Consider the following 56,434-nt stretch of genomic DNA (forward strand, 5'->3'; position numbering starts at 1 on the left):
AATCCCGGCCCCGACTACGAAGCGACGCGCCACAATGCCGGGTTCTGGTGGCTCGATGAAGTCGCGCGCAAGCTCGGCGCGACGCTCGCGATGGATCGCAGCCACCACGGCCGCATCGCGCGCCTCAACCGGCCGGCCGGGCCGCTGTGGCTGGTCGAGCCCCAGACCTTCATGAACCTGTCGGGCAAGTCGGTCGCGGGGCTGGCGCGCTTCTTCAAGATCGCGCCGGGCGAGATCCTCGTCGCGCACGACGAACTCGATTTGCCGCCGGGCGAGATCAAGCTCAAGCAGGGCGGCGGTCACGGCGGCCACAACGGCCTGCGCGACATCCACGCGCAACTCGGCTCGGCCGACTACTGGCGGCTGCGCATCGGCATCGGCCATCCTGGCGTCAAGACCGAGGTGATGAGCTACGTGCTCGGCAAGCCGCCCTCGGCGCAGCGCGAAGCGATCGAAGCGGCGATCGCGAAGTCGCTCGGCGTACTCGACGACCTGCTCGCCGGCGAGACGGCGCGCGCGACGAGCGCACTGCACACCACCAAGCCGCCACGGCCGAAGCCGCCGCGGCCGGCGGGGCTCGCGCCGCAGGCCGCGGCACCGGCCAAGGAGGGTTGATGGCTGCGAACCTCGGCTTTCCAGCCGCGCTGCTGGCTTTCGCGCTGGCCGGCGTGGCGTCGGCGCAGACGACCGTCTACCGCTGCGGTACCGACGGCCGCAGCTATTCGCAGCAGCCTTGCGGCGACGGGCGGGCGCTGGACTTCGACGACGCCCGCAGCGACGCACAACGTCGCGACGCGCAAGCGGCGAGCCACCGCGAAGCGCTCGTGGCGCAGCAGCTGGAGCGCGACCGCCGCCGCATCGAGCGGGCCGGCGGGCCGTCCGTGGCCCGCATCGACGGCCGCGGCGGCGGGCATGAAGCAGCGGCACCGTCCAAGGCCGCGACGACGCGCCCGCGCAAGGCCGCGCCCGAGGCTTCGTTCAAGGCCGCGGTGCCGCGCCAGCCGAAGCCGCGCAAAGCCTGATCAGCCGCCGGCCGCGTCGTCCTCGGCGGCGGCCTTGCCGGTCAGCAGCCTGAACTTCGCCCACAGCTGCGGCTTGCTTTCCACCTGCTGCGGATTCACCGGAATGCAGGCGACCGGGCAGACCTGCACGCATTGCGGCTCGTCGAAGTGGCCGACGCATTCGGTGCACTTGCGCGGGTCGATCACGTAGAACTCGGCGCCCATCGAGATCGCCTGGTTCGGGCATTCGGGCTCGCAGACGTCGCAGTTGATGCATTCGTCCGTGATCATGAGTGCCATAGGCCCTCCTGCACACGAACGCATGTCACGAGCGCCTGCCGGCGTTCGCCGCGCGAGGGGTAAGGCATGGCTTGCCGATTACCGCTCGGCGGGTCCGTGACCGTCGACGCCATCGTTAGCTTCCCTTCGCGACGCGCGCGCGCAGCCGCTCCAGCACCGAGGGGGCGACGAACTTCGACACGTCGCCGCCGAGCGAGGCGATCTCGCGCACGAAGGTGCCGCTGACGAACTGGTAGTGGTCGCTGGGCGTGAGGAACACCGTCTCGACGTCGGGCATCAGCTGTCGGTTCATGCCGGCCATCTGGAACTCGTACTCGAAATCGCTGACTGCGCGCAGCCCGCGCACCACGACGCGGCCGCCGTGCGAGACGACGAAGTCGCGCAGCAGGCCGTCGAAGGCCAGAACCTCGACGTTGCGGTACGGCGCGGAGAGTTCGCGCGCCATTGCGAGCCGGTCGTCGAGTCCGAACATCGTGCGTTTGTGATGCCCGGCCGCGACCGCGACGATCAGCCGCGGGAACAGCGAACTCGCGCGGCGCACGAGGTCGTCGTGGCCGAGCGTCATCGGATCGAAGGTGCCGGGGTAGACGGCGCACAGGCCGTTGTGGAAGGGCACGGTGGCGGCGGCGGTCAGGGGTTGCGGCAGTTTATGCGTCGCTCGCGGCGCGACGCGCCAAGTGGGCATGGACCTGGCCCGCCTTCAAGTGGCGGTGCAAGTGCAGCCCCGCCGCGTCGAAAAGCCCCGGCGGGAACGCCCGATCCGCTTCCAGATAGAGCCAGCCGCCCGATGCGACAAGTCCGGCGCCCGCCTGCAGGGCCGGTTCGAACAACCCGGCGTCGAACGGCGGATCGAGCAGCACCAGATCGAAGGCCGGGCCGCGGTGGTTGCGCATCCAGGCGATCGCGTCGGCCGCCTCGATGCGCACCTGTGCGGCGCCCAGCATGGCCTGCGCGCCGCGCAGCGCGGCGTGGAGCGCGGCATCGCGCTCGATCAGCAGCACTTCCCCCGCCCCGCGCGACGCCGCCTCGAAGCCGAGCGCGCCGCTGCCGGCGAAGGCGTCGAGGCAGCGCCAGCCGGTGAGCTCCTGCCCGAGCCAGTTGAACAGCGTCTCGCGCACGCGGTCGGGCGTGGGCCGCAGGCCGGGGCGATCGGGCACCGGCAGCCGCCGGCGCTTCCAGGCGCCGCCGACGATGCGGACCTGTCCGGGGCGGTTCGCGGCACTTGATCGAGGCGGGGGCATCGCGCGACCTTAGCGCAGGCCGTCGACGGCGCATCGCGCGCATTCGACGCCGAAGCGCCTCCCTAGAATCGGACGCGATGTTCAGCTTCTTTCGCAAGAAGCCGCCGGCCGACGAGCCTGCGGCCCCGCCGCCGCCCGTGGCGATCACGCCCGAGCCGGCCGCCGCGGTCGAGGCGCGCAGCGAGTCGGCCGGACGCAGCGGCTGGATGCAGCGCCTGAAGGGCGGCCTTTCGCGCACCGGCAGCAGCATCACCCAGGTCTTCACCGGCACGCGGATCGACGATGCGTTGTACGAGGAACTTGAAGCCGCGCTGCTGATGGCCGACGCCGGCATGCCCGCCACGCAGCACCTGCTGGCCGACCTGAAGCGGCGCGTGAAGGCCAGCGGCGTGAGCGACGCGAAGGACGTGAAGGGCCTGCTGGCCGACGCGGTCGCCGCGCTGCTCGAGCCGCTGCAAAGACCGCTGGTGATCGGCGCCGCGACGCCGACGGTGGTGATGGTGGTCGGCGTCAACGGCGCCGGCAAGACGACCAGCATCGGCAAGCTCACCCGCCACCTGGCCGCGCAGGGCCAGAACGTGCTGCTCGCGGCGGCCGACACTTTCCGCGCCGCCGCCAGGGAACAACTTGCCGTGTGGGCCGACCGAGCGCTGCCCGAAGGCCCGCGGCCGGGCTTCATGACGAGCTTCAAGGTCGGCCGCGTCGACATCGTCAGCCAGGCCGGCGCCGACCCGGCGGCGGTGGTGTTCGACGCCGTCAAGGCCGCGCAGGCCCGTCGCGTCGAGGTGGTGATCGCCGACACCGCCGGCCGGCTCGCGACCCAGGCGCACCTGATGGAGGAGCTGCGCAAGATCCACCGCACGCTCGGCAAGGCGATGGAGGGCGCGCCGCACGAGGTGCTGCTGGTGATCGACGGCAACACCGGCCAGAACGCGCTCGCCCAGGTCAAGGCCTTCGATGCGGCGCTCGCGCTGACCGGCCTGGTCGTCACCAAGCTCGACGGCACCGCGAAGGGCGGCGTGCTCTGCGCGATCGCGCTGTGGTCGCGCGAGCGCGCGATGGCCGCGGCCGACGGGTCGCCCGCGGGGGCTGCGGTGCCGGTCTACTTCGTCGGCGTCGGCGAGAAGCTCGAGGACCTCGAAACCTTCGACGCGCGCGAGTTCGCGCAGGCGCTGGTCGGCTGAGGCGCGCTCGGCGGCGTCAGCGCAGCCGCGGCGCGGCGGCGCCGCCCAGCGGCGCCGGCCGCGAATCGAAGTCGTCCATCCAGGTCGAGCTCGGCGGCTCGGGCAGCGCGTCGCCTTGCGCGCGCTGCTGCTGGTCGATCTCGTCGAGCACTTCCTCGAGCGTCGCGCGCGAGGTGGCCGCCTGCGGCTGCACCGGCAGCGGCACCGTGCGCAGGTTCGGCGGCGTGCGGTCGGCGTCGAGCGTGCGCACCGAGGCCGCGCCTTCCTCGCTATGCAGCGGACTCTTCGGCGTGCTCAGCACAAGGTCGCGCACGACCTCGGCACCGGGCAGCGAGCCTTCGGTCCAGACGAGCACCCGAACGCCGGCCTGGTGCAGCACGCGGTCCATCCGTTCGTGGCGCTTGCGGCTGCGCTCGCTGAGCTTGGTCAGGTCGCGGCGCACTTCGACAACCGCGATCACCTGCGCGCCTTCGTCGCACACCACGAGATCGGCACAGAGCTGGCCGACCCGGCGCATCCACTCGTGGTACGAGTTGCGCGTCGGCACGCGGATGAAGCGCGCCAGCGGCACCTGCGCGAGCACCAGGCATTCCGGCACCGAGCGCACCAGCAGCGCATGGGCCTTGCGTTCGGCATGGGTGAGCACGCGGGTCGGCTCGGGCGGCCAGCCGGCAACGGTGTCGATGCCTTCGACGCGCTTGTCGCGCGCGACGCTGCCGTCGCTCAGATCGGGCGGCGCGGCGCGGCCACGCATCCACCACCAGGCGCCCAGCAGGATCGCGGCGGCAAGGGCCGCAAGGGCAAGCAGGGGATCCACCGGGTTCTCCTCGACGTTGGTCGCCGGGTGATGCGGCGCTCGCTCACCGTAGTGGCGGGCCCTGTGGGCGTCAAGCCCGCGGCGCTGCCGAGCCCACGCGGCGGCGCGCGCCGTGCATTCCAGCGCGGCTTGCGGGTCGCGCCGCTAGCGCGGCAGGCCCTTGAAGCCGCCCATGCCGCCCATGCGCTTCATCATCTTCATCATTCCGCCGCCCTTCATCTTCTTCATCATCTGCTGCATCTGCTCGAACTGGTTGAGCAGGCGGTTGACCTCCTGCACCTGCACGCCGGCGCCGGCGGCGATGCGGCGCTTGCGGCTGGCCTTCAGCAGCTCGGGCTTGCGCCGCTCCAGCGGCGTCATCGAACGGATGATTCCTTCCATGCGGCGCACGTCGCGCTCGGCCTTGTCCATCTGATCGGGGCTGGGGTTGCCGGCCTTGCCGGTGATCTGGCTCGGCAGCTTGTCCATCAGGCCGCTCAAGCCGCCCATGTTCTTCATCTGCGCGAGCTGGCCGAGGAAGTCGTCGAGGTCGAAGCTCGAGCCTGACTTCATCTTGTCGGCGAGCTTTTGCGCGGCCTGCACGTCCACGCCCTGCTGCACCTGCTCGACCAGCGCGACGATGTCGCCCATGCCGAGCACGCGGCCGGCGTGGCGGTCGCCGTCGAAGGCTTCGAGGCCGTCGATCTTCTCGGACACGCCGGCGAACTTGATCGGCACGCCGGTGACCTGCCGCACGCTCAGCGCCGCGCCGCCGCGCGCGTCGCCGTCGAGCTTGGTCAGCACCACGCCGGTCAGCGGCAGGGCTTCCTTGAAGGCCTTCGCGACGTTGATCGCGTCCTGCCCCTGCATTGCGTCGACGACGAACAGCGTCTCGATCGGCTTCAGCGCCGCGTGCAGCGCACGGATCTCTTCCATCATCGCCGCGTCGATCGCCAGCCGGCCGGCGGTGTCGACCAGCAGCACGTCGACGAAGTGGCGCCGCGCGTGGTCGAGCGCCGCGAGCGCGATGTCCACCGGCTTGTCGCTCGCCTGCGACGGGAACCACTCGGCGCCGGCCTGCTTCGTGACCAGCTTCAGCTGCTCGATCGCCGCGGGCCGATAGACGTCGCCGCTGACGGTCAGCACCTTCTTCTTGCGCGCGACCAGGTGCTTCGCGAGCTTCGCCGTGGTGGTCGTCTTGCCGGCACCTTGCAGGCCGGCCATCAGGATCACCGCCGGCGGCTGCGTCGCCAAATCGAGCTGCCCGCTCGCCTCGCCGGCGCCCATCGTCGCGGCCAGTTCCTTGTGCACCACGCCCACCAGCGCCTGCCCCGGCGTCAGCGAGCCGATCACCTCCTGGCCGAGTGCCTTGTCCTTCACGCGGGCGATGAAGTCGCGCACGACCGGCAACGCGACGTCGGCTTCGAGCAGCGCCATGCGCACCTCGCGCAGCATCGCCTGCACGTTGTCTTCGGTGATGCGGGCCTGGCCGCGCAGCGTCTTGACGACCTGGGTCAGGCGATCGGCGAGGGCAGTGGCCATGCGGGCGGACGCGCGGGAACGTGAAGTGGGGGAGGGCCGTGACGCGCCGCGATGGGGGCTTCGTACACTGGCCCGATGAGTCTAGCGCCCGCCCTCCCCGCGACCGGCCTGTGGCCGTTGCTGCTGGCGAGTTCGATCGCGCTGGCCGCCTACCTCACCGCGGCGCTGCAGCGCGAGCCCAAGCGCTTCGGCGCCGCGCTCGCGATCGGCTGGATCGCGCAGGGCGCGGCCATCGCGCTGCACACCGCCGGGCTCGATCAGGCGGAACCCGGCGCGCGCTTCGGTTTCGCGCCGGCGCTGTCGATCACGCTGTGGCTGGTGGTCGCTGTCTACGGCATCGAGAGCCGCTTCGTGCCCATCGTCGGCGTGCGGCGTTCGCTCGCGCTGCTGGGCGCGATCGTCGTGATGGTCGCGTGGATGTTCCCCGGCGAGCTGCGCCCGCATGCCGGCTCGCCCTGGGCGCCGCTGCACTGGGTGCTGGGCATCGCGTCGTACGGGCTGTTCGGCGTCGCGCTGCTGCATGCGGCGCTGATGCGGCGCAGCGAACAGCGCCTGCGGCCCAAGCCCGGTGCCGGCTCGGCGGGCGCGATGGCCACCGAGCCGGGGCTGCCGCTGTTGAAGCTCGAGGCGCTGACCTTCCGCTTCGTCGCGGCCGGCTTCGTGGTGCTGTCGGCGACGCTCGCGCTCGGCTGGTGGTTCTCCCAGCCCTGGCGCTGGGATCACAAGGCGGTGTTCTCGATCCTCGCCTGGGGCGTGTTCGCGGCGCTGCTCGGCGGGCGGCGCGCCTTCGGCTGGCGCGGGCGCATCGCGACGCGCTGGCTGTATGCCGGTGCCGGGCTGCTGCTGCTGGCCTACGTCGGCTCGCGCTTCGTGATCGAAGTGCTGCTCGGCCGCACGACGGCATGAGCGCGACCGGAGTCCGTCGATGAAGTGGCTGCTGGTGCTGCTGCTCGTCGTCGCCTTGCTCTGGTGGCTGAAGAGCTCGCGCCGCTCGCTGCCGGGACGCGACGCCGGCCCGTCGGCCGCGCCGCGCGTCGAGCCGATGATTTCCTGCGCGCACTGCGGCGTGCATCTGCCCCGGCGCGAAGCGGTCGCCGGCGTCGAGGCCCTCTACTGCAGCGACGCCCACCGGCTCGCCGACGGCGACTGAGCCTCGATCGATGGCCGCCGGCCTGAAGCGCGAAGCCGCCGCGCCCGAGGGCGCGAAGTCCTGGTTCGGCGCGCTCGACCTCGGCGAGTCGACGCTCGAACTGGGCAGCGCCCGGCCGCCGCGCCACGAGCCCGGGCATGCCGCGGACGACGCCAGGTGGCCCGGGCATCCGATGCGCCGCGCCAGCGACCGCCAGGAAACCGGCTTCGCCCGGCTGCTGCGCGCCTTCCTCGCCGCCCGCGCGCTGCTGGGCATCGCGCTGCTCGGCACCGAATTGATGGTCACCTGGTTCGGTTCCCGTCCGCAGCGGGAACTGATGCTCGCGCTGTGTTCGCTCTACGCGATGGCCGCACTCGCGAGCTGGTGGCGCCGGCCCGACGACACGCCCCTGCGCGCGCCGTCGATGCGGCTGAGCCGCCCGCAGTGGCTGGCCACCGTCGGCGTCGATCTGCTGATCTTCTCGATCCTGCAGTTCGTCAATGCCGGAGCCGGGGGGCTCAACTATTCGGCGCTGCTGGTGCTGCCGGTGATGACCGCGAGCGTGCTGACGCCGCGACCGCAGGCCCTGGGCGTCGCCGCGGCGAGCGCGCTGGTGATCCTCGCCTCGGCCGGCCTCGCGATGGGCGCGAGCGGCGACGGCGCGGTCGCCTTCACGCAGGCCGGGCTCGCGGCGCTCGGCCTGTTCGTCGTGAGCCTGCTCGCCGGCGAGCTTTCGGGCCGGCTCGCGCGCGAGGAGCTGAGCGCGCGCGGCAGCATGGAACTCGCGCGCCGGCAGGCGCAGCTCAACCGGCTCGTGCTCGAGGAGATGCAGGACGGCGTCATGGTGGTCGATCGCCGGGGCCGCGTGCGCGCCGCGAACCCGGCGGCGCGCGGCCTCCTCGGCGAGCCGGCGCGCCCGGCGAGCGCCGAGCCGGAGAGCCTCGCGCTCACCGGCAAGCCGGCCTGGGAGCCGCTGGTGCGTGCGGTCGATCGCGCCTTCGCCGACGGCCACTGGCCCGAAGCGGGCCGCGACGTGGTGCTGGGCCGCGCCGACGCGAACGACGCCGCGCAGGGGCCGCGTTCGCTGCGGCTGCGCGTGCGCTTCACCCGCCGCGCGGCCAGCGGCGCACCCGAGGACTACTGCGTGCTGTTCATGGAAGACCTGCGCATCGTGCAGGCGCGGCTGCGGCAGGAGAAGCTCGCGGCGATGGGGCGCGTTTCGGTCGGCATCGCGCACGAGATCCGCAACCCGCTCGCGGCCATCATGCAGGCCAACGACCTGCTCGCCGAAGACGTCGCGACGCCGCAGCAGGAGCGGCTCACGCGGATGGTGAGCGAGAACGCGCAGCGCCTGAAGCGCATCGTCGACGACGTGATGGAGCTCGCGCCCGGCGTCGCGCCGCAGCCGGTGACCATCGACGCGACCGCGCAGGTCGCGACCATCGCCGCCGAATGGGCCCGCACCGTCAAGCTGCCGACGGCCGACAGCCCGCTCGATCTGCAGCTGCCCGCCGAGCCGCTCGAGGCGCTGTTCGACCCCGAGCACCTGCGCCGCGTGCTGGTGAACCTTCTCGACAACGGCCTGCGCCACGGCAGCCGCACGGCGGGTGCGGTGCGCGTGCGACTGGAGGCCGGCGCCGACCAGCGAGCGACGCTTGAAGTGGCGAGCGACGGCGAGCCGATCGGCCCGGAGGTCGAGCGCCATCTGTTCGAGCCCTTCTTCTCGACCCGCAGCCGCGGCACCGGGCTCGGCCTGTACATTTGCCGCGAGCTCTGCGAGCGCTATGGCGCGAGCATTGAACACGGCGCGCGGCGTGCGGGCGAGCGGCATCGCAACGTGTTCACCGTCTCGATGCGGCGCGCCGCCGTCGCTGCCGGACCTCACTGAACCGCGCCACCGTCCTCGCGCATGAACGCCGCCTCGCATTTCAGCCTGCTCGTCATCGACGACGAACCCGACCTGCGTGCGCTCTACGAGCTGACGCTGCTGCGCGAGGGCTACGAGCTGGAGACCGCCGGCAGCGTCGAAGAGGCCTGGGAGCTGCTCGCCGCGCGCAGCTTCAGCGCGGTGATCACCGACATGCGCCTGCCCGACGGCAGCGGGCTCGACCTGCTACATCGGCTCGAGCAGCAGGGCCGGCGCGAGAAGACCATCGTCATCACCGCCTACGGCTCGGCGGAAAGCGCGGTCGAAGCGCTGAAGGCGGGCGCCTACGACTACCTCACCAAGCCGGTCGACCTGAAGGTGTTCCGCAGCGTCGTCGCGTCGGCGCTCGGGCGCGTCGCGCCGCAGCAGCGGCTGGTGCAGCCGGAGCAGCTGCCCTCCGAACACGCGCCGGCGAAAGCCGCGCGGCCGACGGTCGCGGCACCCGTGGCGGCGCGCGTGCCGGCCGTCACCACCGGCGTCGGCTCGCGCGCACTCGCCCGGATGGCGGGCGCCTCGCAGGCGATGCAGCAGGTGCGCGCGCTGATCGAGAAGGTCGGCCGCAGCATGGCGCCGGTGCTGGTGCACGGCGAGTCCGGCACCGGCAAGGAGCTGGTCGCGCGCGCGATCCACGACGTGAGCGTGCGCGCCGGGCAGCCCTTCATCGCCGTCAACTGCGGCGCGATCCCGGAGCAGCTGCTCGAAGCCGAATTCTTCGGCTACCGCAAGGGTGCGTTCACCGGCGCCAACGAAGATCGCGACGGCTTCTTCCAGGCCGCGCGCGGCGGCACGCTCTTCCTCGACGAGATCGGCGACCTGCCGCTGTCGATGCAGAGCAAGCTGCTGCGCTCGATCCAGGAGCGCTCGGTGCGCGCGGTCGGCGCCACCAACGAACTGCCGCTGGACGTTCGCATCATCAGCGCGACGCACAAGAACCTCGCCGCCGACGTGCAGAGCGGCCGCTTCCGGCAGGACCTCTACTACCGGCTCAACGTCATCCAGATCAAGGTGCCGCCGCTGCGCGACCGGCTCGAGGACCTGCCGTTGATTTGCGAGCGGGTGCTCGAACGCATCGCGGCCGAATCGGGGATCCGCCCGCCGCCGCGGCTCACCCGCGAGGCGCTCGGCTACCTGCTGCGCTACCCGTTCGGCGGCAACGTGCGCGAGCTGGAGAACCTGCTGCACCGCGCGGTCGCGATGAGCGACGGCCAGGAGATCGACGTCTCCGATCTCGACCTGCCCGAGTCCGCCTTCGGCGACAACAGCCTGCGCGACGAGCGGGTCGCCGAGCGCGCCGGCCAGACGCAGCGCAAGGAGACGGAAGCCGCGCCGCGCGAGCCGGCGGCGATCGAGCGCATCTCGCTCGACCTCGCGCCGCCGTCCGCGGCACCGAGCTTGCCGAGCGACCTGGCGGCGCATCTCGACGGCGTCGAGCGCGACATCCTCGTGCGCGCGCTCGAACGCCATCGCAACAACCGCACCGCGGCGGGCGCGAGCCTCGGGCTGTCGCTGCGGCAGATGCGCTACCGCATGGCGCGGCTGGGCGTCGTGGTGGCCGGCAATGCGCATGACGACGGCGACGATGCGCAACGCACGATCTCGGGCGATTTCGGCCGTTGAGCCGGCGAACGCGGCCGGCGCCTGGCGCGGCGGCTGGTGGTCCGCGGCGCGCCGCATCGACTCGCCCAACTTCGGCGCGCGGCCCGCGGGCGCGGCGGTCGAGCTGGTGGTGCTGCACTCGATCAGCCTGCCGCCCGGCGAGTACGGCGGCGACGCGATCGAGCGGCTGTTCGCCAACACGCTCGATCACGCCGCCCATCCGTACTTCGAGCAGCTGCGCGGCTTGCGCGTGTCCTCGCACTTCGTCGTGCGGCGCGACGGCGAGCTGCTGCAGTTCGTCTCGACGCGCGAGCGGGCCTGGCATGCCGGCGCGTCGTCGTGGCGCGGCCGCGGGAACTGCAACGACTACTCGATCGGCATCGAGCTCGAGGGGCTCGAAGGCGGGCGCTTCGAAGCCGCGCAGGACGAGCGCTTGATCGGACTGCTCGCGGCCTTGCGGCGCGAGCATCCGCGGCTGCGCGGCATCGCGGGCCACGAGCACGTCGCGCCGGGCCGCAAAGCCGATCCCGGCGCGGGCTTCGACTGGCTCGCGTTGCAGCGCCGCACGCGCTGGCCGCGTGCGTGGTTTCCCGAGGCCGTGCTCGACGATCGCAGTGCCGCGCCGCGCGCCGCACGCCGCGACGATCGAGGCTTGACGCGCGCTGGCGGCGCGCGATCCTGCCGCATGCCTTGAGGCATGCGGCTTCGCGCGATCTCGTCGAGGCGCCATGCGCGCTGCACGCGCGCGAACGCGCGTTCATCGTGCGCAAATGCGCGCGACCGAACGATCGAGCCAGCGGGCTCGATACACTATCGCTAGTGTTCAGGCGGGGGTCATGGCGCTACATTTAGTGCCCGCGCGTCGCGCGGTCGCCGGCTCGCAAGGGGGGCCGCGAAGGCCCTCGAAGCCGCCGATCACTCCAACCCCTCAAGCGCTCCCCACGACTTCGCTCGAGACTTTTTTCGACGCCGTCTCGTTCCTTCTTCGCCCAGGCTCGCCGCTGCCCGGCCCTGGCCGCTCCTCGATCAAGAAAGGCCCGCCCCGATGGAAACCGTCGCCCGCTCCACCGCTCCCGCTGCGAACCTTGCTGCCGCGTCGGCCGCCCACCCGGCCGTCGAACGCGCCGTGAATTCGGCCTACGCCGGCTACCAGATCATTCGCCGCAACGGCGCGGTCGTCGCGTTCGAGCCGCACAAGATCGCGGTCGCGCTGATGAAGGCCTTCCTCGCAGTGCACGGCACGCAGGGCGCGGCCTCGGCGAGCGTGCGCGAAACGGTCGACGGCCTGACCGAAGCGGTCGTGCGTGCGCTGCTGCGCTCGCGTCCGGGCGGCGGCAGCTTCCACATCGAGGACATCCAGGACGCGGTCGAACTCGGCCTGATGCGCGGCGGCCACCACGAAGTGGCGCGCGCCTACGTGCTCTACCGCGAACGCCGCGCGCAGGAACGCGGCAAGCAGGCGCAGGTGCAGGCACCCGCCGAGTCGGCGCTGCACGTGACCGACGGCGGTCGGCGCCTGCCGCTGGACATGGCGGGCCTGCGCACGCTGATCGAGTCGGCCTGCGCCGAACTCGGCAGCGAGGTGAAGCCCGAGCCCATCCTCGCCGAGACGCAGCGCAACCTCTACGACGGCGTGCCGATCGACGAGGTCTACAAGGCCGCGATCCTCGCGGCGCGCACGCTGATCGAAAAGGACCCGGCCTACACGCGCGCGACCGCGCGGCTTCTGCTGCACACGATCCGCAAGGAGGTGCTGGGCGAAGAAGTCGTGCACGGCCGCATGCACGAGCGCTATGCCGACTACTTCCCGGGCTTCGTCAAGCAGGGCGTCGAGGCCGAGCTGCTCGACGAAAGGCTCTTGCAGTACGACCTGCGCAAGCTCGGCGAGGCCTTGCGCGCCGACCGCGACCTGCAGTTCGACTACCTCGGGCTGCAGACGCTGTACGACCGCTACTTCCTGCACGTGCGCAAGGCGCGCATCGAGCTGCCGCAGGCCTTCTTCATGCGCGTCGCCATGGGGCTGGCGCTGAACGAGGTCGATCGCGAGGCGCGCGCGATCGAGTTCTACGAGGTGCTGTCGACCTTCGACTTCATGTCGAGCACGCCGACGCTGTTCAACGCGGGCACGCGCCGCTCGCAGCTGTCGAGCTGCTACCTGACCACGGTGGCCGACGACCTGGACGGCATCTACGAGGCGATCAAGGAAAACGCGCTGCTGAGCAAGTTCGCCGGCGGCCTCGGCAACGACTGGACCCCGGTGCGCGCGCTCGGCTCGCACATCAAGGGCACCAACGGCGAGAGCCAGGGCGTCGTGCCCTTCCTCAAGGTCGTCAACGACACCGCGGTCGCGGTCAACCAGGGCGGCAAGCGCAAGGGCGCCGTGTGCGCCTACCTGGAGACCTGGCACCTCGACATCGAGGAGTTCCTCGAGCTGCGCAAGAACACCGGCGACGACCGGCGGCGCACCCACGACATGAACACGGCGAACTGGATTCCCGACCTGTTCATGAAGCGCGTGCTCGAAGGCGGCACCTGGACCCTGTTCTCGCCTTCCAACTGCCCCGACCTGCACGACAAGTTCGGCGCCGCCTTCGAGCAGGCCTACACCGCCTACGAGGCCAAGGCCGCGCGCGGCGAGCTCAAGCTGCACAAGACGGTGCAGGCGAAGGACCTGTGGCGCAAGATGCTCTCGATGCTGTTCGAGACCGGGCATCCCTGGATCACCTTCAAGGACGCCTGCAACGTGCGTTCGCCGCAGCAGCACGTCGGCGTCGTGCACAGCTCGAACCTGTGCACCGAGATCACGCTGAACACCAACGGCGGCGAGATCGCGGTGTGCAACCTCGGTTCGGTGAATCTCGCGCAGCACCTGAAAGACGGCGAGATCGATCACGCCAAGCTGAAGAAGACCATCGCCACCGCGATGCGCATGCTCGACAACGTGATCGACATCAACTACTACGCGGTCAAGAAGGCGCGCGATTCGAACCTGCGCCACCGGCCGGTCGGCCTCGGGGTGATGGGTTTCCAGGATTCGCTGTACCAGCTGCGCATCCCTTATGCGTCCCAGGAGGCGATCGACTACGCCGATCGTTCGATGGAGGCTGTCTGCTACCACGCCTACTGGGCTTCGACCGAGCTGGCCGAAGAGCGCGGGCGTTACTCCAGCTACAAGGGTTCGCTGTGGGACCGCGGTGTGCTGCCGATCGACTCGCTCGACCTCCTGGCCAAGGAGCGTGGCGGCCATGTCGATGTGGATCGCTCGACGACGCTCGACTGGGACGCGCTGCGCACGCGGATTGCCAGCCACGGCATGCGCAACTCCAACTGCGTGGCGATCGCCCCGACGGCGACCATCTCCAACATCATCGGCGTCGATGCATCGATCGAGCCCTCGTTTTCCAACCTGTCGGTGAAGAACAACCTGTCGGGCGACTTCACGGTGATCAACGAATACCTGGTGCGCGATCTCAAGAAGCTGGGCTTGTGGGACGACGTGATGGTCATCGACCTCAAGCACTTCGACGGCTCGCTGCAACGCATCGACCGCGTGCCAGCCGATCTGAAGAACCTGTACGCGACGGCCTTCGAGGTCGAGCCGGTGTGGTTGGTCGAGGCTGCGGCACGGCGGCAGAAGTGGATCGACCAGGCGCAGAGCCTGAACATCTACATGGCCGGCGCCTCGGGCAAGAAGCTCGACGAGACCTACAAGCTCGCATGGCAGCGCGGCCTGAAGACCACGTACTACCTGCGCACGATCGGCGCGACGCACGCCGAGAAGTCGACGGTGAAGACTGGCCAGCTCAACGCGGTGGGCCACGCACCGCGAAGCGACGCGCCGGTGCTGGAAGCGGCGGCGACCGACGTGAAGTTCTGCTCGATCGACGACCCGACTTGCGAGGCCTGTCAGTGACGCATCGATGCGCGATGGGCGTCATCGCGCATCGCATCGAAGCGTCTTTCGCGACGCGCGTTCGATGCACGACGACAACAAGCGCGCTGCTCTCGTGTCAACAAGTGCTTGGTGTTTGAACACAACACTTGGATAATTCTTTTCGTAGGACGCACACCATGCTGGTCTGGGAAGAAGAAACCCGCTCTGCACCGATCTCGACGCATCAACCTCTGCCTTCGTCGCTGCGCGATGCACGGGTGATCGTCGAGTCCACCGCGCCTTCTTCGAGTGTTCTCGATGCCACCCTGGCGTCGAATGCGGCGGTGACGCAAACAGCGACGCAAGCCGCGAACACGCGCCGTGTCAACGTCGCCGACAAACGCATCATCAACGGCCAGACCGACGTCAATCAGCTGGTGCCGTTCAAGTACAAGTGGGCGTGGGAGAAGTACCTCGCCACCTGCGCGAATCACTGGATGCCGCAAGAGGTGAGCATGTCGCGCGACATCGCCACCTGGAAGGATCCGAACGGCTTGTCCGAAGACGAGCGCCGCATCATCAAGCGCAACCTCGGCTTCTTCGTCACCGCCGATTCGCTCGCCGCGAACAACATCGTGCTCGGCACCTACCGGCACATCACCGCGCCCGAATGCCGCCAGTTCCTGCTGCGCCAGGCGTTCGAGGAAGCGATCCACACGCACGCGTACCAGTACATCGTCGAGTCGCTCGGCATCGACGAAAGCGAGATCTTCAACGCCTATCACGAGGTCGCGTCGATCCGCGACAAGGACGAGTTCCTGATCCCCTTCATCGAGGCGATCATGGATCCGAACTTCAAGACCGGCACGCCCGAAGCCGACCAGACGCTGCTCAAGAGCCTGATCGTCTTTGCCTGCCTGATGGAAGGCCTGTTCTTCTACGTCGGCTTCACTCAGATCCTCGCGCTCGGCCGCCAGAACAAGATGACCGGCGCTTCGACGCAGTACCAGTACATCCTGCGCGACGAGTCGATGCACTGCAATTTCGGCATCGACCTGATCAACCAGCTGAAGCTCGAAAACCCGGACCTCTGGACCCCGGCGTTCAAGGCCGAGATCAAGGCGCTGTTCCTGAAAGCCGTCGAGCTCGAATACCGCTACGCCGAAGACACGATGCCGCGCGGCGTGCTCGGCTTGAACGCGAGCATGTTCAAGGGTTACCTGCGCTACATCGCGAACCGCCGCGCGACGCAGATCGGCCTGGAAGCGCTCTTCCCGAACGAGGAAAACCCGTTCCCATGGATGAGCGAAATGATCGATCTGAAGAAGGAAACGAATTTCTTCGAAGGCCGCGTCACCGAATACCAGTCGGGCGGCGCGCTGTCCTGGGACTGAACCTGGAGTGAAGCGAGACCCCTGCGTGCCGAAGCGTCGGCTCGCGGGATCCAAGAATCAAGATCAGTGGGTGCGGTGACTTCGACCAAAGAGCCGAGCGCAAGAGCCCACGAACCCATTCACCGTACCGCTGCGCCTCTCCAAGGCAAATGCGGGCGGTGGATCGCCGCAACGCTCGAGCGTCGCGGTGTCTTTGCAACTTGATCAAGGAGAACGTGATGGCAACTGCGAAGAAGGCTGCGGCCAAGAAGGCCCCGGCGAAGAAGGCGGCGAAGAAGGTCGCGAAGAAGGCTCCGGCGAAGAAGATGGCCGCCAAGAAGGCGCCGGCCAAGAAGGTCGCCGCCAAGAAGGCGCCGGCGAAGAAGGCCGCAGCCAAGAAGGTCGCGAAGAAGGCCGCGAAGAAGGCGCCTGCCAAGAAGGTCGCAGCGAAGAAGGTCGCCAAGAAGGCGGCCAAGAAGGCGCCTGCGAAGAAGGCCGCCAAGAAGGCTGCGAAGAAGGCCCCTGCGAAGAAGGCTGCGAAGAAGGCCCCTGCGAAGAAGGCGGCCAAGAAGGCGCCTGCGAAGAAGGCCGCCGCGCCGGCGGCCTCGGCCGCTCCTGCAGCGCCGGCCGCGAAGACCACGCTGAGCCCCCAGGCGGCGTGGCCCTTCCCGACGGGCAACAAGCCCTGAGCTTCGTCGCCGACGAAATGAAGCCCGGCTTCGGCCGGGCTTTTTTTCGTTTGCTCGGCGCCCGTGGGCGCGAATTTCAGAGATCGAGCATGGCGCGATCGATCAGATGGTTCTGCGGCCCGGCGCTTGCGATCTTGATGGCACCGACCCTGTTGCCCAGCGCTGCGCAACGCTCGAGCGGCCAGCCGCGCTCCAGGCCGTAGAGCAGCGCGCCGCGAAAAGCGTCGCCGCAGCCGGTAGGGTCGACGACCGCGGCAGCCGGCACGCCCGGCACGCGCTTCGCGACGCCTTGTTCCCAGACGTCGCAGCCCTCGGCGCCGAGCGTCACGACGATGCCGCGCAGCTGGGAACGCGACAGCGTCGGCAGGTCCAGCCCCGTGCGATCGCACAGCATCTTTGCCTCGTAGTCGTTGAGCGCGAGCCAGGTCGCCTGCTCGACGAAGCGGCGCAGCTCGGCGCCGTCGAACATCGGCAGCCCCTGACCCGGATCGAAGACGAAGGGGATGCCGGCGCGCTGCAATTGCGCCGCATGCTCCAGCATCGCGTCGCGGCCGTCGGGCGCGACGATCGCCAGCGCCAGTGCGCGATCGGTCGGCACCGCGGTGCGGTGCGCGAGCTGCATTGCGCCGGGGTGGAAGGCGGTGATCTGGTTGTTGTCCTGGTCGGTGATGATGATCGCCTGCGCGGTGTAGGTCTCGGCGGTGCGCGCGACCAGGCTCGTGTCGAGCTGCCAGCCTTGCAGGCGCTTCAGGTAGTCGTCGCCGTCGTTGCCCAGCGCGGCCAGCACGATCGGCTCGCCGCCCAAGGCCTTCAGCGTGTAGGCGATGTTGCCGGCGCAGCCGCCGAACTCGCGCTTGAGGGTCGGCACGAGGAAGGACACGTTGAGGATATGCAGCTGGTCCGCGAGGATCTGCTGCGCGAAGCGGCCGGGAAAGGTCGTGATCGTGTCGAAGGCGAGCGAACCGCAGACGAGCGCTGGCATGAAGGACTCCGGGAGTGAAGACACGGCGGCACGAAGCGGCGCACGGGCGCGCGCCGTCGCGCCGCCTCAGGGATAGAAAAGCTCGACGTTGTAGCCCGTGATGCGCGCGGCGCGCGAGCTCAACAGCGCCTGCAGCTGCACCTCGGCACCCGGCGCCAGCACGCGGCTGCTGCCGACGCTCGCGAGCGCCGGCGACGCGCTGAAGTCCGACGGCGCCAGCGCCCGGCGCGACACCAGTCCGCCGCCGCCGTCGGTGAGGCTCAGGTCGATCGAGGGCACCGCCACTTCGAAGGCGGAGTGGTTGTGCAGCGTGACCGCCAGCCGATACGCCTCTGCGTTCTGCACCTGGGTAAGCCCGCTCGCCTCGACGCTCACCGCCGCGAGCCGGCGCATCGGTTCGATCCTGCAGCCGACGACTTCGCAAAGCGCCTCGATCGCGCCGCGCGATTCAGGCCACTGCGCCGCGAACACGTCCCGGAACTGCAGTGCGACCTGCACGAGCAGCACGCCGACCAGTGCGACGGCCCCGACCGCGAGCCCGGCGCGCATGCGCGGCCGGTCCCAGCGCGTCGGTGCCGGCGGATCGTCGGTGCCGAGGAAGCTCGAAGTCGCTGCCACCGCGGCGTCTTCCTCGGCCTCGCTGCGCAGTTCGTTTGCGAGCGGGCCTGCCGGCAGCTCTTCGCGCAGCGGCCGGCGTGCGCGCTCGAGGTCGAGCTCGATGTGCTCGTCGTCGCGCGCCGCGTCGGGCGGCAGCATCGACTCGTCGACGATCGGCGGCTGCGACGCGGCCGCCGCATCGGCCTCGGCCCCGCGCGGGAAGTCGCCGGAGAAATCGCTCGGCTGAGGATGGTGGGTCGCGACGAAATCGGCGACGCCCTGTGCGGCCACCTCGGTCGCGCTCGGCTTCTCGACGCGCTGCGGCGGCGCTTCGCGCTCCAGGTCGAACAGGCCTTCGAGCGCGCTGAAGACCTCCTGGCAGCGGCCGCAGCGCACCCAGCCTTCGCTGATCTTCAACTGGTCCTGCACGACGCGAAAGATCGTGCCGCAGTGGACGCAACGGGTCGCGAGGCTCATCGTGGCCGCGATGATGCCATCGGGCCTGCCCTGCGCCGCCTTCGTCCAGGTGCCGCGAAGCCTGTGTTCATGCGGCTCGGCGGCCGGTCATCAGGATCCAGCCGTCCTCGCTGTCGACGACGTCGATCGCCAGATGCGACGCATAGGCAGCACGCAGTTCGTCGGCCTGCCGCTCGAGGATGCCCGCAAGCACCAGCGCGCCGCCCGGCGCGACATGGGCGGCCAGCAAGGGCGCGAGCAGCTTCAAGGGCGAGGCGAGGATGTTCGCGAACACGACGCCGTAGCCCGCTGCCGGCGCGCCGATCGACTCGGGCGAACCTGCGCGCAGCTCGACGCCGTTGGCCTTCGCGTTCGCTTCGGCCGAGGCGAACGCGGCCGGGTCGATGTCGATCGCATCGATCGCCGCGGCGCCGAAACGCGCGGCACCGATCGCGAGGATGCCGGAGCCGCAGCCGTAGTCGAGCACGCGCGCGCCACGCAGGCGTTCGGCCTGCCGCGCGGTCCAGCGCAGGCACATCCGCGTCGTCGGATGCGTGCCGGTGCCGAAGGCAAGGCCCGGGTCCAGCCGGATGACCTGCGCGGCGCCGGCCGGCGGCGCATGCCAGCTCGGCACGATCCAGAAGCTCGGCGTGATCTCGACCGGCGCGAACTGGCTCTGCGTCAGTCGCACCCAGTCCTGCTCGTCGACCGCATGCAGCGAGGCGACCCGGACGCGGCCCGGCTCGCCTTGCGCGAGCAGCCGCGTCACAGCGCGCGTCGCCGCCGGCTCGTCGCCGAACAGCGCGCGCAGGATCGAGCGCTGCCAGCCTTCCCGCGGCGCCGGCAGGCCCGGCTCGCCGTAGATCGCGCGCTCGGCCGGCGTGTCGGCTTCGGCGTCTTCGACCGAGACGCTGAGCGCACCGAGTTCGATCAGCTCGTCGCCGATCGCCTCGACGCCGGCTTCGTCGGCGTGCAGCACCAGTTCATGCATCGCGGACGCCCGGGCGACTCAACGCTTGCGTTGCGCCATCCAACCTTCAAGGTAGTGGATGCTGGTGCCGCCCTCGACGAACTTCGCGTCGACCATCAGCTCGCGATGCAGCGGAATGTTCGTCGAGATGCCCTCGACCACCGTCTCGAGCAGCGCGGTGCGCATGCGCGCGAGCGCGTGCTCGCGGTTGTCGCCCTGCACGATGATCTTGCCGATCATCGAGTCGTAGTTGGGCGGCACGAAGTAGTTGCTGTAGGCATGCGAGTCGACCCGCACGCCCGGCCCGCCCGGCGGATGCCAGGTGGTGATACGCCCCGGCGACGGCGTGAACTTGTACGGGTCCTCGGCATTGATGCGGCACTCGATCGCATGGCCGCGCAGCTCGATCTGCCGCTGCGTGAACGGCAGCTTCTCGCCGGCGGCGACGCGGATCTGCATCTGCACGATATCCACGCCGGTCACCAGCTCGGTCACCGGGTGCTCGACCTGCACGCGCGTGTTCATCTCGATGAAATAGAACTCGCCGTTCTCGTAGAGGAACTCGAAGGTGCCGGCGCCGCGGTAGCCGATCTTCTTGCAGGCCGCCACGCAGCGTTCGCCGATGCGCTCGATCGTGCGCCGCGGGATGCCGGGCGCGGGCGCCTCTTCGATGATCTTCTGGTGGCGGCGCTGCATCGAGCAGTCGCGCTCGCCCAGCCAGACCGCGTTCTTGTGCTGGTCGGCCAGCACCTGGATCTCGATGTGCCTCGGGTTCTCGAGGAACTTCTCCATGTAGACGGACGGGTTGCCGAAGGCCGCGCCGGCTTCGGCGCGGGTCGTCTGCACCGCGTTGAGCAGCGCAGCCTCGGTGTGCACGACGCGCATGCCGCGCCCGCCACCGCCGCCTGCCGCCTTGATGATCACCGGGTAGCCGATCGCGCGCGCCTGGCGCACGATCTCCTTCGGGTCGTCGGGCAGCGCGCCCTCGGCACCCGGCACGGTCGGCACGCCGGAGCGCACCATCGCGGCCTTCGCCGAGACCTTGTCGCCCATGACGCGGATCGACTCCGGCGTCGGCCCGATGAACGTGAAGCCGCTTTGCTGCACCCGCTCGGCGAAGTCGGCGTTTTCAGAGAGAAAGCCGTAGCCGGGGTGGATCGCCTCGGCGTCGGTCACCTCGGCCGCCGCGATGATCGCCGGCATGCTCAGGTAGCTCTGCGCCGAAGCCGGCGGGCCGATGCACACCGCCTCGTCGGCGAGCCGCACGTACTTGGCGTCGCGGTCGGCCTCCGAATAGACGATGACGGCGCGCACGCCGAGTTCGCGGCAGGCGCGCTGGATCCGCAGGGCGATCTCGCCGCGGTTGGCGATCAGGATCTTCTTGAACATGCTCGGCAGCCCGGTGTCACTCGATCAGGAACAAGGGCTGCCCGAACTCCACCGCCTGGCCGTTCTCGCAGAGGATCTTCGCGATCGTGCCGGACTTGTCGGCCTCGATCTCGTTCATGATCTTCATCGCTTCGATGATGCAGATCGGCTCGCCTTCCTTCACCTCGGCGCCCACTTCGACGAAAGCCTTCGAGCCCGGGCTCGCCGAGCGGTAGAAGGTGCCGACCATCGGTGACTTCACCGTGTGGCCCGCCGGCGCCTCGGGCGCGGCTGGCGGGGCCGGTTGCGACGCCGGGCCGCCTGCGGCTGCAGCTGCGGCAGGCACCGGCGCCGCGATCGTCATCGCCGGCAGCGCGGCGGCCTGTGGCGCCATGACGACCGGCGCACTCTTGACGATCCTCACCTTGCCCTCGGCCTCGGTGATCTCCAGCTCCGACACGTTCGACTCCGACACCAGGTCGATCAGCGTCTTCAGTTTGCGCAGGTCCATGCGTGCTCTCTCCAGCGGTGCTCTTTTCGCGAGGCGCGTGGGCGCCGTCGTGCATCGTCGTCGCGCCGGCACGGCTCGCGAGCCGGCGAGATCGGCCGCTCGCGCTCGACGAGATGCCGCTCAGATGCTTGAATTTGCCGGCAGATCGCCGGACGGAGGCGCGACTTTAAGCGCAAACCTTGTGCCGCCCGCCACTATCGCGGCACTGGCCGGCCATGCTCAGCCGAGCGCGCCGGCCCAGAGGGCAAGTTCGTCGTAGCTGGTCTCCCCGAGCTTGCGTTGCACCACCTTGCCGTTCGCATCGAGCAGCAGGCTGAAGGGCAGGCCGCCGCGCTCGTTGCCCAACTCCCGAACGAGTTCGGTGCCTTCGAGACCGGCCAGCCCGATCGGAAAGCCGACCTTCACCTTCTGCAGGAATTCGCGCACGGGCGTCGGCGCGTCGATCGCGAGCCCGAGCACTTGCACGCCCTTGCCGGCGTGATCGCGGTAGAAGCGATCGATTGCCGGCATCTCGCGCACGCATGGCGCACACCAGGTCGCCCAGAAGTTGATCAGCAGCGGCTTGCCCCGCAGGCTGGCCATCGCGAGCGTCGGGCCGGCCGGCGTCTCGAAGCTGCGGGCCCAGAGTCCATCGGCCGCGGCTGCGGTGGCGGCTGGGCCGGGCTCGCGCCCGAGCGTCGCGAGCCAGGCGCCGGCCCCGAGGGCGGCCAGCCCGGCGCCGCCGAAGATCCAGCGTCGGCGGTCCGGCTTCGCTTCATCGCTCATCGTGGGACTCCATCAGTCGCTGCAGCGCCGCGGCGTCACCGCGTTGCGTGCGGCCCGTCGCGTCGGCCCGCAGCGCGCCGCGCAGGTCGTCGTGGTCGAGGATCGTCAGCTGCACGCCGACATGCTGCCCGAGGCCCGCGTGCGGCAGCGAAAAGCCGAGCACGTCGACCGGCTGCCCGCCGCGCGGCCCGGGCCGGCTCGCCGCCTCGTAGCGAACACCGGCGTCGATCAACGCGAGCTCGGCGGCCTTCGGATCGTCGCAGTACAGCTCGAGGTGGATGTCGTTGAGGCGCGTCGCGGTGCCGCGCCACACCGCGCCGCTGAGGTGCGGCCGGAAGGCCGCGAGCCGGCGCATCCAGACGAGCGCCACCTCGCGCAGCTGCGCCAGCTCGCCCGCCTGGGTGTCCGCGCAGAACAGCTCGATGTGGGCGAAGACCTCGGCTTCGAGCGCGTCGTTGTCGGGCAGCGGCAGCCGCGTCGCGTCGATGCCGCCCTGCTGAGCGATCAGCTTGCGCGCGCGCTGCTTCGCCGGCCCGTATTCAAGGCCTTCGTCCACCACCAGCCGCGCGGCGGTGACCAGCAGTTCGGCTTGCAGTCGATCGGTGCTCATCGGAATCAGGACGGCAATTCGACGGCCGGCATCCGGGCGACGATCGTTGCGGCGCGGCCCGAGACGTAGGCCGAGCCGGGCCGCTTCTCGAAGCGCTTGGGTGCCGGCAGCATCACCGCGAGGCGCGCGGCCTGCATAGGGCTGAGCCGGTCGGCGTCGGTGCGGAAGTAGTGGCGCGCGGCGGCCTGCGCGCCGAACACGCCTTCGCCCCACTCGGCGTGGTTCAGGTAGAGCTCGAGGATGCGGCGCTTGTCGAGCAGCGCTTCGAGCGCCAGCGTCAGCACGAACTCCTCGCCCTTGCGCAGGAAGCTGCGCTCGGGCGAGAGCAGCAGGTTCTTCGCGAGCTGCTGGGTGATCGTCGAGCCGCCGACGATGCGCGCCGGCCTTGCTGCGCGGCCGGGCGCGAGCCGCGCGTTGCGCGCCTGCGCGAGTTGCTCGGCGCGCTGGTTCCGTTCCCAGGCGCGCTCGACCGCTTCCCAGTCGATGCCGCCGTGGTCGGCGAAACCGGCGTCTTCCGAGGCGATCACCGCGCGCTTGAGGGTGTCGGCGATGTGTTCGTAGTCGCGCCACTGCTGCAGCCACGGCACCTCGCCGCGCTCACGCGCGAGCCGCAGGATTTCGCTGCGCTGGAAGGTCGTCGATTGCGGATCGACGAAGCGCATCAGCCCGACGCGCAGCACCAGCGCGAGCTGCAGGGCCAGCGCGCACAGCGCCACGAGGCCGAGCAGGCGCAGCACCCGCCTCATCGCACCGGCGCCTGCGCGTCGAGCGCGTGGCGTTGCTCGCGCAGCACCTCGGCGGTCGGCGGCCGCAGGCCGCGCCAGACGAGGAAGGCCTCGGCCGCCTGCTCGACGAGCATGCCGAGGCCGTCGCGCGGCGTCGCGCCGTGCTCGCGTGCCCATTGCAGGAAGGGGCGGGCGGGCGCGCCGTACATCATGTCGAGCGCCACGCCGCCGGCGCGCAGCACCCGACCGGCGATCGGCACGCCGGCGCCGGCAAGGCTCGCCGCGGTCGCGTTGACGACGATGTCGAAGCCGCCCGGCGCCGCGTCGAGCGCGCAGGCCGCCAGCTCCACGCCCCGCTGGGCGGCCAGCGGCGCGTGCCGCTCGACCAGCGCTGCGGCCTTGTCGATCGAGCGGTTGCACAGCGCGAGCTGTTCGAGCCCGGCGTCGATCAGCGGCCCCATCGCGCCGGCCGCCGCGCCGCCGGCGCCCACCAGCAACAGCCGCCGCCCGCGCAGGTCGATGCCGGCGTTGTGCATCAGGTCGCGCACAAGGCCGGCGCCGTCGGTGTTGTCGGCCAGCCAGCCGCCGGCTTCGGCCGGCTCGAAGCGCAGCGTGTTGGCCGCCTGCGCGAGCCGCGCGCGCGGGCTCAGTCGCGCGGCCAGCGCCGGCACCTCGAATTTGAACGGCACGGTGATGTTGCAGCCGCGTGCCGGCCCGAGCCCTTCGGCCGACGAGGCCGCGAAGCCTTGCAGCGTCTCGACGAATCGGCCCGGCTCCGCCAGCAGCCGGCCGTAGTGGATGGCTTCGCCGGTCAGTTCGGCGAAGCGCGCGTGGATCGCAGGCGAGCGGCTGTGCTCGACCGGATGGCCGACGACGACGTAGCGATCGCGCAGCACACGGCTCATCGCTGCGCCGCTGCCTGCGGCCGCTTGCGGGGCGGGGAAACGTGCGCTTGCGACACCCTCGCTGCTCATCGCGGCAACGACTGCTCCATGCGCGTCTGGACGCCCTCGTCGCGTGTGAAGCGGAAGCGCGAGGCGACGACGATCTGGTCGGCCTGCTTGCGCATCGCCTCGCTGAACGGGCCGAAGGGCGCGGCGGCGCGCACGATCGCCTGGGCGCGGCGGTCGAGCGCGGTCGAGCCGGAGCTCTGCGCGATCTCGGTGTCGAGCACGCGGCCCTGTGCGTCGATCGTCACCGTCATCGTCAGCTCGCCGTAGAGCTTGCGCCCCTTCTCCTGGGGGAAATTCGTCGTGCCGCGCTCTTCGATCCTGCGACGCAGCACGTCGTAGTAGACCGCGTAGGCCGCCTCGCTGGTCGAGGGGCTGACGTAGCGCTTCTTCGGGCGCGCGTTCTCGGTGTTGATGCGCTTCTCGATCTCGGCGAGCTGGTCGATGGCCTGCTTGATCTGGTCCTGCTGCGCCTGCGCGTCGGTGCGGCCGTCGTCGCGCTGCGGGTCGGGCGGCGGCAGTGCGGCCATCGACTTGCGGATCTGCGCGAGCAGCTGCATCTGCTGGTCCTGCAGCGACTGGATCTGCTTGCGGGTCTCCTCGACCGAGTCGCCGAGCGCCGTCACCGCCGAGGGCGGCAGCGGCGAGGTCGCGCGGCCGGCCTGTGCCTCGCCGCCGCCGGCCAGGTTGGCCTGCGCGATCGCCTGCGCCTTCAGCGGCGGTTCGTTCGAGCGCGCGTTGACGAGGATGACCTCGAGCGGCGTGTCCTTGAACACGCGGTTGAAGCCCTCGGGATCAACGATGCGCACCATCAGCAGCGCCGCATGCACGCCGACCGAGACGATCAGCGCGATCTGCAGCGTCGAGAGCTGCGCGAAGCGCGCGCGAGCGCGCCCGGCAAAGCCGCCGCGGCCCGAGACCCGCTTGCCGCGCAGCGCCGGCGCGGCACTCATGCCGCGGGCCCGCTCGCGGTCGCCGGCTCCGCACCCGGCGCTTCGGCATCGGCGACGTCGATCGCCAAGGCCAGCGGGGTCGCGGCCTCGGCTTCGTCGTCGGACTCCTCGTCGGAGGCGGCCGCGGCCGCCTGATCGTCGAGGCGCGCCGCGAGGCTCGCATGCACGTCGAGCGTCAGCAGATCGAGCCCGGTGACGCGCACGCGCACCTTCGCGCCGCGCGGCAGGCTTTCGGTGCCGAGCGCGCGGAACACCAGCGGCAGCGTGTGGGCGCGCACCAGGCCGTCTTTCATCACGGCGGCGTCGAGCTCGGCGACGCCCGCCTGCTGCAGATGCCGCATCGCCCAGAAACGCTCGATCGCGTTCTGGAACTGGTTGTAGGCGGTGTAGGCCGCGTCGAAGCTCGAGATCACCGAGAACAGCTCGGCGTCCTTCGGCTTGAACGGCGCCGCGAGCGCCGCACTGCGGCCGTGCCGCGCGACCGCGACGATCTGCCACTGGTTGACCAGATCGACATAGCGCCGCAGCGGCGACGTCGCCCAGGTGTACTGCCTGACGCCCATGCCCGCATGCGGCGCCGGCTTCGTGCCCATGCGCACCTTCACGCCCGGCGCCATGCTGGCCTGGCTGCGGTAGATGCCGGGGACGCCGTGCTCCGCGAGCCAGCCGCCCCAGTGGCTGTTCGCGAGGATCATCGCCTCGGCGACGATCAGGTCGAGCGCCGAGCCGCGCTTGCGCTCGGTGATCACCACCGTCTCGCTGCCGTCGGGTTCGTCGCCCGCCTTCTCGTCGGCGCGGCCCTCGAGCTTGAAGGCGTAGTCGGGCCGGGTGAAGTTCTCCGGCTTGCCGCGCGCCACCTCGCGCTGCGCCTTCAGATGCCGCGCGAGCCGGTGCGCGAAGGCCAGTTCGCCGGCGAACTCGTAGCCCGCTTCGGCGTCGCCGTCGAGCGTGGCCTCGGTGACGACGCCGTCGAGCTGGTCGTGCCGCAGGTTCGCCACGATCGGCACTCGTTCGAGCGCGGTGCGCGTGCCGGTCACCGCAAGGGTGGCCGCATCCAGATCGAAATAGACGCTGACGGCCGGGCAGTCGCGCCCGGCCTGCAGCGTGTAGGTCTGCACGACCGCATCCGGCAGCATCGTCAGCTTGTGGCCCGGCATGTAGACGGTGCTGAGCCGGGCCCGCGCGAGCTGGTCCACCGGCGAGCCGGGCGCAAAGGCAAGCGCCGGCGCGGCGATGTGGATGCCGAAGGTGACGGTCGCGCTGCCGAGGCCCTGGACACTGAGCGCGTCGTCGATCTCGGTGGTGGTCGAGTCGTCGATCGAGAAGGCGCGCACCGCCGCGAGCGGCAGCTCGTCCTTGATCGCCGGGGCGGCCATCGGCGCGAAAGCCGTGCCCTTCGGGAAGAACTCGAACAGGAAGCGCCGCCAGTGGAACTGGTAGGGGCTGGTGATCGCGCCGGCGTCCTTCAGCAGATCGAGCGGCGCCTTGTGCGCGAGCTTCGCGGCCGCGACCACCGCCTTGTATTCGGGACCGTTCTTGTCCGGCTTGAACAGGATCTTGTAGAGCTGCTGCGCGATCGGCTCGGGGCAGCCGCCTGCGGCGAGTTCCGCGGCCCAGGCGTCGATCTGACGCGCCTGCTCCGCCTTGCGCTCGATCGCGCGCAGGGCCTGCTCCAGGACTTCCTGCGGCGCCTTGCGAAAGCGCCCCTTGCCGCGCCGGTGGAAGTAGTGCGGCGCCTGGTGCAGCTTGAACAGCGTCGCGGCGCGCTGGCTCGCGTCGGCCTGCGCGCCGAAGTATTCGCGGGCGATGTCGTCGAAGCCGAAGTCCTCGTCGGGCGCGGTTTCCCAGGCGAGGTCGAGGTCGATGTCGGCCGATTGCGCCTGCGCCTCGTCGAGCAGCAACGCCGGCGCCGGCGCGCCGAAGCGCATCAGCGCCTGGGTGCTCTTGACCTTGACGCGCTTGCCGGAGTCGAGCTCGACCTGCATGGAGCTCTCGGCCTCCGACATCACGCGGCCGGCGAGGAACTTGCCGGCATCTTCGAACAGCAGGTAGGTGTCGGCCATGGAGCGGCGGATTCTCCCATCGCCGCTTGCCGGGGCCCGCGCCGACCGAGCGCTGCGCGCGGGCTACTTCTTCTTCTGCGTCGTGCCGCCGCTCTGCTGCGACGCGGGGGTCGAGCCGCCCTGCACGCCGAGCGCGCCGCCGGTGCCCAGGCCGCCCTTGACCGTCTGAGCCTTGTAATTGCGCACCGCCTTGACGAGCTGGTTGTAGCTGTCGACGAAGGCCGCGACGATCACCTTGCCCTCCGGCGTCTTCGCGTAGCCGCTGGCCGAGGCGCCGGTGGCCCAGCCGTAGGCGCCGCCGAAGGCGCCGAAGTCGAAGTTGCGGGCGGTGCCCTCGGCCGCCGCGAGCTGCACGCCCGAGCGGTTGTCGACCATCAACAGCGTCGTCGAGGCCTCGTTGACGCTCAGCGAGCCGCCGACCCAGCCCAGCGCGGGCAGACCGACCGCGTTCGCGAGGCCGCTGACGGCACCGCGGGCGCCGCCGGTCTTGTCGCTGAACTGGATGCTCGGGCTCATCGAGTAGTCGGCGGCGACCATCTGGCCGCGGCCGAAGTTGCTGCCGGCGCGCATCTCGCCCGATTGTTCGAGCGCGCGTTCCTGCTGCATGTTGCGCATCGCCGCGCCGCGTTCAACGACGACGAAGCAGTTCGACTGCTGGATCATCATCCGCAGCACCGGCACGGTCGAGCCGAGCTGGCCGTAGCGGCTGCGGTAGTAGCCGTACCACGACGCGCCCTGGTCCTCGACGACGGCGATCGTGCCCAGCGTCTCGCCGCAACTTTCGAGGTTGCTGTTCGCGTTGGCGGTGGTCGCGCCGCCGGCCGCGCCGGTGACCGCGCCCTTGCTGCCGCCGCCCACCTCGGGCGTGGTGGACATGCACGCGCCGAGCAGCAGTGCGCTTCCGAGCGCGAGCGCGCGGCTGGCGAGCCGCGCCGGCTCAGGGGGCCGCCGCGCGGCTTCGAAGTTCGACATCCGGTCTCTCCAGGAACGCCGCGACCCACCGCGGCGCGGGCGAATATAGGCGCGTGCCGACGGCCCAGGAAGGCCGCGGATGCCCGCCGGCCACCTCGATCTAGGGGCCGTCGAGGCCGAGGAAAAGCATCGCGCCGGGGAGGTGCAGGTCGAAGTCGCCGAGCGCGTGATCGCTGCCCTCGACCAGCACGCCGCAGCTGCCCGCGTAGCGCGCGCGCATCTCGCGCCAGTCGAGCACTTCGTCGCCGGTGGCGATCACCGTGTGGTAGCGCTCGGGGCGGGTGATCGCCGCCGGCGTCATCGCGCGCAGCGCGGCCACGTCGGCCGCGGTGAAGTCGAAGGACAGCGCCGGATCGTGCCAGGCGGTCTGCGTGCCAATGTGGGCGGCGAGGTCGCGCGCCGGGTCGACGGCCGGGTTCAGCAGTACGGCGCGGCAGCCGCGCGCTTCGGCGAGCACCGTCGCGTAGAAGCCGCCAAGCGAGCTGCCGACGACGGCCATCGTCGCGCTCGGCCAGCCGGCGGTGAGCATGTCGATCAAGCCGCGCGCCTCGGCCGGCGCCGGCGGCAGCTGCGGGCAGCGCCAGACGATCGCCATGCCCTCGGCCTGGAGCCGCTGCACCTCGCGCGCCATGCGCCGCGCCTTCGTCGAGTGCGGCGACGAGCGGAAGCCGTGCAAGTAGAGGAGGTGCGTCGTGCGCAAGGCCGTGCGCGCTGTCATGCGGCCTGCTTCGCGGCCAGCGCGTCCAGCAGCTTGGCGTGGATGCCGCCGAAGCCGCCGTTGCTCATGCACAGCAGGTGGTCGCCGGGCCCGGCGAGCTGAACGACGCGCTTGACGGTCGCGTCGATGCTGTCGCAGACGATCGCGCGCGTGCCCAGCGGCGCCAATGCCTCCTGCGCGTTCCAGCCCAGGCCGCCGGCGTGGCAGACGGCGAGGTCGGCCTCCTCCAGCGCCCAGGGCAGCTGCGCCTTCATCGTGCCGAGCTTCATCGTGTTCGAGCGCGGTTCGAAGATCGCGACGATGCGCGTGCCGGCCGCCCCGAGCGGCTGGCCGAGGCGGCGGCGCAGTCCGTCGAGCGTGGTCCGCATCGCGGTGGGGTGGTGCGCGAAGTCGTCGTAGACCTTCACGCCGGCCACTTCGCCGCGCAGCTCCATGCGCCGCTTCACGCCCTCGAAGCCGCCCAGCGCCGCCGCGGCCTCGGCCGGCGCGATGCCCAGGTGCTCGGCCGCGCCGATGGCGGCCAGCGCATTGAGCTGGTTGTGCTCGCCGAGCAGCGGCCATTCCACGCGGCCGACCTGGCTGCCGGACTTCAGCACGTCGAAGGCATGCGGCTCGCCGCGCGCGCGCAGGCCAGGCGCATCCCCGCGCACGCCGAAGCGCATCACCTCGCTCCAGCAGCCGCGCTCGAGCACCCGCGAAAGACTCGCTTCGCGCGCGTTCACGACGACGCGCCCGCTCGCCGGCACGCTGCGCAGCAGGTGGTGGAACTGCGTCTCGATGGCCGCGAGGTCCGTGAAGATGTCCGCGTGGTCGAACTCCAGGTTGTTCAGCACCGCGGTGCGCGGCCGGTAGTGGACGAACTTGCTGCGCTTGTCGAAGAAGGCGGTGTCGTACTCGTCGGCCTCGATCACGAAGGGCGCGTTCGTCGGGCCCAGCCGCGCCGACACGCCGAAGTTCGCCGGCACGCCGCCGACCAGGAAGCCCGGCGCGCGGCCGCTCGCCTCGAGGATCCAGGCGAGCATCGAGGTCGTCGTGGTCTTGCCGTGCGTGCCGGCGACCGCGAGCACGTGCCGGCCCGCGAGCACCTGCTCGGCAAGCCACTGCGGGCCGCTCGCGTAGCGAGCGCCGGCGTCGAGGATCGCCTCCATCAACGGGTTGCCGCGGCTCACGACGTTGCCGACGACGAAGAGGTCGGGCGCGAGCTTCAACTGCTCGGCGCCGAAACCTTCGATCCATTCGATGCCCTGGGCGCTGAGCTGCTCGCTCATCGGCGGGTAAACGGCCGCATCGCACCCCGTCACCCGATGCCCGGCTTCCCGCGCCAGCGCCGCGAGCCCGCCCATGAAACTGCCCGCGATGCCGAGGATGTGCAGGTGCATGCCGAAGATTCTAGGCAGCGGGTCTGCTAGCGTGAGCCGAATGAGCAGCGAGGGTTTCCGGAGCGCCGCTTCCCGCGCGGGGGGAGCGGCCGCAGGCCCCGGGGGGCGCCGATGACCGTGGGGTCGTCGAGCGGCATCGCGTGGATCGCGACCAGCGCCTGGGCCTACCCGGCGCTGGAGTCGCTGCACATCGTCGGCATCGCGCTGCTGCTGGGCAACCTGGTGCTGTTCGAGGCGCGCGTCTGGGGCGCGGCCAGCGAGCTTCCCTTGCGTTCGCTGGCGCGGCTCTCGCTCGGCCTCGCGGCCGGCGGCTTCGGCCTCGCGGCGCTGACGGGCATCGCCATGTTTTCGAGCCAACCGGGCGAACTGCTCGCGAACCGCGCCTTCGTCATCAAGATGACGCTGCTGATGCTGGCCGGCCTGAACGCCGCGTTCTTCCATGCGCGCGGCAGCCTCGACGCGCCCGACGCCACGGCCCGTGCGCTGACCCTGATCTCGCTGGGGCTGTGGCTCGCCGTCATCGCCTGCGGCCGGTGGATCGCCTACGTTTGACGCTCTGAACAGGAGACCGACCGATGCAACGCCGAACCTTGATCACCGCCGCGGCACTCGCGCCCCTCGCCGCGCACGCCCACCACGGCTGGAGCAGCTTCGACCCGTCGCGGCCGATCTACCTGGAGGGCAAGGCCGCCAAGGTGGAGTGGCGCAACCCGCATGCGCAGCTGCAGCTCGAGTTGCAGGCCGACTTGAAGCTGCCGGGCGACCTGGCCGGGCGCAGCGTGCCGGCGCAGTCGTCGCCGGTCGAAGGCGCGGCGATCCTGAAGGCCGCGCAGTTGCCGACGCGCAAGGACAAGGTCTGGAACGTCGAGCTTGCGCCGGTGTCGCGGATGGAGGCCTGGAAGGTCGCGCCGATCCAGGCGGGCGAATCGCTCGCGGTGGTGGGCTACACCTTCGCGGGCGAGAAGGGCGAGGCGGTGCTGCGCGCCGAGTACCTGTTCGTGGCCGGGAAGGTCTACGGGCTGCGGTCGTCGCCGGCCTGAGGTCGCTGGGCGCGCGGGGGCGCCCGTGACGGCGCTCGTCAGCCGCGAAGCGCTTCGCGGGCCGCGGCGACGGTCGCTTCGATGTCGGCCGGCGCGTGCGCCGCGCTGACGAAGCCTGCTTCGTAGAGGGCCGGCGCGAGGTAGACCCCGCGCTCGAGCATGCCGTGGAAGAAGCGGTTGAAGCGCTCGCCGTCGGTGGCCATCACTTCGGTGTAGTTCTGCGGCAGCGAGGTGCCCGGTGTCTTCGGGAAGAAGAAGCCGAACATGCCGCCTTCGCAGTCGCCGACCATCGGCACGCCGGCGTCGCGCGCCGCGGCGAGCAGGCCGTCAAGCAGGCTCTTCGTGCTGCGCGCGAGCGCGTCGAAGAAGCCGGGCCGACGGATCTCACGCAGCGTGGCGAGGCCGCAGGCGGTCGCGACCGGGTTGCCGCTCAGCGTGCCGGCCTGGTAAACCGGCCCGAGCGGCGCGAGCTGTTCCATCACCGCGCGCGGGCCGGCGAAGGCGGCGAGCGGCATGCCGCCGCCGATCACCTTGCCGAAGACGCTCAAGTCCGGCTTGAAGCCGGGCAAGGCCTGCGCGTAGAGGCTTTGTGCGCCGCCTAGCGCGACGCGAAAGCCGCTCATGACCTCGTCGAACACGAGCAGCGCGCCGTGCTTCGTGCACAGCTCGCGCAATCGAGCCGCGAAGGGCAGGCTGGCGCGCACGAAATTCATGTTGCCGGCGATCGGCTCGAGCATCACGCAGGCGATGTCGCGGCCGTGCGCGTCGAAGGCCGCGTCGAGCGCGGCGAGGTCGTTGTAGGGCAGCACCAGCGTGTGCTTGACGACGTCGGCCGGCACGCCGGCGGAGGTCGGGTGCCCGAAGGTCGCGAGGCCTGAGCCGGCCTTCACCAGCAGCGCGTCGGCATGGCCGTGGTAGCAGCCCTCGAACTTGACGATCGTGCTGCGGCCGGTCACGCCGCGCGCGAGGCGCAGCGCGCTCATCGCCGCCTCGGTGCCGGAACTGACGAGCCGCACCTGCTCGGCGCTCGGCACCAACCCGAGGATCGCTTCGGCCAGCTCGACCTCGCGCTCGGTCGGCGCGCCGAAGCTGAAGCCCTCGGCAACCGCGCGTTGCACCGCTTCGACGACCGCCGGGTGGCCGTGGCCGAGGATCATCGGACCCCAGGAGCCGATGTAGTCGATGTAGCGCTTGCCGTCGGCGTCCCACAGGTACGGCCCTTCGGCGCGCGCGATGAAGCGCGGCGTGCCGCCGACCGCGCGGAAGGCACGCACCGGTGAATTGACGCCGCCGGGGATCACCTGCCTGGCGCGCTCGAACAGCGCAGTACTGCGAGAACTCGTCATCAGTGGATGCGGCGCGGGCCGCGCTCGTGCAGGCCGGCTTCGGCATCGTCGCCGGCTTCGGGCGGCATGTCGGGGCTCTCGCCTTCGCCTTCGGCCTCGGGCAGCGCCCAGAAGAAGCGGTCGGGCACGACGTTGCCCATGCCGGGCCGGAAGCCCGCGTCGAGCGACTGGTCGAGGAAGCTCAACGCCTCGGAGACGGCAAGGTGCAGGTCCTGCCCGCTCGCGCGCAGCGAGGCGAGCGCGGCCGACAGCGTTTCGCCGGCGCCGACGAAGCTGGTCTCGAAGCGCTCGAACTTCTCGCCGGTGATCGCGCCCTGCGGCGAAGCGAGCACGTTGTCGACGTAGGCGGTGCCGCCCTTCGCCGACGGCAGCGTGATGCCGGTGACGAGCACGTACTTCGCCCCCAGTTCGCCGGCCGCGACCGCGAGTTCGCGCGCCGACGGCGGGCGCTCGCCTTCCCATTCGGGCAGCAGCAGGTCGATCAATGTCTGCTGGTTGCCGACCAGCACCTCGGTAGCCGGCAGGATCAGTTCGCGCCAGGCGTCGAGGTAGGCCTGCTGCTCGTCGTCGTCGAGCCAGGCGACGGTGTTCGCGTAGGTGACGAGCGGTACCTCGGTGTAGTCGCTCAAGACCTCGGCCACCGAGGCCACGCCCTCGGCGCTGCCGAGGAAGCCGACCTTCCAGGCCGCGATCGTCACGTCCTCGAGGATGCTGCGCGCCTGCTCGACGATCGCGTCGGGCTCGATCTCGTGCGACTCGAACACCTCGGCGGTGTCGCGCAGCACGATCGCGGTGACGATCGGCAGCGGGTGCGCCCCCATCGCGGCGATGGTCGAGATGTCGCCGGCGAGGCCGCCCGCGCCGCTCGGCTCGCTGGCGTTGAAGCTCATCACGCAGGCGGGCGGCGCGTCGTCGCTTTCCGCGTCGCTGGCCTCGGTGCTCGAAGCGTCGGCATTCATCACGGATCGGGGGGTTGGGTGCGATGCGAAGGCCGGGGTCCGCGCAGGCGGTCACGGACTTCGAGGAAATGATGAGGATTGTTGCCCAGGTGTCCTCGGTAGCTCGTTTTCTCGCGAAGACCGCTGGCTAGAATCTTTTTCGTCATTGTAGAGAGCGTGTTTTTTCCTTCAGCAAGCCCGTGAGCGAAGCCAAAACCTGGATGTGCCTGATCTGCGGCTGGATCTACGACGAAGCCGCAGGCGACCCCGAACACGGCATCGCACCCGGCACCGCCTGGGCCGACGTGCCGATGAACTGGACCTGCCCCGAGTGCGGTGCGCGCAAGGAGGACTTCGAGATGGTGCAGATCTAGCGCCGCTCGAACGCCCGAGTCCGATGTAGCCCCCTTCCCGACGACCAGGAGCCCTGCGGTGAACGAAGTGTCGATGTCCGAAGCTCCGCAGGCCGTGTCCGCCGCCGCGATGGTGCGCGTGCTGGTGATCGACGACAGCAACACCATCCGCCGCAGCGCCGAGATCTTCCTGAAGCAGGGCGGTCATCAGGTCGTGCTCGCCGAAGACGGCTTCGACGCGCTGGCGAAGGTCAACGATCACCAGCCCGACCTGATCTTCTGCGACATCCTGATGCCCCGGCTCGACGGCTACCAGACCTGCGCCATCATCAAGCGCAACCCCCGCTTCGCCGACGTGCCGGTGATCATGCTGTCGTCGAAGGACGGTCTGTTCGACAAGGCCCGCGGGCGCATGGTCGGCTCGGAAGACTACCTGACCAAGCCCTTCACCAAGGACCAGCTGCTGCAGGCGGTGCGCCAGCACCGGCCGGCGCTCTGACGCCTTTTCTCCTGCTTGCACGAGTCCCCCGCGAGGCACCCATGGCCATCGAAAAGATCCTGCTCGTCGACGACTCGAAGACCGAGTTGCATTTCCTCTCCGACTTGCTGAGCAAGCGCGGCTACAAGGTCCGCACCGCCGAGAACGGCGAGGACGCGATGCGCCGCCTCGGCGAGGAAAAGCCCGACCTGATCCTGATGGACGTCGTCATGCCCGGCCAGAACGGCTTCCAGCTGACGCGCGCGATCACGCGCGACCCCCGCTTCACCGACGTGCCGGTGATCATGTGCACCAGCAAGAACCAGGAAACCGACAAGGTCTGGGGCATGCGCCAGGGCGCGCGCGACTACGTCGTCAAGCCGGTCGACGCGAACGAGCTGATCGCCAAGATCCGCGCGTTCGACTGAGCCGCCGATTCCGAGCACGCAAGAGGAAGCGTCCGGCATGGCCAAGAGGGAAGCGCTGCGCGAGCTTCAAAGCCGGCTCGCCGAGCGGCTGCAGGCGACGCGGCAGGAAACCGATGCGGCCAGCTGGCTCGCGATCGAAGCCGCCGGTCACGGCCTGCTGCTGCCGCTGGCCCAGGCCGGCGAGATCTTCGCGCTGCCGGCGATGGCTGCGGTGCCGCACACGCACCCGTGGTTCCTCGGCGTCGCCAACCTGCGCGGCCGCCTGCACGGCGTGGTCGATCTGGCTGCCTTCCTCGGCCTGCGGCGCGAGCCGCTGGGCGACGTCGCGCGCGAACAGTGCCGGCTGGTCGCCTTCAATCCTTCGCTCGAGCTGAATTGCGCGGTGCTGGTCGACCGGCTGGCGGGCCTGCGCTCGTCCGAGCAGATCCGCGCCGAAGCAAACGAAACCGCGTGGCGGCCGGCCTTCGCCGGCTTCGCCGGGCTCGATCCCCAGGGGCGCCGCTGGCAGGAGATCCAGCTCGCGGCGCTGGCCACCGATCCGCAGTTCATGAAGATCGCGCGCTGAAGCCATGGCGCGCGCCCAGGCCGGCTTTGCCACCGACACCGATAGACCCCGAGATGACCGAGAGGCGCGTATGAGTTTCATGGACAAGTTCAAGAGCCGCAGGCCCCGCAAGTCGGCCTCCGACGTCGACGAGCTGCCGTTCGACGACGCCTACCCGTCGCCCGACGAGCCGATGCCCGGCGGGCACGAGCCGACGATCACGATGGACACGCGCGCCGGCAGCGGCTCGGACGATTCGTCGATCATTTCGGAGGTCGCCTCCGAACTGCCGGCCGCGCGCTCGCCGGCCGCCGAAGCACGGCTCGGCGGCGGCGCGGCCCTGCCGCTGATCGGCAAGCTCGGGATCGCCGACCAGCAACGCAGCCTGACGGTGCTGGCGCTGGTCGGCCTGGTCCTGCTCGGCGTGGTCGGCGGCGGCGCGGTCATCTCCGCGAACCGCAGCGCCGCGCAGGTCGCCGCGACCGGCGATGCGCTGATGCAGTCGCAGCGGCTCGCGAAGTCGGTCTCGCAGGCGGCGCTCGGCAGCGCCAGTGCCTTCCCCGAGGTCAAGGACAGCGTCGGCGTGCTCGTGACCGCCGCGAGCGGTCTGGCCGGCGGCAACGACATGACCGCCGCGGCGCCGTCGTCGGTGCAGCCGGCGCTCGAGCCGCTGATGCCGCTGGTGCAGCGCGCCGAGAAGAACGCCGGCGTGGTGCTGGCCCAGCAGCAGACGCTGACGCAGGTCAGCCAGGCGCTGCGCAACATCAACCGGCAGTCGGCCGAGCTGCTCGAGACCGCCGAGACCGTCGCTTCGCTGAAGGTGCAGCAGGGCGCGACCTCGGCCGAGCTGTCGGCTGCCGGCCAGTTGGTGATGCTGACCCAGCGCATCGGCAAGTCGGCCAACGAACTGCTGACCTTCGAAGGCGTGTCGCCCGAGGCGGTGTTCCTGCTTGGCAAGGACTTGAACGCCTTCCGCGAGATCGGCACCGGGCTGCTCGAAGGGAATGCCGAGCTGCGCCTGCCGCCAGCCAAGGACGCCGCGGTGCGCGACAGCCTCGCCACGCTGATGCAGCAGTACGAGGGCACCCGCTCGCAGGCCGGTCAGATCCTCGGCAACCTGCAGAGCCTGATCGCCGCGCGCGAGGCGCAGACCTCGATCCTGGCCGACAGCGAACCGCTGCGCAAAGGCTTCCAGGAGGTGCAGGCGCAGGTGCAGGCGCAAGCCGGCGTCGGCTTCGGCCGCGCGCTGCTGCTGGGGCTGGCCGCGCTGATGACGCTCGGCGGCATCGGCGGCCTTGCCTACATCTTCCTGCACGAGCAGCGCTCGCGCACCGCCTCCGCGGACGCGCAGCGCGAGGACGCGGTGCGCCAGGAGCAGGAGGCCAAGCGCATCAACGACGCCAACCAGGCGGCGATTCTTCGGCTGATGAACGAACTGCAGACGGTCGCCGAAGGCGATCTGACGCAGCAGGCGACGGTCACCGAGGACATCACCGGCGCGATCGCCGACTCGGTGAACTACACCGTCGAGGAACTGCGCAACCTCGTCTCGCAGGTGCAGGGCTCGGTGTCGCGCATGACCGAGACGACGACGCAGGTCGAAGTCACCTCGACCGAGCTGCTCGCCGCTTCCGACGAGCAGCTGCGCGAGATCCGCGAGACCGGCGAATCGGTGCTGCAGATGGCCGGCCGCATCAACGACGTGTCGGCGCAGGCGAACCAGTCGGCGCAAGTGGCGCGGCAATCGCTGATGGCCGCGGAGTCCGGCCTGCATGCGGTGCAGAACGCGATCGGCGGCATGAACACGCTGCGCGACCAGATCCAGGACACCTCCAAGCGCATCAAGCGCCTCGGCGAGTCCTCGCAGGAAATCGGCGAGATCACCGAGCTGATCTCGGACATCACCGAGCAGACGAACGTGCTCGCGCTCAACGCCGCCATCCAGGCGGCCTCGGCGGGCGAGGCGGGCCGCGGCTTCTCGGTCGTCGCCGAGGAAGTGCAGCGGCTGGCCGAACGCTCGGGCGACGCGACCAAGCAGATCGCCGCGCTGGTGAAGACGATTCAGACCGACACCCAGGACGCGGTAGCCGCGATGGAGCGCTCGACGCAGGGCGTGGTCGAAGGCGCACGGCTGTCCGACAACGCCGGCACCGCGCTCGGCGAGATCGACCGCGTCTCGCGCCAGCTCGCCGAGCTGATCGAGGACATCTCCAACGAAGCGGCGCGCGAAGCGAAGTCCGCCAACGTGGTGGCCGCGAACATCCAGCACATCTTCGCGGTGACCGAGCAGACCGGCGACGGCACCCGCTCAACCGCGCAACTGGTGCGCGAGCTGTCGCGCACGGCCGAGGAGCTGAAGGCCTCGGTCGCGCGCTTCAAGATCGCCTGACGCCCCCACGCCGAACCGACCGCCGCATGGACAGCCTGCCCTCGCAACCCCTGAGCGACATCCGCGATGACAGTGCGCTCGCCTGGGTGCAGGAGGAGCTGCGCAAGTCGCTCGAGCTCGCGCACAAGTCGCTGCGCCGCACGCTGAAGGAACGCGAGGCCGCGGCCGGCTCCGATCTCGACGATGTCGAGGCGACGCCGCTGCGCACCGCGCGGCAGCAGCTGCATCAGGCCGTCGGCGTGCTGGAACTGGTGAACCTGCGCGGCGGCGCGGCGCTGCTGCGCGGCAGCGAAGCCGCGGTGCAGCGCTTCATCGCCAAGCCGGCGAAGCTCGACATGGCGGCGATCGACACGATCGAGCGCGCCTCGTTCGCGCTGCACGATTTCCTCACGCGCCGCATCGCCGGCCATCCGGTCTCGCCGCTCGCGCTGTTTCCGCAGTACCGCGCGGTGCACGAGCTGGCCGGCACCGAGCGCATCCATCCGGCCGACCTCTGGGACTTCGAATGGCAGTGGTCCAGCCTCGCGCCGCGCTCCGGTGACGCGCCGACCGCGCGTGCGGCCGACGCCGACGCGCTGACCGCTTTCGAAAAGGACGTGCTCGCGTCGATGCGCGGCGGCGGCGCCGAGCCGCTGCGCCGCCTCGGCGAGCTGAGCGCGGAGCTGTCGGCCGGCGTTGCGACCGGGCCGGGCGGTGCGCAGCTTGGAAGCCTCTGGCAACTCGCGGCCGGCTTCTTCGAAGGCCAGGCGCAGGGGCTGCTGCCGTCGGACGTCTATGCGAAGCGCGTCGCCTCGCGGCTGCTGGCCCAATTGCGCCAGCAAAGCCGCGGCGACGCGACCGCGAGCGAGCGCCTCGCGCGCGAGCTGCTGTTCTTCTGCGCGCGTTCGGGCCGCCCGTCGGCCGGCGCTGCGCCGCAGCTCGACCGCATCCATGCGGCCTGGCCGACGGTGCGCGACGAGGTCGCGATCGACTACTCGACCGTGCAGCTCGGCCGCCACGACCCGGCCTGGATCACCCAGGCGCGCAAGCGCGTCGCGGCGGCGAAGGACAGCTGGTCGGCGGTCGCCGGCGGCGAGATGCACCGGCTGGGCAATCTCAACGAGCAGTTCTCGCTGGTGCGCGATTCGCTCGAGCGGCTCGTGCCCGGCGGCGAGGTGCTCGGCGAAGCGATGGCCGCCGCGGTCGGCGCTACGGTGCAGGCCGGCCAGAACGGGCAAGTCCCCGAGCCGGCGCTCGCGATGGAAGTCGCGACCAGCCTGCTCTACCTCGAAGCCGCGCTCGAGGAGGGCGCGTTCGACCAGCCCGAGCAGGCCGCGCGCGTGCACCGGCTCGCGCAGCGCGTCGGCGCGGTACGCGGCGCCGCGCAGCCGGAGGCGCTCGAGACCTGGATGGAGGAGCTGTACCGCCGCGTCTCCGATCGCCAGACGATGGGCAGCGTCGTGCAGGAGCTGCGCAGCTCGCTGTCCGAATCCGAGAAGCTGATCGACCAGTTCTTCCGCAGCCCCGACGATCCCTCGGTGCTGATCCCGGTGCCGGCGCAGCTGCAGGCCATGCGCGGCGTGCTGTCGGTGCTGGGCCTCGACGCCGCGACGCACGCGGTGCTGCGCATGCGCGACGACGTCGACGCGCTGGTGGCGGCCGGCGCACAGGCGCGCCACGAGCAGCCGCTGTTCGAGCGCCTGGCCGGCAACCTCAGCGCGATGAGCTTCCTGATCGACCTGCTCGGCGTGCAGCCGCAGACGGTCAAGGCGCTGTTCCGCTACGACGAGGCCAGCGGCCTGCTGCGCTCGCGCATGGGCCGCGCCAACTCGGCGCTCGAAGCCGCGGCCGCGCCGCGGCTCGACCCCGAGCTGATCGCCCAGGCGCAGGCGCTCGCCGCCGCGGTGGCCGACCCGGCGACGCCGGCCGAACAGGTCTCGCGCGACCTCGAACGCTTCGCGCGCGACCCCGGCGTGCTGGCCCAGCCGGCGCTGGTCGCCAACCTCGATGCGGCGCGCAGCGCGCTCGAACAGGCCGCGGCCCCCGGCATGGGCAACGCCGCCCGCGCCTTCGCCCGCGAGCACGCGAGCGAGATGCTGGCCGACTTCGCCGCGACCGGCGCCGAGCCGGTCGGCCTGCCGCCGCTCGACGACGTGCCGGCGATCGCGCCGATCTCGCTGGCGCCGGCTGCCGCGCCGCTGGTCGATCTGGAGACCGACGACGAGATGCGCGAGGTCTTCCTCGAGGAAGCGCGCGAGGTCGTCGCTGAGGCCGGCGCCGCGCTCGACGCGCTGGCGGAGGTGCCGCAGGCGGTCGACCAACTCACCACGGTGCGGCGCGCCTTCCACACGCTGAAGGGCAGCTCGCGGATGGTCGGCCTCGCCGAATTCGGCGAAGCGGCCTGGGCCTGCGAGCAGCTCTACAACGACCTGCTCGCTCGCCAGCACGGCGCGACGCCCGACGTGCTCGCCGCGAGCCAGGACGTCGTCGCCCATCTGGCGCGCTGGGTCGAAGCGGTCGCGGGCGGCGCGGACGCCGGCTGGAGCGCCGCGCCGGTGCGCGCGGTCGCCGACGCGCTGCGGCTCGAAGGCCGGCGCATCGCGCTGCCGGGGGCGCCGACGCAGCCCGGAGCGGCCGGCGCCGCTTCCCTCGCGAGTCCGGCGGCCGCGGCCGAATCGCTGTCCGAGCCGGCAGCCGCGGCCGTCGCGCTGCGCGAGCCCGATGCCACGGTCGCCTTCGGGTTCGATCCGGCGGATGCCACGCCCGCTGCGTCGTTCGACACCGATGCGACCTTGCCCCTGGCCGACGTGCTCCCGCCGGGCATCGAACTGCCCGAAGCCACCGAGCTCGACCTCGCGCTGCCGGCCGCCCAAGCCATGCCGCTGATCGACGCCGAGCCGCCCGCGGACGCCGCGCCGAGCGCCGCCGGCCTCGACTTCGAATTCAGGCTCGACATCGACGAGCCCGCTGCTCCGCAGCCGGCGCTGCCGGAGGTCGAACCGCTGGAATCGCCGCCGCCGTCCTTCGAGAGCACCGCGTTCGACAACCCGGACCTCGACGCGACGATGCCGCTGCCCCTGCCGCAGACCGAGGTGCTGCCGCTGCCGCCGGGCACCGATTTCTCGACGATCGATCTCGACCTGCCTGGTGCGTTCGCGGAGTCCACCGCGCCCGCGAAGCCGCTGATCGAGACCCTGTTGCCCAGCCGCGGCCTGCCGCCGGCCGAGCCGGCCTGGGCCGGCACCGGCCACGGGCCCGAATCGGCCACCGTGCCTTTCGAGCCGAGCGAACTGATCGAGGCGCTCCAGCCCTCGGTCGCCGGCGAGCTGGGCGCGAGCGCCGAGCCGGCGCCGCTGGCCGACGACCAGGTCAAGGTGATCGGTTCGTTGTCGATCGGCATCCCGCTGTTCAACATCTTCCTGGCCGAGGCCGACGAGCTTTCGCGCCGGCTCGGCGTCGAGCTGTCGGAGTGGTCGCACGAGTTGCAGCGGCCGGTGGGGGAGACCGCGGTCGCGCTCGCTCATTCGCTCGGCGGGAGCTCCGCCACCGTCGGCTTCATCGAGCTGTCGGCGCTGGCGCGCAAGCTCGAAGCGGCGCTCGCGCATTCGCAGCGGCTCGGCCATGGCGTGCCGGCCGATGCGCAGCTCTTCCTCGACACCTCCGAAGAGGTGCGCCGCCTGCTGCACCAGTTCGCCGCCGGCTTCCTGAAGTCGCCGACGCCCGAGCTGCTGGCCGCGCTCGACGCCTTCGAGGCCGACATCGCCGAGCGGCTCGAGGACGCGATCACCACGCAAGGCGGCGCCGAGGGCTTCGCCGCCAGCGCCCAGGCCGCATGGGCCGCCGACGGGCCGCCGGCCGAAGCGACCGGCGAATCGGCCGAACCGGCGACGCGCGCGGTGGCCGTCGAGCCGGAAGCCGCAGCCGAAAGCGCGGCGGCCGACTTCGACGCGCCGCACCTGCGCACCGACTTCGCCGACCTCGGCGTCGCCGACTTCCGCCCGCTCGCGCCGGCGCCGCGCCTCGACGAGACGCCGCGCCCGCCCAGCAGCCGCGAGGCGCTCGACGGCGAAGAAGACCTCGATGCGGTCGATGCGGTCGATGCCGAGCTGTTCCCGATCTTCGAGGAAGAGGCGCAGGAGCTGCTGCCGCAGCTGGCTGCCGAGCTGCGCGACTGGTCGAAGGCGCCGGCGCAGCAGGCCCATGCGGCGGCCGCGATGCGCACCCTGCACACCTTGAAAGGCGGCGCGCGCCTGGCCGGCGCGATGCGCCTGGGCGAGATGTCGCACCGGCTCGAAACCGCGATCGAGCACCTGATGGCCGAAAGCCCGGCCGACGGCGGCCGCGTCGAGCAGCTGCTCGGCCGCGCCGACGCGCTGGCGATCGCCTTCGAAGCACTGCGCCAGCGCGACGCGCAGGCCTACGACGAGCGCCAGAGCGGCTTCGACCGGCTGACGCAGCCGGGCCGGCTCGCGGCACTCGACACCTCGCCCGCGACGCTGCCGCAGCCGCTCGACGACGCGGGCGCGCTGCTGGCGCCGCTGCCGGCGCTGTCGGACGTGCCGCCGGCGGCTGCCGAGCCGGCGCGTGCCGAGCCGCCTTTGCTGTCCGAGATCGTCGAGGAACTGCCGTTCGATGCGCCGCCGGCGGCGCCGGCCCTGCCGCCGATCGACTGGTCGCGGTTCGCCGCCGGCGATGGCGCGCCCGCGCTGCCGACGCCCACCGAGCGCGCACCGCTGGCCACCGCCGCGGCGGTGCGGGTGCGCACCCAGCTGCTCGATCGCATGGTCAACCAGGCCGGCGAGGTGAGCATCGCGCGCGCACGGCTTGAATCGGAAGTCGGCCAGATCCGCGGTTCGCTCGGCGACCTGACCGACAACCTCGAACGCCTGCGCGGCCAGCTGCGCGACATCGAGCTGCAGGCCGAGACGCAGATGGCCACGCGGATGGAAGCCGCGAAGGCCGCCGCGCAGGCCTTCGACCCGCTCGAGTTCGACCGCTTCACCCGCTTCCAGGAACTGACGCGGATGATGGCCGAGTCGGTCAACGACGTCGCGACCGTGCAACGCAGCCTGCAGCGCACGCTCGAGACCGCCGAGGACGGCCTCGCCGCGCAGGCGCGCCTGACGCGCGACCTGCAGGAAGACCTGCTGCGCACCCGCATGGTCGAGTTCGAGGGCCTGTCCGAGCGGCTCTACCGCGTCGTGCGCCAGGCCGCCAAGGAAACCGGCAAGCAGGTGCGGCTGGACATCATCGGCGGCTCGATCGAAGTCGACCGCGGCGTGCTCGACCGCATGACCGGCGCCTTCGAGCACCTGCTGCGCAACTGCATCACCCATGGCATCGAGCCGGCCGAGCGACGGCTCGCGGCGGGCAAGGAAGCCACCGGCCACATCGTCGTTTCGCTGCGCCAGGAGGGCAACGAGGTCAGCGTGGAGTTCCGCGACGACGGCGGCGGGCTCGACCTGGCGCGCATCCGCGACAAGGGCCGTTCGATGGGGCTTGTCGCGGAAGACGCGAACCCGAGCGACGCCGAGCTGGCGAACCTGATCTTCATGCCCGGCTTCACCACCGCCGACAAGGTGACCGAGCTGGCCGGCCGCGGCGTCGGCATGGACGTGGTGCGTGCCGAGGTCAACGCGCTGGGCGGCCGCATCGAGACCGCCAGCGCGAGCGGCCAGGGCACCAGCTTCACGCTGGTGCTGCCGCTGACCACCGCGGTCACGCAGGTCGTGATGCTGCGCGCCGGCGCGACCAGCGTCGCGGTGCCGGCCACGCTGGTCGAGATCGTGCGCCGCGCGAGCGCCGCCGAGATCGAGCACGCGTACCAGACCGGCGCCTACAGCTACGGCGAGCAGACGCTGCCGCTGCTGTGGCTCGGCGCGCTGCTCCAGGCGAGCGCGCGCAGCGTCGAACCCACCGGGCGCTCGACGCCGGTGATCGTCGTGCGCTCGGCGCAGCAGCGCATCGCGCTGCACGTGGACGAAGTGCTGGGCAACCAGGAAGTCGTCGTCAAGAACCTCGGACCGCAGATGTCGAGCCTGCCCGGGCTGGCCGGCATGACGCTGCTGGCCTCGGGCGCGGTGGCGCTGATCTACAACCCGGTCGCGCTCGCCACCGTGTACGGCGAAGCGGCGCGCCGCACGACGGCAGCCGCGCCGGCGCTGCGCGACGCGCCGGCCGCGCCGGTGAAGTCCGCGCTTGCCGCCGCGACCGCCGCGCCGCTGGTGCTCGTGGTCGACGATTCGCTCACCGTGCGCCGCGTCACCCAGCGCCTGCTGGTGCGCGAGGGCTACCGCGTCGCCGTCGCGAAGGACGGCCTCGAGGCGATCGAGCGCCTGACCGAGGAGAAGCCCGCGGTCGTGCTGAGCGACATCGAGATGCCGCGCATGGACGGCTTCGACCTCGTGCGCCAGATCCGCGCCGACCGGGACCTGGTGGGCCTGCCGGTGATCATGATCACCTCGCGCATCGCGCAGAAGCACCGCGACTACGCGGCGCAGCTGGGCGTCAACCACTACCTCGGCAAGCCCTACAGCGAAGAGGAGCTGCTGTCGCTGATCGGCCGCTACTGCCGGCAGGCGCAGCAGCTGCAGGCCGTCGCGGCCTGAGGTCCGTGGCGGCTCAGCGGCCGCCTTCGTAGCCCTGCTGGCGCCAAGCCTCGAACACCGCGACCGCGACCGCGTTCGACAGGTTCAGGCTGCGCTGGCCCGCACGCATCGGCAGGCGCAGCCGCTGCGCCGGCGCGAAGCTCTCGCGCAGCGCGGCCGGCAGGCCGGCGGTCTCGCTGCCGAACACCAGCCAGTCGCCGGGCTGCCAGGCCACCTCGTCGAAGCGCCGCACGGCGTGCGTCGTGAACGCGAAGCAGCGTTGCGGCGGCGGCCGGCAGGTCTTGAGCAGCGCGGCCCACGAAGCATGCCGGTGCACGCGCGCGTGCTCGTGGTAGTCGAGCCCGGCGCGTTGCAGCAGCTTGTCTTCCATCGAGAACCCGAGCGGCTCGACCAGGTGCAGCGCGCAGCCGGTGTTGGCCGCGAGCCGGATCACGTTGCCGGTGTTCGGCGGGATCTCGGGGTGGACGAGCGCGATGTTGAACATGCGGCCGCGATGCTAGTGGTGCATCGCGTCGAAGCCGCTGGCTAGACTGCGCGCCGTCTCGCTCGAGGAATCGCATGCAGCCGAAGCAGCTCGTCGCCGTCGCGGTGGCCGTCCTGGGCGGACTGCTCGGTCCCCACGCCCCGGCTGCCACCGTCGCCGGCGTCAGCCCGCAAGGCGAAGTCGCGCAGGTCCGGCAAGTCGTCGTCAAGTTCTCGGAAAGCGTCGTCGCCTTCGGCGATCCGCGACTCGCCGATCCGTTCGTCGTGCAGTGCCAGGGGCCGGTGCCGAGCGGGCAGGGCCGCTGGATCAGCGATCGCGCCTGGACCTACGACTTCGACGAGGCGCCCGGCCCCGGCCTCAAGTGCCGCGTCAGGCTCAAGGCCGGCTGGAAGCCGAGCGCGGCGAACGCCTCGGCGCTGACCGGTGCGACCGACTTCACGTTCCAGACCGGCGGCCCGGCGATCGTGCAGACGCGGCCCTGGCCGGGCTCGGAGATCGCCGAGGACCAGCACTTCATCCTGCAGCTGTCGGGGCCGGCGCTCGAGGCGAGCGTCGCCGACAAGGCCTGGTGCGAGGTCGACGGCCTCGGCGAGCGGCTGCCGTTGAAGCTCGTCGTCGGCGCCGCGCGCGAAGCCGCGCTGAAGTCGCAGCGCATCGACAAGCGCCTGCACGCCCGCACCCTCGTTGCCGGCTGCGGCCGGCCGCTGCCGAACGACACGGCGGTGCGGCTCGTCTGGGGCGCGGGCATCGCGGCGCAGGGGAATCCCGCGGTCATGACGCGCGGCGAGCAGCGCGAGCGTTTTCGCGTGCGCAAGCCCTTCGTCGCCGAGTTCGGCTGCGAACGCGAACGCGCCGGCGCGCCTTGCCTTCCGATCCGGCCGATGAGCCTCGGCTTCTCGGCGCCGATCGCGCGCGCCCTCGCGCAGCAGGTGCGGCTGAAGAGCACGGCCGGCACGAGCTTCGCGCCAGTGAACGACCGCGGCGACCCGTCGACCGCGGTCACGAGCCTGACCTTCCCGGTCCCGCTGCCCGAGAACGCTCGCTTCACCGTCGAGCTGCCCGCGGACCTGAAGGACGACGCCGGCCGCGCGCTCGCGAATGCCGCGAGCTTCCCGCTCGCGGTGGCGACCGGCGAGGCGCCGCCGCTCGCCAAGTTCGCCGCCGCGCCTTTCGGCGTGATCGAGTACGAGACCGACGCGAAGGGGCAGACGGCGCAGGCGCTGCTGCCGATCACGCTGCGCCACGTGCAGCCGGACCTGCGCGACGGCGCGCCTGCGCCGTCGCCGGCCGCGTCTTCGGCTGCGCCGCCTCCGGCGCCGCGGGGTTCGGTGCGCATCAAGCGCCTGGCGAGCGACGCCGAAATCCTCGACGGCTACGCGAAGCTCAAGCGCTGGCACGAGAGCGAGCTGACGGCGAAGGAAGCGGGCCGGCCCGAGCGCGAGTGGTTCACGCAGCGCATCGAGCAGGACGCGCGCGGGCGCAACCGGGTCGTCCGCGAAGAGCGCCGCATCGCGACGCGCGAGCTGCCGCTGCTGGCCGGCGACGCGGGCGCGCGCACGCTCGACCTGCCGCCGTTGCGCGGCGGCGACCCGCGGCCTTTCGAGGTGATCGGGCTGCCGATCGCCGAGCCCGGCTTCCATGTCGTGGAGGTCGCGTCGGTGCGGCTCGGTGCCGCCTTGCTCGACAAGCCCGCACCGCTGTACGTGCGCACCGGCGCGCTCGCGACCAACCTGGGCGTGCACTTCAAGCACGGCCGCCAGAGCAGCGTCGTCTGGGTCACGTCGCTCGACCGCGGCAAGCCCGTCGAAGGCGCCGAGGTCGTCGTCAACGACTGCCGCGGCAAGCCGATGTGGACGGGCCGCACGGACGCGCAGGGCCTGGCGCGCATCGACCAGCCGCTCGACGACGGGCTGGACGGATCGTCGGGCCGCGCATGCGCCGTGCCCGAGGGCCTGTTCATCACCGCGCGCAAGCCGCTGGCGGCACGGCCGTCGGTGATCGACACCGCCTTCGTCTTCAGCAGCTGGCAGAAGGGCATCGAGAGTTGGCGCTTCGACGTCGCGACGAGCCGCGATCCGCAGCCGGACCTGCGCGCGCACACCGTCTTCGATCGCACGCTGCTGCGCGCCGGCGAGACGGTCTCGATGAAGCACTTCATCCGCGCCGAAACCGCCAAGGGCCTGCTGCCGCTGGCGCCGCAGGAGCTGCCGACGCGCCTCAGGCTCGTCCACCAGGGCAGCGGCGAAGAGACGGTGCTGCCGCTCGCCTGGGCCGGGCAGCGGCATGCGCTGTCGAGCTGGAACATCCCGGCCGCGGCGAAGCTGGGCGTCTACGAGGTGGTGCTCGAACGCGACGCGCCGAAGGACGCCGCGACGAGCGCGAACGAAGCGGGGCAGGGCCCGCGCACCCGCTTTCCGGCCGGCGACTTCCGCGTCGAGGAGTTCCGCGTGCCGCTGCTCGACGTGAAGCTCGTAGGCCCGAAGGAGGTGCCGATCGCGCCGGCCTCGTTGCCGATCGCGCTGCAGATGAACCATCAGTCGGGCGGCGGCGTCGCGGCGGCGCCGGTGCGGATCTCGGCCTTGCTGAAGCCGCGTGCGCCGAACTTCCCCGGTCGCGAGGACTTCCGCTTCGAGCCGCCGCGCGATCCGAAGGTCGTCGCCGGCGAGGAGAGCGAGCCGACGAACGAGGCCGCCGGCCGCCTCGTCGTCGACAAGCTCGCGGCGAAGACCGATGCGAAGGGCGCCGCGAGCCTGACGCTCGACAAGCTGCCGGCGATCGAGCGCCCGAGCGAGCTGCTCGCCGAGGCCACCTTCAACGACCCGAACGGCGAGGTGCAGACGGTCGCGACCCGCATCGGCTTGTGGCCGGCCGCGGTGGTGGTCGGCGTGCGCGCCGGCTCGTGGGTGAGCCAGCACGGCAAGACGCGCTTCCAGGTGATCGCGCTCGACACCGCCGGCCGCGTGCTGGCCGGCCAGGCGCTCGCGGTGCGCGCGCGCCTGAGCGAGACGCTCTCGACGCGCAAGCGCATGGTCGGCGGCTTCTACGCCTACGACAACCGCACCGAGCTGCGCGAACTCGGCACCGTGTGCAGCGGCACGAGCGATGCGCAGGGGCTGCTGAATTGCGAGGCGAGCCTCGACACCGCCGGCCAGGTCGAGCTGATCGCGAGCGCGAAGGACGCGCAAGGCCGCACGGCGCAGGCGGCGACCAGCGTCTGGGTCACGCGCGCCGGCGAGCTGTGGTTCGCGCAGGACAACGACGACCGCATCGACCTGCTGCCCGAGCGCAGGAGCTACCAGCCCGGCGAGACCGCCCGGCTGCAATTGCGCATGCCGTATCGCGAGGCGACGGTGCTGGTCGGTGTCGAGCGCGAAGGCGTGCTCGCGACCCGGGTCGTCACGCTGCGCGGCGACGACCCGACGATCGAGCTGAAGATCGAGCCCGGCTGGGGCCCGAACGTCTACGTCACCGCGCTCGCGCTGCGCGGCCGCGTGCGCGAGGTGCACTGGACCAGCTTCTTCCAGTGGGGCTGGAAGCAGCCCTTCGCGTGGTGGCGCGCATGGCGCGACGAGGGCCCCGGCTACCAGGCGCCGACCGCGATGGCCGACCTGAGCAAGCCTTCGTTCAAGGTCGGCATGGCCGCGCTGCAGGTCGGCATGGCCGAGCATGCGCTGCAGGTTGCCGTCGGCAGCGACAAGCCGGCGTACCAGGTGCGGCAGAAGGCGGTCGCGCGGGTGAAGGTCAGCCACGCCGGCAAGCCTGCGGCGGGGGCGGAGATCGCGTTCGCCGCGGTCGACGAGGGCCTGCTCGCGCTGCGCGACAACGCCTCGTGGGACCTGCTCGACGCGATGTTCCGCAGCCGCCCCTGGGGCGTGGAGACCAGCACGGCGCACAACGAGATCGTCGGTCGGCGTCACTACGGCAGGAAGGCCGTGGCAGCCGGCGGCGGCGGCGGCCGCGGCGCGACGCGCGAGCTGTTCGACACGCTGCTGCTGTGGAAGGGCCGCGTCGCGCTCGACGCGAACGGCGAGGCGACGATCGAGGTGCCGCTGAACGATTCGCTGACGAGCTTCCGGCTGGTGGCAATCGCCGACGACGCCGGCCCCGACGGCACGCCCCGCTTCGGCAGCGGCAGCACGACGATCCGCGTCACGCAGGACCTGCAAGTGCTCGCCGGCCTGCCGCCGCTGGTGCGCGAAGGCGACCGCTACACCGCACTGGTCACGCTGCGCAACACGACCGCGCGCGAGATGCGCGTGAAGGCGACGCTGGCCGGCACCGCGCTGCTCGACGGCCTCGGCGACGCGGCGAGCGCCCGTGCGCTGGCCGCGACGGCGGCGAGCGGCGACCCGCGCATCGAGCGCCGCCCGGTCGCCCCGGCCGCGCAGGAGGTGCGGCTCGGCCCCGGTGCCGCGCAGGAGCTGAGCTGGCCGATCGAGGTGCCGCCCGGCGCGTTCAGCATCGGCTGGGAGCTGTCGGCCGAGGAACTGGACCGTGCCGCCAACGAAGCGGCGCGCGATCGCGTCAAGCTCACGCAGCTCGTCACGCCGGCGGTGCCGGTGCGCGTGCTGCAGGCGACGCTGGCGCGGCTGGACGGCCGGTACACGCTGCCGGTCGCGCCGCCGGCCGATGCGCTGCCGCTGGCCGCTGCGGGGGAGGGCGGTGCAAAGCGCGGCGGTCTCACGCTCGGTCTGCAACCGAAGCTGAGCGGCGCGCTGCCGGGGCTGCGCCGCTATTTCGAGACCTACCCCTTCGCCTGCCTCGAGCAGAAGGCCTCGAAGGCGGTGGGCCTGCGCGACGCACCGATGTGGCAGACGGTCGCCGAGACGCTTGCGACCTACCTGGACGCCGACGGCCTCGCGGGCTACTTCCCGCCCACGGCCGCCGACGCCGCGCGCGGCAGCGACCGGCTCACCGCCTACCTGCTCGCCGCCACGCACGAGGCCGGCTTCGCGCTGCCCGAGCCCGCGAAGACGCGGATGCTCGACGGCCTCGCCGCGTTCGTCGAAGGCCGCATCGAGCGGCGCTTCTGGGCGCCGGCCTTCGCGGCCTCGCGCGACGTCGATGTGCGCAAGCTCGCGGCGATCGAGGCGCTCGCGCGCCACGGCCGCGCGCAGGCGAGGCAGCTCGGCTCGATCGACCTCGCGCCCGACACCTGGCCGACCGCGGCGGTGATCGACTGGCTGTCGATCCTCAAGCGCGTGCAGGGCCTGCCGCGGCAGGCCGAGCGGCTCGCCGAGGCTCAGCAGATCCTGCGCGCGCGCATGACGCTGGGCGGCACCACGCTGAAGTTCAGCAACGAGGACGACGACTTCTGGTGGTGGCTGATGGACAGCGCCGACGCCAACGCCGCGAAGCTGATCCTCGCGGTGCTCGACGACCCGGCCTGGAAGGACGAGCTGCCTCAGATGGTGGTGGGCAGCCTCGCCCGGCAGAAGCGCGGCGCCTGGCTCACGACGACCGCCAACCTCTGGGGCTCGCTCGCGCTCGACAAGTTCTCGGCGAAGTTCGAGTCGCAGCCCATCGCCGGCAAGACGGTCGCCAGCTTCGGCAACGCGACGCAGGGCTTCGACTGGTCGGCGCAGACCAGCCCCGCGTCGAGCAGCGCGCGGCTCGTGCTGCCCTGGCCCGCCGGCGCGAACGGCGTGTTGAACGCCGAGCAGCAGGGCAGCGGCACGCCCTGGCTCACCGTGCAGAGCACCGCGGCGATCCCGCTGAAGGCGCCGCTGCGCGCCGGCTACGGCATCAAGCGCACGGTGAGCGCGGTGACGCAGAAGCTGCCCGGCCGCTGGAGCCGCGGCGACGTGATGCGCGTGCGGCTCGAGATCGACGCGCAGGCCGACATGAGCTGGGTCGTCGTCAGCGATCCGGTGCCCGGCGGCGCGACGCTGCTCGGCTCCGGCCTCGGCCGCGACTCGGCGATCGCCGTCGGCGGCGAACAGCGTGAAGGCAGCGCCTGGCTCGCGCACCAGGAGCGCAGCTTCGAGGCCTGGCGCGGCTACTACGAGTTCCTGCCGCGCGGCCGGCACGTCGTCGAGTACACGCTGCGCCTGAACAACCCCGGCCGCTTCGGGCTGCCGCCGACGCGCGTCGAGGCGATGTACGCGCCGGAAACGTTCGGCGAGGTGCCGAACGGCAGCGTCGACGTGCTGCCATGAAGCGCCGGATCGCGTGGGCCGTCGCCGCGGCCTCCTGCAGCGCAGCGCTGGCGCTGCCGAGCTTCGACGACGTGAAGGCCGCCCACCGCCCCTCCGACCTGCGCTTCGTCGATCGCCACGGCAGCACGATCCAGACGCTGCGTACCGACCGCAGCCTGCGCCGGCTCGACTGGGTCGCGCTCGAAGAGCTTTCGCCGGCTCTCACCACCGCGCTGGTCCAAAGCGAGGACCGGCGCTTCTTCGAGCACGGCGGCGTCGATTGGGGCGCGGTCGCGCGCAGTGCCTGGGGGACGTGGCGCGACGAACCCTCGCGTGGCGCCTCGACGCTGACGATGCAGCTCGCCGGCTTGCTCGACGCCGGGCTCGCGCGGCCGGCGCGCGGGCGCAGCGTCGGGCAGAAGCTCGGGCAGGTCGCCGCGGCGCGCGAGCTCGAAGCGCGCTGGAGCAAGCGGCAGATCCTCGAGGCCTACCTTAACCTGGTCGGCTGGCGCGGCGAACTGGTCGGCGTCGGCGCGCTCGCGCAGACGCTCTACGGCAAGTACCCGAGCGGCCTCGATGCGCAGGAGGCTGCGGTCGCGGTCGCGTTGCTGCGGGGGCCGCAGGCGACGCCGGACCGCGTCGCGCAACGCGCCTGCGCGATCCTGAAGTCGCAGCGGCTCGATTGCGCCGGCGTCGCCGCGCTCGCGCACGATGCTCTGGCGCGCAGCGGCGCCATGCCGCTCGGGGAGCAGCTCGCCCCGCACTTCGCGCGCGCGCTGCTGCGCGAAGGCGCGGCGATCGATGCGCAGGGCCGCGTCCGCACCACGCTCGACGCGCGCGTGCAGCGCACCGCGCTTGCCGCGCTGCGCCGGCAGATGGCCGAGCTGCAGGGCCGCAATGTCGAGGACGGCGCGGTGCTGGTGCTCGACAACGCCAGCGGCGACGTCATCGCCTGGGTCGGATCGAGCGGGCGCTGGTCGGATGCGCCGGCGGTCGACGGCGTGCTCGCGCGCCGCCAGCCGGGCTCGACGCTGAAGCCCTTCGTCTACGGCCTCGCCTTCGAGCGGCGGCTGATCACGCCGGCGACGCCGCTCGACGATGCGCCGGCGCAGTTCGCCACCGCCGCCGGCCTCTACCTGCCGCAGAACTACGACCGCGATCACAAGGGCTGGGTCAGCGCGCGTGCTGCCTTGGGATCGAGCCTCAACGTCCCGGCGGTGCGCGTGGCCGCGATGCTGGGGCCCGACGCGGTGTTCGAGCGCCTGAACGCCTTCGGGCTGGGCCTGCGCGAAACCGGCGGCTACCACGGCCACGCGCTCGCGCTCGGCGCGGCCGACACGACGCTGGCCGCGCTGACCAACGCCTACCGCGCGCTGGCGCGCGGCGGCGTGTGGGCGCCGGTCGCGCTCGGCGCGGCGGGCCGCGAGCGTCGCGTCGCGGCGGCCGATGCGAGCTGGCTCGTCGCCGACATCCTGGCCGACGACGGCGCACGCGCGCAGACCTTCGGCCTCGCCAGCGCGCTCGCGACGCGCGGCTTCGCGGCGGTGAAGACGGGCACCAGCAAGGACCTGCGCGACAACTGGTGCATCGGCTTCACCGACCGCTACACCGTCGGTGTCTGGATCGGCAATGCGAGCGGCGCGCCGATGCATGCGGTCAGCGGCATCAGCGGCGCGGCGCCGGTGTGGCAGCAGGTCGTCGCGGCGCTGCATGCGGATCGACCGTCGCGAGCGGCGCCGGCGCCCGCGGGACTCGAACGCACGCGCATCGAGCCCGGCATCGCGCGCGAGGCGGCGCGCGACGAATGGCTGCTCGCCGGCACCGCGGCCCGGCCGGTGGCGTGGCCGCGACGGCAGCACGGCGCGCCGCCGCCGACCGACGCCGGCGCGCCGGCGCGGGTCGTCGGCATCGCCCATCCCCGCGACGGCAGCGTGTTCGCGCTCGACCCCGACATCCCGCCCGCGCTGCAGCGCCTGCGCTTCGAGGGCGAGCCCGGCATCTGGTGGCTCGACGGCCGGCGGCTCGCGCCCGGCGCGCAGCACCGCTGGCTGCCGCGGCCGGGGCGGCACGAGCTGAAGCTGGTCGGCGCCGACGACGGCGCCGAGCACGTGGTGCGCTTCGAGGTGCGCGGGCCGCGCATGCCGCTGGCGGCGGCACGCTGAGGCGCGCGCGCCGTCACGGCGGCGTGCGCGCGACGACCCAGGCCTGCACCGACGCCGCCCCGGCCTGCAGCAGCGTGCGCGCCGCCTCGTGGACGGTCGCGCCGGTGGTCATCACGTCGTCCACCAGCACGAGGTGACGGCCGCGCAGACGCTCGGCGGCCGCCGGCTCGACGACGAAGGCGCCGCGCAGCGCCTGCAGGCGTTCGGCACGGCGGCGGCTCGACTGCGGCGCGGCGTCGAAGCCGCGTCGCAGCGCGTGCCGGTGCCACGGCCGCCCGACGAGCGCGGCGAGCCGCTGGGCGATCACCGCCGCCTGGTTGTAGCCGCGCTCGCGCAGCCGCGCCGCGCCGAGCGGCACCGGCAGCAGTGCATCGGCCGGCGGGCTGCCGGCGGCATGCCAGGTGCGTTGCAGCAAGGCGGCGAGCGCAGGTGCGAGATCGAGCGCAGCGTGGAACTTGAAGTCCTGCAGCAGGCCGTCCCAGGGGTGGCCGTAGTCGGCCGCGGCGAGCGCGCCGGCCAGCGGCGGCGGCTCCTTGACACAGGCGCCGCAGATCCCGGCGTCACCCGGCAAAGGCAGCGCGCAGCGCCGGCAGCGCGAACGCAGCGGCGCCCAGCGTTCGAGGCAGGCGGCGCAGACGCGACCCGCGCTCCCGCGGCTCGCGCCGGCGCAGATCGCACAGGTGTTCGGCCACGCGACCAAAGGCCCGCGCGGCAGCGAGGTGAACGAGGACATGAGGCAGGCGCGCGGCGCGTGATGAGAGCCGCGGATACTGCCCGGACCGATGCACGACAGCCTCCCCAACCCGAGCGATCCGAGCCCCCCGCAACCCGCGGCGGTGGCGGCGCTGCTGCGCCGCGCGGCGCGCGCGGGCGAGGCGCCTTGGCTGCACCGCGAGATCGCGCGGCGCATGACCGAGCGGCTCGGCTGGATCAAGCGGCGGCCGGCGCGGGTGCTCGACTGGTGGAGCGTGCAGGGCGGCTCGCTGGCCGCGTTGCGCGAGGCGCTGCCGCGCTCGCGCATCGATGCGGTCGAGCCGAGCGCGGCGCTGCGCGACGCGGCGCGGGCGATGCGGCGTTCGCCGTGGTGGTCGATGCGGCGCTGGACGCAGGAAGCGGGCGACGCCTGGCTCGAGGGCGAGGCGCCGGCCGACGGCGCGGCGCAGCTGCTGTGGTCGAACATGGCGCTGCACTGGGCGCCGGACCCGGCCGCACTGTTCGCGCGCTGGCGGCGCGCGCTCGCGGTCGATGGCTTCGTGATGTTCTCGTGCTTCGGCCCCGACACGCTGCGCGAACTGCGCACACTGCATCGCCACCGGGGCTGGGGTGCGTCGGGCCACGGCTTCATCGACATGCACGACCTCGGCGACATGCTGGTGGCCGCCGGCTTCGCCGACCCGGTGATGGACATGGAGGCCCTGCAGTTGCACTGGGCCGACGCAGCATCGATGCTCGCCGAGCTGCGCACGCTCGGCGGCAACGCGGCCGCGACGCGCTTCGCGGGTTTGCGCACGCCGCGCTGGCGTCGAGGATTCGTCGAGGCAACCGCTGCGACGCTCGCGGGTGCCGACGGCCGGCCAGCGCTCGGCTTCGAGATCGTCTACGGCCATGCGTTCGTGCCGGCCGCGCGATTGAAGGTCGAGCCGGAAGTCCGCGTGTCCGCCGACGCCCTGCGCCGCATGGCACGCGCGGGGGCGTCCGGGTCGGCTTTGCCTTGAGAGGGCGAGGAGCGTCGCGATAAACTCTCGCGGCTCCGCGAACCGGACGTCCGTGTCGGGCTGGAGCGCCTCCCCCGATTCCTTCGCAGCATGTCAGCAGCGTCCATCGCAACGCCTTCGGGCACCACGCGCTTGAGGTTCGGTCGCGTGCACGCAGCGGCCGGCCTGCCCTTGCGCGAGGCGAACGGCTCGATCGAGTGGCTGCTCAAGCGCAACTGTTCGCTGAAGCCGCAGCAGCTGTTCGGCGTTTATGCATCCCTGTGCGTGATTTCGCTGACCATCGCCACATACTTCTGGCTCAACGGCGCGACCCTGGTCATGCCGTTCGCGTGGGCCGAATTGCTCGTCGTCGGCGCGGCATTGCTGGTCTATGCAAGGCATGCCGCCGACCGTGAGTTGATCACTCTGCAATCGGGCCGGCTCGTGGTCGAGCATCTTCACGGCGGGCGCGTCGAGCGGGCCGAATTCCAGCCGGATTGGGTGCGCGTCGAGCCTCGGCGCGACGATCGTTCGCTGATCGAGCTGTCCGGCCAGGGCGCGACGATCGCGGTGGGCCGCTACGTGCGGCCCGAGTTGCGGCCCGCGTTGGCCGACGAGTTCCGCGCGACCTTCCGGCAATGGCCCGAAGGGCGCTGGGCGGGCGAGGACCCGAAGCGCTAGGCCGCGAGCCGCCAGCGCCGAGAGAGATTTGTTCTGGAAGCGAGCACGATGAAGACCGAGAAAGCCCCGACCCGTTGGATCGCGCCCATCGCGCGCGCCTGTGCCGCCGTCGCGACCACGCTCTACGCCGCCGGCGCGCTGGCCGTGAACAGCCTGCCCGGCGGACCGGCGGTGAACCAGCTGGATATGCACCCGCCGGTCACGCGCATCGCCGCCGAACAGCAGTGGCTGCACTACTTCATGCTGTGGATCTGCCTGGCGATCTTCATCGGCGTTTTCGGCGTGATGTTCTATTCGATCTGGAAGCACCGCCGCTCGAAGGGCGCGAAGGCGGCGCACTTCCACGAATCGACCACGGTCGAGATCGCCTGGACCATCGTGCCGTTCGTGATCGTGATCTTCATGGCGCTGCCGGCCACGAAGGTCGTCGTCGCGATGAAGGACACCACCGGCGCCGATCTCACGATCAAGGCGACCGGCATGCAGTGGAAGTGGGGCTACG

At 71.6% G+C, this 56,434-nt stretch carries 47 protein-coding genes (2 of these 47 running past the window's edge); 24 read left to right on the plus strand and 23 right to left on the minus strand.

Annotated features, from left to right (window positions below):
* Both pth and VFR90_RS02210 read left to right on the plus strand, forming a co-directional pair.
* On the plus strand, window positions 1–615 hold the 3' portion of the coding sequence (gene pth / locus VFR90_RS02205) for an aminoacyl-tRNA hydrolase (RefSeq protein ID WP_326404329.1). It extends 27 nt beyond the left edge of the window; 615 of the gene's 642 nt are visible here — the last part of the coding sequence; its start codon lies beyond the left edge, outside the window; its stop codon occupies window positions 613–615.
* A complete protein-coding gene (locus VFR90_RS02210; RefSeq protein ID WP_326404330.1) occupies window positions 615–1,022 on the plus strand; it encodes a hypothetical protein in 408 nt (135 codons plus the stop codon). The genes pth and VFR90_RS02210 overlap by 1 nt, the downstream gene beginning before the upstream one ends.
* Here VFR90_RS02210 and VFR90_RS02215 read toward each other — a convergent pair whose 3' ends face one another.
* The 3 genes from VFR90_RS02215 to rsmD all read right to left on the minus strand — a co-directional run bounded on the left by VFR90_RS02215 (window position 1,023) and on the right by rsmD (window position 2,542).
* Window positions 1,023–1,301 carry a YfhL family 4Fe-4S dicluster ferredoxin gene (locus VFR90_RS02215; protein ID WP_326404331.1) on the minus strand — a complete coding sequence of 93 codons (279 nt, stop codon included), beginning with the start codon at window positions 1,299–1,301 and terminating at the stop codon, window positions 1,023–1,025.
* A gap of 115 nt (window positions 1,302–1,416) precedes the next feature.
* On the minus strand, window positions 1,417–1,917 hold the full coding sequence (gene coaD / locus VFR90_RS02220) for a pantetheine-phosphate adenylyltransferase (RefSeq protein ID WP_326404333.1): 501 nt from the start codon (window positions 1,915–1,917) through the stop codon (window positions 1,417–1,419).
* A gap of 31 nt (window positions 1,918–1,948) precedes the next feature.
* The gene (gene rsmD / locus VFR90_RS02225; protein ID WP_326404334.1) at window positions 1,949–2,542 is read right to left on the minus strand and encodes a 16S rRNA (guanine(966)-N(2))-methyltransferase RsmD; all 594 of its coding nucleotides are present in this window, start codon (window positions 2,540–2,542) and stop codon (window positions 1,949–1,951) included.
* Window positions 2,543–2,619: 77 nt separating this feature from the next.
* Here rsmD and ftsY point away from each other — a divergent pair, with 77 nt between their 5' ends.
* Window positions 2,620–3,726, plus strand: a complete 1,107-nt coding sequence (gene ftsY, locus VFR90_RS02230) for a signal recognition particle-docking protein FtsY (protein WP_326404335.1) — start codon at window positions 2,620–2,622, stop codon at window positions 3,724–3,726.
* Window positions 3,727–3,742: 16 nt separating this feature from the next.
* Here the strand turns inward: ftsY and VFR90_RS02235 are convergent, their stop codons facing one another.
* Window positions 3,743–4,543 carry a DUF2726 domain-containing protein gene (locus VFR90_RS02235; RefSeq protein WP_326404336.1) on the minus strand — a complete coding sequence of 267 codons (801 nt, stop codon included), beginning with the start codon at window positions 4,541–4,543 and terminating at the stop codon, window positions 3,743–3,745.
* 144 nt (window positions 4,544–4,687) lie between these two features.
* A complete protein-coding gene (gene ffh / locus VFR90_RS02240; protein ID WP_326404337.1) occupies window positions 4,688–6,064 on the minus strand; it encodes a signal recognition particle protein in 1,377 nt (458 codons plus the stop codon).
* A gap of 75 nt (window positions 6,065–6,139) precedes the next feature.
* On the opposite strand from ffh, the gene VFR90_RS02245 reads away from it, so the two are divergent.
* The 8 genes from VFR90_RS02245 (at window position 6,140) to VFR90_RS02280 (ending at window position 16,652) form a co-directional block, all read left to right on the plus strand.
* Window positions 6,140–6,970 (plus strand): cytochrome C assembly family protein, encoded by an 831-nt coding sequence (locus VFR90_RS02245; protein ID WP_326404338.1) that lies wholly within the window; start codon window positions 6,140–6,142, stop codon window positions 6,968–6,970.
* Between the two features lie 19 nt (window positions 6,971–6,989).
* Window positions 6,990–7,214, plus strand: a complete 225-nt coding sequence (locus VFR90_RS02250; protein WP_326404339.1) for a PP0621 family protein — start codon at window positions 6,990–6,992, stop codon at window positions 7,212–7,214.
* A gap of 10 nt (window positions 7,215–7,224) precedes the next feature.
* Window positions 7,225–9,081, plus strand: a complete 1,857-nt coding sequence (locus VFR90_RS02255; RefSeq protein ID WP_326404340.1) for a sensor histidine kinase — start codon at window positions 7,225–7,227, stop codon at window positions 9,079–9,081.
* A gap of 21 nt (window positions 9,082–9,102) precedes the next feature.
* The gene (locus VFR90_RS02260; RefSeq protein WP_326404341.1) at window positions 9,103–10,737 is read left to right on the plus strand and encodes a sigma-54-dependent transcriptional regulator; all 1,635 of its coding nucleotides are present in this window, start codon (window positions 9,103–9,105) and stop codon (window positions 10,735–10,737) included.
* A complete protein-coding gene (ampD, locus tag VFR90_RS02265; protein WP_326404423.1) occupies window positions 10,700–11,410 on the plus strand; it encodes a 1,6-anhydro-N-acetylmuramyl-L-alanine amidase AmpD in 711 nt (236 codons plus the stop codon). The genes VFR90_RS02260 and ampD overlap by 38 nt, the downstream gene beginning before the upstream one ends.
* 351 nt (window positions 11,411–11,761) lie before the next feature.
* Complete coding sequence (locus VFR90_RS02270) at window positions 11,762–14,629, plus strand: ribonucleoside-diphosphate reductase subunit alpha (protein ID WP_326404343.1); 2,868 nt, start codon at window positions 11,762–11,764, stop codon at window positions 14,627–14,629.
* Between the two features lie 158 nt (window positions 14,630–14,787).
* Entirely contained in the window at window positions 14,788–15,984 is a 1,197-nt protein-coding gene (locus VFR90_RS02275) for a ribonucleotide-diphosphate reductase subunit beta (protein ID WP_326404345.1), read from the plus strand.
* Window positions 15,985–16,202: 218 nt separating this feature from the next.
* Window positions 16,203–16,652, plus strand: coding sequence for a histone H1-like DNA-binding protein (locus tag VFR90_RS02280; protein ID WP_326404346.1), 450 nt, complete (start codon window positions 16,203–16,205; stop codon window positions 16,650–16,652).
* Between the two features lie 76 nt (window positions 16,653–16,728).
* On the opposite strand, the gene VFR90_RS02285 is transcribed toward VFR90_RS02280, so the two are convergent.
* The 14 genes from VFR90_RS02285 to mpl all read right to left on the minus strand — a co-directional run bounded on the left by VFR90_RS02285 (window position 16,729) and on the right by mpl (window position 30,671).
* Window positions 16,729–17,634 (minus strand): carbohydrate kinase family protein, encoded by a 906-nt coding sequence (locus tag VFR90_RS02285; protein WP_326404348.1) that lies wholly within the window; start codon window positions 17,632–17,634, stop codon window positions 16,729–16,731.
* Window positions 17,635–17,700: 66 nt separating this feature from the next.
* Window positions 17,701–18,708, minus strand: a complete 1,008-nt coding sequence (locus tag VFR90_RS02290; RefSeq protein WP_326404351.1) for a zinc-ribbon and DUF3426 domain-containing protein — start codon at window positions 18,706–18,708, stop codon at window positions 17,701–17,703.
* A gap of 67 nt (window positions 18,709–18,775) precedes the next feature.
* Window positions 18,776–19,678 carry a 50S ribosomal protein L11 methyltransferase gene (prmA, locus tag VFR90_RS02295; RefSeq protein WP_326404352.1) on the minus strand — a complete coding sequence of 301 codons (903 nt, stop codon included), beginning with the start codon at window positions 19,676–19,678 and terminating at the stop codon, window positions 18,776–18,778.
* An 18-nt stretch (window positions 19,679–19,696) separates the two neighbouring features.
* Window positions 19,697–21,046: an acetyl-CoA carboxylase biotin carboxylase subunit gene (gene accC, locus VFR90_RS02300; RefSeq protein ID WP_326404353.1), complete on the minus strand. Its 1,350-nt coding sequence runs from the start codon at window positions 21,044–21,046 to the stop codon at window positions 19,697–19,699.
* A gap of 16 nt (window positions 21,047–21,062) precedes the next feature.
* Window positions 21,063–21,536 carry an acetyl-CoA carboxylase biotin carboxyl carrier protein gene (gene accB, locus VFR90_RS02305; RefSeq protein ID WP_326404354.1) on the minus strand — a complete coding sequence of 158 codons (474 nt, stop codon included), beginning with the start codon at window positions 21,534–21,536 and terminating at the stop codon, window positions 21,063–21,065.
* A gap of 219 nt (window positions 21,537–21,755) precedes the next feature.
* Window positions 21,756–22,301 (minus strand): TlpA disulfide reductase family protein, encoded by a 546-nt coding sequence (locus VFR90_RS02310; RefSeq protein WP_326404356.1) that lies wholly within the window; start codon window positions 22,299–22,301, stop codon window positions 21,756–21,758.
* Complete coding sequence (locus VFR90_RS02315) at window positions 22,291–22,911, minus strand: hypothetical protein (RefSeq protein ID WP_326404357.1); 621 nt, start codon at window positions 22,909–22,911, stop codon at window positions 22,291–22,293. Before VFR90_RS02315 ends, VFR90_RS02310 begins: the two co-directional genes overlap by 11 nt.
* Before the next feature lie 5 nt (window positions 22,912–22,916).
* Window positions 22,917–23,657, minus strand: coding sequence for a monofunctional biosynthetic peptidoglycan transglycosylase (mtgA, locus tag VFR90_RS02320; RefSeq protein WP_326404359.1), 741 nt, complete (start codon window positions 23,655–23,657; stop codon window positions 22,917–22,919).
* Entirely contained in the window at window positions 23,654–24,541 is an 888-nt protein-coding gene (gene aroE, locus VFR90_RS02325; protein WP_326404360.1) for a shikimate dehydrogenase, read from the minus strand. The genes mtgA and aroE overlap by 4 nt, the downstream gene beginning before the upstream one ends.
* 65 nt (window positions 24,542–24,606) lie before the next feature.
* Window positions 24,607–25,539, minus strand: coding sequence for an energy transducer TonB (locus VFR90_RS02330; RefSeq protein WP_326404361.1), 933 nt, complete (start codon window positions 25,537–25,539; stop codon window positions 24,607–24,609).
* Entirely contained in the window at window positions 25,536–27,602 is a 2,067-nt protein-coding gene (locus VFR90_RS02335; RefSeq protein ID WP_326404362.1) for a ribonuclease catalytic domain-containing protein, read from the minus strand. Before VFR90_RS02335 ends, VFR90_RS02330 begins: the two co-directional genes overlap by 4 nt.
* A gap of 63 nt (window positions 27,603–27,665) precedes the next feature.
* Window positions 27,666–28,574: a CsgG/HfaB family protein gene (locus tag VFR90_RS02340; RefSeq protein WP_326404363.1), complete on the minus strand. Its 909-nt coding sequence runs from the start codon at window positions 28,572–28,574 to the stop codon at window positions 27,666–27,668.
* 100 nt (window positions 28,575–28,674) lie between these two features.
* A complete protein-coding gene (locus VFR90_RS02345; RefSeq protein WP_326404364.1) occupies window positions 28,675–29,292 on the minus strand; it encodes a YqiA/YcfP family alpha/beta fold hydrolase in 618 nt (205 codons plus the stop codon).
* The gene (gene mpl / locus VFR90_RS02350) at window positions 29,289–30,671 is read right to left on the minus strand and encodes a UDP-N-acetylmuramate:L-alanyl-gamma-D-glutamyl-meso-diaminopimelate ligase (RefSeq protein WP_326404365.1); all 1,383 of its coding nucleotides are present in this window, start codon (window positions 30,669–30,671) and stop codon (window positions 29,289–29,291) included. Before mpl ends, VFR90_RS02345 begins: the two co-directional genes overlap by 4 nt.
* Before the next feature lie 111 nt (window positions 30,672–30,782).
* Here mpl and VFR90_RS02355 point away from each other — a divergent pair, with 111 nt between their 5' ends.
* On the plus strand, window positions 30,783–31,223 hold the full coding sequence (locus VFR90_RS02355; protein ID WP_326404366.1) for a hypothetical protein: 441 nt from the start codon (window positions 30,783–30,785) through the stop codon (window positions 31,221–31,223).
* 23 nt (window positions 31,224–31,246) lie between these two features.
* Window positions 31,247–31,711, plus strand: coding sequence for a DUF6152 family protein (locus VFR90_RS02360; RefSeq protein ID WP_326404367.1), 465 nt, complete (start codon window positions 31,247–31,249; stop codon window positions 31,709–31,711).
* 38 nt (window positions 31,712–31,749) lie between these two features.
* On the opposite strand, the gene hemL is transcribed toward VFR90_RS02360, so the two are convergent.
* Both hemL and thiD read right to left on the minus strand, forming a co-directional pair.
* A complete protein-coding gene (gene hemL, locus VFR90_RS02365) occupies window positions 31,750–33,057 on the minus strand; it encodes a glutamate-1-semialdehyde 2,1-aminomutase (RefSeq protein WP_326404368.1) in 1,308 nt (435 codons plus the stop codon).
* Window positions 33,057–34,016: a bifunctional hydroxymethylpyrimidine kinase/phosphomethylpyrimidine kinase gene (gene thiD / locus VFR90_RS02370; RefSeq protein WP_326404369.1), complete on the minus strand. Its 960-nt coding sequence runs from the start codon at window positions 34,014–34,016 to the stop codon at window positions 33,057–33,059. Before thiD ends, hemL begins: the two co-directional genes overlap by 1 nt.
* 200 nt (window positions 34,017–34,216) lie before the next feature.
* Between thiD and VFR90_RS02375 the strand changes: the two genes are divergently transcribed.
* The 6 genes from VFR90_RS02375 (at window position 34,217) to VFR90_RS02400 (ending at window position 44,774) form a co-directional block, all read left to right on the plus strand.
* Complete coding sequence (locus VFR90_RS02375) at window positions 34,217–34,369, plus strand: rubredoxin (RefSeq protein WP_047193774.1); 153 nt, start codon at window positions 34,217–34,219, stop codon at window positions 34,367–34,369.
* A gap of 73 nt (window positions 34,370–34,442) precedes the next feature.
* On the plus strand, window positions 34,443–34,847 hold the full coding sequence (locus VFR90_RS02380) for a response regulator (protein ID WP_326404426.1): 405 nt from the start codon (window positions 34,443–34,445) through the stop codon (window positions 34,845–34,847).
* Between the two features lie 41 nt (window positions 34,848–34,888).
* Window positions 34,889–35,254 (plus strand): response regulator, encoded by a 366-nt coding sequence (locus tag VFR90_RS02385; protein WP_326404370.1) that lies wholly within the window; start codon window positions 34,889–34,891, stop codon window positions 35,252–35,254.
* A gap of 37 nt (window positions 35,255–35,291) precedes the next feature.
* Entirely contained in the window at window positions 35,292–35,819 is a 528-nt protein-coding gene (locus tag VFR90_RS02390; RefSeq protein ID WP_326404371.1) for a chemotaxis protein CheW, read from the plus strand.
* A gap of 70 nt (window positions 35,820–35,889) precedes the next feature.
* Complete coding sequence (locus VFR90_RS02395) at window positions 35,890–38,187, plus strand: methyl-accepting chemotaxis protein (RefSeq protein ID WP_326404372.1); 2,298 nt, start codon at window positions 35,890–35,892, stop codon at window positions 38,185–38,187.
* Between the two features lie 26 nt (window positions 38,188–38,213).
* Window positions 38,214–44,774 carry an Hpt domain-containing protein gene (locus tag VFR90_RS02400; protein ID WP_326404373.1) on the plus strand — a complete coding sequence of 2,187 codons (6,561 nt, stop codon included), beginning with the start codon at window positions 38,214–38,216 and terminating at the stop codon, window positions 44,772–44,774.
* Between the two features lie 13 nt (window positions 44,775–44,787).
* Here VFR90_RS02400 and VFR90_RS02405 read toward each other — a convergent pair whose 3' ends face one another.
* Complete coding sequence (locus VFR90_RS02405) at window positions 44,788–45,258, minus strand: tRNA (cytidine(34)-2'-O)-methyltransferase (protein WP_326404374.1); 471 nt, start codon at window positions 45,256–45,258, stop codon at window positions 44,788–44,790.
* A 74-nt stretch (window positions 45,259–45,332) separates the two neighbouring features.
* Between VFR90_RS02405 and VFR90_RS02410 the strand changes: the two genes are divergently transcribed.
* Window positions 45,333–51,416, plus strand: coding sequence for an alpha-2-macroglobulin family protein (locus VFR90_RS02410; RefSeq protein WP_326404376.1), 6,084 nt, complete (start codon window positions 45,333–45,335; stop codon window positions 51,414–51,416).
* Window positions 51,413–53,557: a penicillin-binding protein 1C gene (pbpC, locus tag VFR90_RS02415; RefSeq protein WP_326404377.1), complete on the plus strand. Its 2,145-nt coding sequence runs from the start codon at window positions 51,413–51,415 to the stop codon at window positions 53,555–53,557. The genes VFR90_RS02410 and pbpC overlap by 4 nt, the downstream gene beginning before the upstream one ends.
* A gap of 13 nt (window positions 53,558–53,570) precedes the next feature.
* Here pbpC and VFR90_RS02420 read toward each other — a convergent pair whose 3' ends face one another.
* A complete protein-coding gene (locus VFR90_RS02420; protein ID WP_326404378.1) occupies window positions 53,571–54,290 on the minus strand; it encodes a ComFC family protein in 720 nt (239 codons plus the stop codon).
* A gap of 49 nt (window positions 54,291–54,339) precedes the next feature.
* On the opposite strand from VFR90_RS02420, the gene VFR90_RS02425 reads away from it, so the two are divergent.
* The 3 genes from VFR90_RS02425 to coxB form a co-directional block, all read left to right on the plus strand.
* A complete protein-coding gene (locus VFR90_RS02425) occupies window positions 54,340–55,272 on the plus strand; it encodes a methyltransferase domain-containing protein (protein WP_326404379.1) in 933 nt (310 codons plus the stop codon).
* 147 nt (window positions 55,273–55,419) lie between these two features.
* Window positions 55,420–55,932, plus strand: coding sequence for a DUF2244 domain-containing protein (locus VFR90_RS02430; RefSeq protein WP_326404380.1), 513 nt, complete (start codon window positions 55,420–55,422; stop codon window positions 55,930–55,932).
* Window positions 55,933–55,980: 48 nt separating this feature from the next.
* Window positions 55,981–56,434 carry the 5' portion of a cytochrome c oxidase subunit II gene (coxB, locus tag VFR90_RS02435; RefSeq protein WP_326404381.1) on the plus strand. The gene runs 731 nt beyond the window's last position, so the window shows 454 of its 1,185 coding nt (coding positions 1–454); it begins with the start codon at window positions 55,981–55,983; the stop codon falls past the right edge of the window.

Source organism: Methylibium sp., assembly GCF_035762065.1.
Classification (GTDB): Bacteria; Pseudomonadota; Gammaproteobacteria; order Burkholderiales; family Burkholderiaceae_C; genus Methylibium.

What these genes read in the sequence shown, in the direction of transcription:
- VFR90_RS02280 (WP_326404346.1), top strand. Translation starts at nt 16,203, where the DNA reads ATGGCAACTGCGAAGAAGGCTGCGGCCAAGAAGGCCCCGGCGAAGAAG.
- accC (WP_326404353.1), bottom strand. Translation starts at nt 21,046, where the DNA reads ATGTTCAAGAAGATCCTGATCGCCAACCGCGGCGAGATCGCCCTGCGG.
- VFR90_RS02410 (WP_326404376.1), top strand. Translation starts at nt 45,333, where the DNA reads ATGCAGCCGAAGCAGCTCGTCGCCGTCGCGGTGGCCGTCCTGGGCGGA.
- VFR90_RS02360 (WP_326404367.1), top strand. Translation starts at nt 31,247, where the DNA reads ATGCAACGCCGAACCTTGATCACCGCCGCGGCACTCGCGCCCCTCGCC.
- VFR90_RS02255 (WP_326404340.1), top strand. Translation starts at nt 7,225, where the DNA reads ATGGCCGCCGGCCTGAAGCGCGAAGCCGCCGCGCCCGAGGGCGCGAAG.
- accB (WP_326404354.1), bottom strand. Translation starts at nt 21,536, where the DNA reads ATGGACCTGCGCAAACTGAAGACGCTGATCGACCTGGTGTCGGAGTCG.
- VFR90_RS02290 (WP_326404351.1), bottom strand. Translation starts at nt 18,708, where the DNA reads ATGAGCCTCGCGACCCGTTGCGTCCACTGCGGCACGATCTTTCGCGTC.
- VFR90_RS02215 (WP_326404331.1), bottom strand. Translation starts at nt 1,301, where the DNA reads ATGGCACTCATGATCACGGACGAATGCATCAACTGCGACGTCTGCGAG.
- VFR90_RS02335 (WP_326404362.1), bottom strand. Translation starts at nt 27,602, where the DNA reads ATGGCCGACACCTACCTGCTGTTCGAAGATGCCGGCAAGTTCCTCGCC.
- VFR90_RS02250 (WP_326404339.1), top strand. Translation starts at nt 6,990, where the DNA reads ATGAAGTGGCTGCTGGTGCTGCTGCTCGTCGTCGCCTTGCTCTGGTGG.
- ftsY (WP_326404335.1), top strand. Translation starts at nt 2,620, where the DNA reads ATGTTCAGCTTCTTTCGCAAGAAGCCGCCGGCCGACGAGCCTGCGGCC.
- VFR90_RS02425 (WP_326404379.1), top strand. Translation starts at nt 54,340, where the DNA reads ATGCACGACAGCCTCCCCAACCCGAGCGATCCGAGCCCCCCGCAACCC.
- VFR90_RS02330 (WP_326404361.1), bottom strand. Translation starts at nt 25,539, where the DNA reads ATGAGTGCCGCGCCGGCGCTGCGCGGCAAGCGGGTCTCGGGCCGCGGC.
- prmA (WP_326404352.1), bottom strand. Translation starts at nt 19,678, where the DNA reads ATGCATGAACTGGTGCTGCACGCCGACGAAGCCGGCGTCGAGGCGATC.
- VFR90_RS02375 (WP_047193774.1), top strand. Translation starts at nt 34,217, where the DNA reads ATGTGCCTGATCTGCGGCTGGATCTACGACGAAGCCGCAGGCGACCCC.
- rsmD (WP_326404334.1), bottom strand. Translation starts at nt 2,542, where the DNA reads ATGCCCCCGCCTCGATCAAGTGCCGCGAACCGCCCCGGACAGGTCCGC.
- ffh (WP_326404337.1), bottom strand. Translation starts at nt 6,064, where the DNA reads ATGGCCACTGCCCTCGCCGATCGCCTGACCCAGGTCGTCAAGACGCTG.
- VFR90_RS02395 (WP_326404372.1), top strand. Translation starts at nt 35,890, where the DNA reads ATGAGTTTCATGGACAAGTTCAAGAGCCGCAGGCCCCGCAAGTCGGCC.
- pbpC (WP_326404377.1), top strand. Translation starts at nt 51,413, where the DNA reads ATGAAGCGCCGGATCGCGTGGGCCGTCGCCGCGGCCTCCTGCAGCGCA.
- VFR90_RS02310 (WP_326404356.1), bottom strand. Translation starts at nt 22,301, where the DNA reads ATGAGCGATGAAGCGAAGCCGGACCGCCGACGCTGGATCTTCGGCGGC.
- mtgA (WP_326404359.1), bottom strand. Translation starts at nt 23,657, where the DNA reads ATGAGGCGGGTGCTGCGCCTGCTCGGCCTCGTGGCGCTGTGCGCGCTG.
- VFR90_RS02355 (WP_326404366.1), top strand. Translation starts at nt 30,783, where the DNA reads ATGACCGTGGGGTCGTCGAGCGGCATCGCGTGGATCGCGACCAGCGCC.
- VFR90_RS02285 (WP_326404348.1), bottom strand. Translation starts at nt 17,634, where the DNA reads ATGCCAGCGCTCGTCTGCGGTTCGCTCGCCTTCGACACGATCACGACC.
- VFR90_RS02405 (WP_326404374.1), bottom strand. Translation starts at nt 45,258, where the DNA reads ATGTTCAACATCGCGCTCGTCCACCCCGAGATCCCGCCGAACACCGGC.
- VFR90_RS02380 (WP_326404426.1), top strand. Translation starts at nt 34,443, where the DNA reads ATGTCCGAAGCTCCGCAGGCCGTGTCCGCCGCCGCGATGGTGCGCGTG.
- mpl (WP_326404365.1), bottom strand. Translation starts at nt 30,671, where the DNA reads ATGCACCTGCACATCCTCGGCATCGCGGGCAGTTTCATGGGCGGGCTC.
- VFR90_RS02400 (WP_326404373.1), top strand. Translation starts at nt 38,214, where the DNA reads ATGGACAGCCTGCCCTCGCAACCCCTGAGCGACATCCGCGATGACAGT.
- thiD (WP_326404369.1), bottom strand. Translation starts at nt 34,016, where the DNA reads ATGAATGCCGACGCTTCGAGCACCGAGGCCAGCGACGCGGAAAGCGAC.
- VFR90_RS02275 (WP_326404345.1), top strand. Translation starts at nt 14,788, where the DNA reads ATGCTGGTCTGGGAAGAAGAAACCCGCTCTGCACCGATCTCGACGCAT.
- VFR90_RS02390 (WP_326404371.1), top strand. Translation starts at nt 35,292, where the DNA reads ATGGCCAAGAGGGAAGCGCTGCGCGAGCTTCAAAGCCGGCTCGCCGAG.
- aroE (WP_326404360.1), bottom strand. Translation starts at nt 24,541, where the DNA reads ATGAGCCGTGTGCTGCGCGATCGCTACGTCGTCGTCGGCCATCCGGTC.
- VFR90_RS02270 (WP_326404343.1), top strand. Translation starts at nt 11,762, where the DNA reads ATGGAAACCGTCGCCCGCTCCACCGCTCCCGCTGCGAACCTTGCTGCC.
- VFR90_RS02210 (WP_326404330.1), top strand. Translation starts at nt 615, where the DNA reads ATGGCTGCGAACCTCGGCTTTCCAGCCGCGCTGCTGGCTTTCGCGCTG.
- VFR90_RS02245 (WP_326404338.1), top strand. Translation starts at nt 6,140, where the DNA reads ATGAGTCTAGCGCCCGCCCTCCCCGCGACCGGCCTGTGGCCGTTGCTG.
- VFR90_RS02260 (WP_326404341.1), top strand. Translation starts at nt 9,103, where the DNA reads ATGAACGCCGCCTCGCATTTCAGCCTGCTCGTCATCGACGACGAACCC.
- hemL (WP_326404368.1), bottom strand. Translation starts at nt 33,057, where the DNA reads ATGACGAGTTCTCGCAGTACTGCGCTGTTCGAGCGCGCCAGGCAGGTG.
- VFR90_RS02385 (WP_326404370.1), top strand. Translation starts at nt 34,889, where the DNA reads ATGGCCATCGAAAAGATCCTGCTCGTCGACGACTCGAAGACCGAGTTG.
- VFR90_RS02315 (WP_326404357.1), bottom strand. Translation starts at nt 22,911, where the DNA reads ATGAGCACCGATCGACTGCAAGCCGAACTGCTGGTCACCGCCGCGCGG.
- VFR90_RS02420 (WP_326404378.1), bottom strand. Translation starts at nt 54,290, where the DNA reads ATGTCCTCGTTCACCTCGCTGCCGCGCGGGCCTTTGGTCGCGTGGCCG.
- VFR90_RS02340 (WP_326404363.1), bottom strand. Translation starts at nt 28,574, where the DNA reads ATGTCGAACTTCGAAGCCGCGCGGCGGCCCCCTGAGCCGGCGCGGCTC.
- ampD (WP_326404423.1), top strand. Translation starts at nt 10,700, where the DNA reads ATGCGCAACGCACGATCTCGGGCGATTTCGGCCGTTGAGCCGGCGAAC.
- VFR90_RS02345 (WP_326404364.1), bottom strand. Translation starts at nt 29,292, where the DNA reads ATGACAGCGCGCACGGCCTTGCGCACGACGCACCTCCTCTACTTGCAC.